Source organism: Clostridium bowmanii (assembly GCF_018861315.1).
In the GTDB taxonomy this organism is placed as follows: domain Bacteria; phylum Bacillota; class Clostridia; order Clostridiales; family Clostridiaceae; genus Clostridium_AD; species Clostridium_AD bowmanii.
Genome location: NZ_JAHLDL010000017.1, coordinates 1 through 57,671, shown reverse-complemented (window position 1 = coordinate 57,671; position 57,671 = coordinate 1). Strand labels below are relative to the sequence as shown.

At 30.0% G+C, this 57,671-nt stretch carries 58 protein-coding genes and 1 pseudogene (1 of these 59 running past the window's edge); 40 read left to right on the top strand and 19 right to left on the bottom strand.

What is annotated here, in order from left to right; translation table 11 throughout:
• From pulA (KPL51_RS12770) to KPL51_RS12755, 4 genes are all read left to right on the top strand, one after another.
• Nucleotides 1–2,697, top strand: partial view of a type I pullulanase gene (pulA, locus tag KPL51_RS12770; protein WP_216162032.1) — the 3' portion only. Its footprint begins 51 nt before the window's first position; the window shows 2,697 of its 2,748 coding nt (coding positions 52–2,748); the start codon falls outside the window, past its left edge; its stop codon occupies nucleotides 2,695–2,697.
• Nucleotides 2,698–2,787: 90 nt separating this feature from the next.
• A complete protein-coding gene (locus tag KPL51_RS12765; protein ID WP_216162030.1) occupies nucleotides 2,788–3,696 on the top strand; it encodes an alpha/beta hydrolase in 909 nt (302 codons plus the stop codon).
• Between the two features lie 143 nt (nucleotides 3,697–3,839).
• Entirely contained in the window at nucleotides 3,840–4,784 is a 945-nt protein-coding gene (locus tag KPL51_RS12760) for a TRM11 family SAM-dependent methyltransferase (protein ID WP_224854179.1), read from the top strand.
• A gap of 101 nt (nucleotides 4,785–4,885) precedes the next feature.
• Nucleotides 4,886–5,191, top strand: a complete 306-nt coding sequence (locus tag KPL51_RS12755) for a hypothetical protein (RefSeq protein WP_216162026.1) — start codon at nucleotides 4,886–4,888, stop codon at nucleotides 5,189–5,191.
• A 118-nt stretch (nucleotides 5,192–5,309) separates the two neighbouring features.
• Here KPL51_RS12755 and KPL51_RS12750 read toward each other — a convergent pair whose 3' ends face one another.
• Complete coding sequence (locus KPL51_RS12750; protein ID WP_216162023.1) at nucleotides 5,310–5,462, bottom strand: lmo0937 family membrane protein; 153 nt, start codon at nucleotides 5,460–5,462, stop codon at nucleotides 5,310–5,312.
• 234 nt (nucleotides 5,463–5,696) lie between these two features.
• Between KPL51_RS12750 and KPL51_RS12745 the strand changes: the two genes are divergently transcribed.
• The 3 genes from KPL51_RS12745 (at nucleotide 5,697) to KPL51_RS12735 (ending at nucleotide 7,472) form a co-directional block, all read left to right on the top strand.
• Nucleotides 5,697–6,020, top strand: coding sequence for a hypothetical protein (locus KPL51_RS12745; protein ID WP_216162020.1), 324 nt, complete (start codon nucleotides 5,697–5,699; stop codon nucleotides 6,018–6,020).
• A gap of 230 nt (nucleotides 6,021–6,250) precedes the next feature.
• The gene (locus KPL51_RS12740; RefSeq protein ID WP_216162017.1) at nucleotides 6,251–7,108 is read left to right on the top strand and encodes a DegV family protein; all 858 of its coding nucleotides are present in this window, start codon (nucleotides 6,251–6,253) and stop codon (nucleotides 7,106–7,108) included.
• Nucleotides 7,109–7,160: 52 nt separating this feature from the next.
• Complete coding sequence (locus KPL51_RS12735) at nucleotides 7,161–7,472, top strand: hypothetical protein (protein WP_224854176.1); 312 nt, start codon at nucleotides 7,161–7,163, stop codon at nucleotides 7,470–7,472.
• 72 nt (nucleotides 7,473–7,544) lie between these two features.
• Here the strand turns inward: KPL51_RS12735 and KPL51_RS12730 are convergent, their stop codons facing one another.
• On the bottom strand, nucleotides 7,545–8,783 hold the full coding sequence (locus KPL51_RS12730; RefSeq protein ID WP_312888623.1) for an MFS transporter: 1,239 nt from the start codon (nucleotides 8,781–8,783) through the stop codon (nucleotides 7,545–7,547).
• 97 nt (nucleotides 8,784–8,880) lie between these two features.
• Nucleotides 8,881–9,267, bottom strand: a complete 387-nt coding sequence (locus KPL51_RS12725; RefSeq protein ID WP_216162012.1) for a hypothetical protein — start codon at nucleotides 9,265–9,267, stop codon at nucleotides 8,881–8,883.
• Between the two features lie 303 nt (nucleotides 9,268–9,570).
• On the opposite strand from KPL51_RS12725, the gene KPL51_RS12720 reads away from it, so the two are divergent.
• A complete protein-coding gene (locus KPL51_RS12720; RefSeq protein WP_216162009.1) occupies nucleotides 9,571–11,580 on the top strand; it encodes a YgiQ family radical SAM protein in 2,010 nt (669 codons plus the stop codon).
• Between the two features lie 94 nt (nucleotides 11,581–11,674).
• Here KPL51_RS12720 and KPL51_RS12715 read toward each other — a convergent pair whose 3' ends face one another.
• Nucleotides 11,675–11,863, bottom strand: coding sequence for a hypothetical protein (locus tag KPL51_RS12715; RefSeq protein ID WP_216162006.1), 189 nt, complete (start codon nucleotides 11,861–11,863; stop codon nucleotides 11,675–11,677).
• Nucleotides 11,864–12,167: 304 nt separating this feature from the next.
• Here KPL51_RS12715 and KPL51_RS12710 point away from each other — a divergent pair, with 304 nt between their 5' ends.
• Nucleotides 12,168–12,647: a PIN domain-containing protein gene (locus tag KPL51_RS12710; RefSeq protein ID WP_216162003.1), complete on the top strand. Its 480-nt coding sequence runs from the start codon at nucleotides 12,168–12,170 to the stop codon at nucleotides 12,645–12,647.
• A 71-nt stretch (nucleotides 12,648–12,718) separates the two neighbouring features.
• On the opposite strand, the gene KPL51_RS12705 is transcribed toward KPL51_RS12710, so the two are convergent.
• The 4 genes from KPL51_RS12705 to pgmB all read right to left on the bottom strand — a co-directional run bounded on the left by KPL51_RS12705 (nucleotide 12,719) and on the right by pgmB (nucleotide 17,002).
• Nucleotides 12,719–13,255: a protein kinase gene (locus KPL51_RS12705; protein ID WP_224854173.1), complete on the bottom strand. Its 537-nt coding sequence runs from the start codon at nucleotides 13,253–13,255 to the stop codon at nucleotides 12,719–12,721.
• Between the two features lie 140 nt (nucleotides 13,256–13,395).
• Nucleotides 13,396–13,851 carry a hypothetical protein gene (locus KPL51_RS12700; RefSeq protein ID WP_216161998.1) on the bottom strand — a complete coding sequence of 152 codons (456 nt, stop codon included), beginning with the start codon at nucleotides 13,849–13,851 and terminating at the stop codon, nucleotides 13,396–13,398.
• A 152-nt stretch (nucleotides 13,852–14,003) separates the two neighbouring features.
• Nucleotides 14,004–16,310 (bottom strand): family 65 glycosyl hydrolase domain-containing protein, encoded by a 2,307-nt coding sequence (locus tag KPL51_RS12695; protein WP_216161995.1) that lies wholly within the window; start codon nucleotides 16,308–16,310, stop codon nucleotides 14,004–14,006.
• Between the two features lie 44 nt (nucleotides 16,311–16,354).
• Nucleotides 16,355–17,002 (bottom strand): beta-phosphoglucomutase, encoded by a 648-nt coding sequence (gene pgmB / locus KPL51_RS12690; RefSeq protein WP_216161992.1) that lies wholly within the window; start codon nucleotides 17,000–17,002, stop codon nucleotides 16,355–16,357.
• 567 nt (nucleotides 17,003–17,569) lie between these two features.
• On the opposite strand from pgmB, the gene KPL51_RS12685 reads away from it, so the two are divergent.
• The 3 genes from KPL51_RS12685 to KPL51_RS12675 all read left to right on the top strand — a co-directional run bounded on the left by KPL51_RS12685 (nucleotide 17,570) and on the right by KPL51_RS12675 (nucleotide 21,767).
• On the top strand, nucleotides 17,570–18,568 hold the full coding sequence (locus KPL51_RS12685; RefSeq protein WP_216161989.1) for a LacI family DNA-binding transcriptional regulator: 999 nt from the start codon (nucleotides 17,570–17,572) through the stop codon (nucleotides 18,566–18,568).
• Between the two features lie 97 nt (nucleotides 18,569–18,665).
• On the top strand, nucleotides 18,666–20,555 hold the full coding sequence (pulA, locus tag KPL51_RS12680; protein ID WP_216161985.1) for a type I pullulanase: 1,890 nt from the start codon (nucleotides 18,666–18,668) through the stop codon (nucleotides 20,553–20,555).
• 57 nt (nucleotides 20,556–20,612) lie between these two features.
• Complete coding sequence (locus KPL51_RS12675; protein ID WP_216161982.1) at nucleotides 20,613–21,767, top strand: metallophosphoesterase; 1,155 nt, start codon at nucleotides 20,613–20,615, stop codon at nucleotides 21,765–21,767.
• Between the two features lie 121 nt (nucleotides 21,768–21,888).
• On the opposite strand, the gene KPL51_RS12670 is transcribed toward KPL51_RS12675, so the two are convergent.
• Together KPL51_RS12670 and KPL51_RS12665 are read right to left on the bottom strand one after the other, a co-directional pair.
• Nucleotides 21,889–22,071, bottom strand: coding sequence for a hypothetical protein (locus KPL51_RS12670; RefSeq protein ID WP_216161980.1), 183 nt, complete (start codon nucleotides 22,069–22,071; stop codon nucleotides 21,889–21,891).
• 706 nt (nucleotides 22,072–22,777) lie between these two features.
• The gene (locus KPL51_RS12665) at nucleotides 22,778–22,993 is read right to left on the bottom strand and encodes a YwbE family protein (RefSeq protein WP_216161977.1); all 216 of its coding nucleotides are present in this window, start codon (nucleotides 22,991–22,993) and stop codon (nucleotides 22,778–22,780) included.
• A 268-nt stretch (nucleotides 22,994–23,261) separates the two neighbouring features.
• Here KPL51_RS12665 and KPL51_RS12660 point away from each other — a divergent pair, with 268 nt between their 5' ends.
• Both KPL51_RS12660 and KPL51_RS12655 read left to right on the top strand, forming a co-directional pair.
• On the top strand, nucleotides 23,262–23,891 hold the full coding sequence (locus KPL51_RS12660) for a hypothetical protein (RefSeq protein ID WP_216161973.1): 630 nt from the start codon (nucleotides 23,262–23,264) through the stop codon (nucleotides 23,889–23,891).
• 233 nt (nucleotides 23,892–24,124) lie between these two features.
• Nucleotides 24,125–24,283, top strand: a complete 159-nt coding sequence (locus KPL51_RS12655; RefSeq protein ID WP_216161971.1) for a hypothetical protein — start codon at nucleotides 24,125–24,127, stop codon at nucleotides 24,281–24,283.
• Nucleotides 24,284–24,447: 164 nt separating this feature from the next.
• Here the strand turns inward: KPL51_RS12655 and KPL51_RS12650 are convergent, their stop codons facing one another.
• Complete coding sequence (locus tag KPL51_RS12650; protein ID WP_376770087.1) at nucleotides 24,448–24,771, bottom strand: hypothetical protein; 324 nt, start codon at nucleotides 24,769–24,771, stop codon at nucleotides 24,448–24,450.
• A gap of 432 nt (nucleotides 24,772–25,203) precedes the next feature.
• Here KPL51_RS12650 and KPL51_RS12645 point away from each other — a divergent pair, with 432 nt between their 5' ends.
• From KPL51_RS12645 to KPL51_RS12620, 6 genes are all read left to right on the top strand, one after another.
• Entirely contained in the window at nucleotides 25,204–25,665 is a 462-nt protein-coding gene (locus KPL51_RS12645; RefSeq protein WP_216161966.1) for a hypothetical protein, read from the top strand.
• Nucleotides 25,666–25,740: 75 nt separating this feature from the next.
• Nucleotides 25,741–26,793: an FAD:protein FMN transferase gene (locus KPL51_RS12640; protein ID WP_216161963.1), complete on the top strand. Its 1,053-nt coding sequence runs from the start codon at nucleotides 25,741–25,743 to the stop codon at nucleotides 26,791–26,793.
• Between the two features lie 53 nt (nucleotides 26,794–26,846).
• On the top strand, nucleotides 26,847–27,719 hold the full coding sequence (locus tag KPL51_RS12635) for a tRNA 2-thiocytidine biosynthesis TtcA family protein (protein WP_216161960.1): 873 nt from the start codon (nucleotides 26,847–26,849) through the stop codon (nucleotides 27,717–27,719).
• A 262-nt stretch (nucleotides 27,720–27,981) separates the two neighbouring features.
• A complete protein-coding gene (locus KPL51_RS12630; RefSeq protein WP_216161957.1) occupies nucleotides 27,982–29,136 on the top strand; it encodes an efflux RND transporter periplasmic adaptor subunit in 1,155 nt (384 codons plus the stop codon).
• A gap of 49 nt (nucleotides 29,137–29,185) precedes the next feature.
• Nucleotides 29,186–29,878, top strand: a complete 693-nt coding sequence (locus KPL51_RS12625; RefSeq protein WP_216161955.1) for an ABC transporter ATP-binding protein — start codon at nucleotides 29,186–29,188, stop codon at nucleotides 29,876–29,878.
• Nucleotides 29,879–29,891: 13 nt separating this feature from the next.
• Nucleotides 29,892–31,103 (top strand): ABC transporter permease, encoded by a 1,212-nt coding sequence (locus KPL51_RS12620; protein ID WP_216161951.1) that lies wholly within the window; start codon nucleotides 29,892–29,894, stop codon nucleotides 31,101–31,103.
• A gap of 25 nt (nucleotides 31,104–31,128) precedes the next feature.
• Here KPL51_RS12620 and KPL51_RS12615 read toward each other — a convergent pair whose 3' ends face one another.
• Nucleotides 31,129–31,401 carry a hypothetical protein gene (locus tag KPL51_RS12615; RefSeq protein WP_216161948.1) on the bottom strand — a complete coding sequence of 91 codons (273 nt, stop codon included), beginning with the start codon at nucleotides 31,399–31,401 and terminating at the stop codon, nucleotides 31,129–31,131.
• A gap of 215 nt (nucleotides 31,402–31,616) precedes the next feature.
• On the opposite strand from KPL51_RS12615, the gene KPL51_RS12610 reads away from it, so the two are divergent.
• From KPL51_RS12610 to KPL51_RS12555, 12 genes are all read left to right on the top strand, one after another.
• Complete coding sequence (locus KPL51_RS12610; protein ID WP_216161945.1) at nucleotides 31,617–32,987, top strand: TRAP transporter large permease; 1,371 nt, start codon at nucleotides 31,617–31,619, stop codon at nucleotides 32,985–32,987.
• Nucleotides 32,988–33,137: 150 nt separating this feature from the next.
• Entirely contained in the window at nucleotides 33,138–33,476 is a 339-nt protein-coding gene (locus tag KPL51_RS12605; protein WP_216161942.1) for an arsenate reductase family protein, read from the top strand.
• Nucleotides 33,477–33,538: 62 nt separating this feature from the next.
• Entirely contained in the window at nucleotides 33,539–34,474 is a 936-nt protein-coding gene (gene menA / locus KPL51_RS12600; RefSeq protein ID WP_216161939.1) for a 1,4-dihydroxy-2-naphthoate polyprenyltransferase, read from the top strand.
• Nucleotides 34,475–34,532: 58 nt separating this feature from the next.
• Entirely contained in the window at nucleotides 34,533–35,213 is a 681-nt protein-coding gene (locus KPL51_RS12595) for an HD domain-containing protein (RefSeq protein ID WP_216161936.1), read from the top strand.
• A 198-nt stretch (nucleotides 35,214–35,411) separates the two neighbouring features.
• Nucleotides 35,412–36,341 (top strand): ribokinase, encoded by a 930-nt coding sequence (gene rbsK / locus KPL51_RS12590; RefSeq protein WP_216161933.1) that lies wholly within the window; start codon nucleotides 35,412–35,414, stop codon nucleotides 36,339–36,341.
• A gap of 47 nt (nucleotides 36,342–36,388) precedes the next feature.
• Nucleotides 36,389–36,784: a D-ribose pyranase gene (rbsD, locus tag KPL51_RS12585; protein WP_216161929.1), complete on the top strand. Its 396-nt coding sequence runs from the start codon at nucleotides 36,389–36,391 to the stop codon at nucleotides 36,782–36,784.
• A 39-nt stretch (nucleotides 36,785–36,823) separates the two neighbouring features.
• Nucleotides 36,824–38,329, top strand: a complete 1,506-nt coding sequence (locus KPL51_RS12580) for a sugar ABC transporter ATP-binding protein (protein ID WP_216161926.1) — start codon at nucleotides 36,824–36,826, stop codon at nucleotides 38,327–38,329.
• Between the two features lie 41 nt (nucleotides 38,330–38,370).
• The gene (locus KPL51_RS12575; protein WP_216161922.1) at nucleotides 38,371–39,300 is read left to right on the top strand and encodes an ABC transporter permease subunit; all 930 of its coding nucleotides are present in this window, start codon (nucleotides 38,371–38,373) and stop codon (nucleotides 39,298–39,300) included.
• Between the two features lie 20 nt (nucleotides 39,301–39,320).
• Complete coding sequence (rbsB, locus tag KPL51_RS12570) at nucleotides 39,321–40,229, top strand: ribose ABC transporter substrate-binding protein RbsB (RefSeq protein WP_216161918.1); 909 nt, start codon at nucleotides 39,321–39,323, stop codon at nucleotides 40,227–40,229.
• 97 nt (nucleotides 40,230–40,326) lie between these two features.
• Nucleotides 40,327–41,325 (top strand): LacI family DNA-binding transcriptional regulator, encoded by a 999-nt coding sequence (locus KPL51_RS12565; RefSeq protein WP_216161915.1) that lies wholly within the window; start codon nucleotides 40,327–40,329, stop codon nucleotides 41,323–41,325.
• A 559-nt stretch (nucleotides 41,326–41,884) separates the two neighbouring features.
• On the top strand, nucleotides 41,885–42,571 hold the full coding sequence (locus KPL51_RS12560) for a response regulator transcription factor (protein WP_216161912.1): 687 nt from the start codon (nucleotides 41,885–41,887) through the stop codon (nucleotides 42,569–42,571).
• On the top strand, nucleotides 42,561–44,048 hold the full coding sequence (locus KPL51_RS12555; RefSeq protein WP_216161909.1) for a sensor histidine kinase: 1,488 nt from the start codon (nucleotides 42,561–42,563) through the stop codon (nucleotides 44,046–44,048). The genes KPL51_RS12560 and KPL51_RS12555 overlap by 11 nt, the downstream gene beginning before the upstream one ends.
• Nucleotides 44,049–44,104: 56 nt before the next feature.
• Here the strand turns inward: KPL51_RS12555 and KPL51_RS12550 are convergent, their stop codons facing one another.
• The 5 genes from KPL51_RS12550 to KPL51_RS12530 form a co-directional block, all read right to left on the bottom strand.
• A complete protein-coding gene (locus KPL51_RS12550) occupies nucleotides 44,105–45,904 on the bottom strand; it encodes an ABC transporter ATP-binding protein (RefSeq protein ID WP_216161906.1) in 1,800 nt (599 codons plus the stop codon).
• Nucleotides 45,843–47,597 (bottom strand): ABC transporter ATP-binding protein, encoded by a 1,755-nt coding sequence (locus KPL51_RS12545; protein ID WP_216161903.1) that lies wholly within the window; start codon nucleotides 47,595–47,597, stop codon nucleotides 45,843–45,845. The genes KPL51_RS12550 and KPL51_RS12545 overlap by 62 nt, the downstream gene beginning before the upstream one ends.
• Before the next feature lie 25 nt (nucleotides 47,598–47,622).
• Nucleotides 47,623–48,627 carry a LacI family DNA-binding transcriptional regulator gene (locus KPL51_RS12540; protein WP_216161899.1) on the bottom strand — a complete coding sequence of 335 codons (1,005 nt, stop codon included), beginning with the start codon at nucleotides 48,625–48,627 and terminating at the stop codon, nucleotides 47,623–47,625.
• Nucleotides 48,628–48,745: 118 nt separating this feature from the next.
• Nucleotides 48,746–49,276 carry an amidase domain-containing protein gene (locus KPL51_RS12535; RefSeq protein ID WP_216161896.1) on the bottom strand — a complete coding sequence of 177 codons (531 nt, stop codon included), beginning with the start codon at nucleotides 49,274–49,276 and terminating at the stop codon, nucleotides 48,746–48,748.
• Nucleotides 49,277–49,349: 73 nt separating this feature from the next.
• A complete protein-coding gene (locus KPL51_RS12530; protein WP_216161893.1) occupies nucleotides 49,350–49,496 on the bottom strand; it encodes a hypothetical protein in 147 nt (48 codons plus the stop codon).
• Nucleotides 49,497–49,811: 315 nt separating this feature from the next.
• Here KPL51_RS12530 and KPL51_RS12525 point away from each other — a divergent pair, with 315 nt between their 5' ends.
• The 8 genes from KPL51_RS12525 to KPL51_RS12490 all read left to right on the top strand — a co-directional run bounded on the left by KPL51_RS12525 (nucleotide 49,812) and on the right by KPL51_RS12490 (nucleotide 56,282).
• Complete coding sequence (locus KPL51_RS12525) at nucleotides 49,812–51,194, top strand: radical SAM protein (protein ID WP_216161889.1); 1,383 nt, start codon at nucleotides 49,812–49,814, stop codon at nucleotides 51,192–51,194.
• Complete coding sequence (locus KPL51_RS12520; RefSeq protein WP_216161886.1) at nucleotides 51,194–51,802, top strand: methyltransferase family protein; 609 nt, start codon at nucleotides 51,194–51,196, stop codon at nucleotides 51,800–51,802. Before KPL51_RS12525 ends, KPL51_RS12520 begins: the two co-directional genes overlap by 1 nt.
• Nucleotides 51,803–51,853: 51 nt before the next feature.
• Nucleotides 51,854–52,321, top strand: coding sequence for a DUF4395 family protein (locus KPL51_RS12515; protein ID WP_216161882.1), 468 nt, complete (start codon nucleotides 51,854–51,856; stop codon nucleotides 52,319–52,321).
• Between the two features lie 16 nt (nucleotides 52,322–52,337).
• On the top strand, nucleotides 52,338–53,141 hold the full coding sequence (locus KPL51_RS12510; protein WP_216161878.1) for a prolipoprotein diacylglyceryl transferase: 804 nt from the start codon (nucleotides 52,338–52,340) through the stop codon (nucleotides 53,139–53,141).
• 4 nt (nucleotides 53,142–53,145) lie between these two features.
• Nucleotides 53,146–53,508 carry a hypothetical protein gene (locus KPL51_RS12505; RefSeq protein ID WP_216161875.1) on the top strand — a complete coding sequence of 121 codons (363 nt, stop codon included), beginning with the start codon at nucleotides 53,146–53,148 and terminating at the stop codon, nucleotides 53,506–53,508.
• Nucleotides 53,509–53,954: 446 nt separating this feature from the next.
• A complete protein-coding gene (locus tag KPL51_RS24305) occupies nucleotides 53,955–54,137 on the top strand; it encodes an RCC1-like domain-containing protein (protein ID WP_312888630.1) in 183 nt (60 codons plus the stop codon).
• Between the two features lie 569 nt (nucleotides 54,138–54,706).
• Entirely contained in the window at nucleotides 54,707–55,606 is a 900-nt protein-coding gene (locus KPL51_RS12495; RefSeq protein ID WP_216161872.1) for a hypothetical protein, read from the top strand.
• A gap of 148 nt (nucleotides 55,607–55,754) precedes the next feature.
• Nucleotides 55,755–56,282 carry a hypothetical protein gene (locus tag KPL51_RS12490; RefSeq protein WP_216161869.1) on the top strand — a complete coding sequence of 176 codons (528 nt, stop codon included), beginning with the start codon at nucleotides 55,755–55,757 and terminating at the stop codon, nucleotides 56,280–56,282.
• Between the two features lie 146 nt (nucleotides 56,283–56,428).
• On the opposite strand, the pseudogene KPL51_RS24510 reads toward KPL51_RS12490, so the two are convergent.
• Together KPL51_RS24510 and KPL51_RS12480 are read right to left on the bottom strand one after the other, a co-directional pair.
• Nucleotides 56,429–56,680, bottom strand: a pseudogene (locus KPL51_RS24510) (DUF3139 domain-containing protein); the annotation flags it as partial.
• Nucleotides 56,681–56,943: 263 nt separating this feature from the next.
• The gene (locus tag KPL51_RS12480) at nucleotides 56,944–57,459 is read right to left on the bottom strand and encodes a 2'-5' RNA ligase family protein (RefSeq protein ID WP_216161866.1); all 516 of its coding nucleotides are present in this window, start codon (nucleotides 57,457–57,459) and stop codon (nucleotides 56,944–56,946) included.
• Nucleotides 57,460–57,671: the final 212 nt, after the last annotated feature.

The following is a 57,671-nucleotide window of genomic DNA, read 5'->3' as shown; positions in this document are numbered from 1 at the left end:
GCCACAATTTTAGCTATGACAGAATTATTTTTATTCGCGCCAAACATGCAAACGTTTGCCCAAAGTGGAAAAACAAAGGTAATTATTCATTATGCTAAAAACCCAAGCGGTAATCTAAAATGGAACATGTGGCTATGGCCTGATAAAAAGGATGGAAGTAAGTTTGATTTTACTGGCAAGGATACATTTGGTCAAGTTTGTGAAGCTAATTTTGATGGAGACCTTAATAAAGTAGGATTTGTTGTGCGCACAGACGAATGGAAAAAAGACACTACGGATGATAGATTTATTGAAAAATTCAATAATGGTATTGGGGAAGTTTGGCTTAAAGGAGGCGACTCTAAAGTCTACTATTCTGCAGCTGAAGCAGCTGGTAAAAAGGATACACCGGTTTCTGGTGTTCCTGCAATTGTTTTAGGTAAAACAGCTAAATTTACAATTGCAAAATTAGATGAAATGGCTAGTATAAGCATAGAGACTAACTTAGTATTTCCATTTAGCACAAGCGGAGATGAAGGAATTACGGTTAAGGAAGATGGCAAGATATTATCTGTAAAAAAGGTTACAAGTGATGAAGTAAAAGATGGGACTACAACAATTGCCAAAATAGAGTTAAATGAAAATGTGACCCTAGGTCAAAAACTTACAGTATCTAAGTTAGGTTTTGCAGAAAAAGAAGTAGTGCTAGGGGATGTAATGAAAAGTGCTAGTTTCGATAAAATGTTTTATTATGAAGGAAATGATTTAGGTAATACTTATTCTAAAAGTAAAACGAGTTTTAGGGTATGGTCACCAACTGCAACAGAAGTAAAGCTTGTATCCTATAAAAAATGGAATGATAAGATTGGTATTGAGACAATTATGAAAAAAAGCGAAAAGGGAACATGGAATTTTGAATTAGATGGAGATCAAAAGAATTTGTTATATACATATAAAGTAAAGATTAACGGAGTATGGAATGAGGCGGTAGATCCTTATGCTCGTTCTGTAGCTGCAAATGGAGATAAGGGCGCTGTAATCGACTTAACAGAAACAGATCCCGAAGTATGGAAGCCAAGTGAAAAGCCTAATTTTACAAATTTAAATGATGCAATTATATACGAACTACATGTTAGAGACTTTTCTATAGACAAGAAAAGCGGTATGGTAAACAAAGGTAAATATTTAGCATTTACGGAAAAAGGAACAAAGGGAACCGATGGTAAGTCCACAGGTGTTGATTATATAAAGGATTTAGGTGTAACACACATAGAGCTTATGCCAATATTTGATTATGCTAGTGTGGACGAAACTTCAAGTAAGATACAATATAATTGGGGGTACGATCCTAAAAACTACAATTCACCGGAAGGAAGTTATTCAACTGATCCATACAACCCATATGCGAGAGTTAAAGAATTGAAACAAGCAATACAAGCTCTTCATGACAATGGCTTAAGGGTAAATATGGACATGGTTTATAATCATATGTACAGTAGTGTTAACTCTAATTTCAATAAATTAGTACCTGGGTATTTTTTTAGATACAATGAAGATGGTTCTAATTCAAATGAAAGTGGTTGTGGAAATACCATTGCTTCAGAAAATTCAATGGCAAGAAAATTTATTGTGGATTCAGTGACATATTGGGCAAAAGAATATAATTTAGATGGATTTAGATTCGATCTCATGGGTCTCCTTGATATAAAGACAATGAATGAAGTTAGAAAAAGTCTAAATAGTTTAAATCCATCCATTCTCATTATCGGAGAGGGGTGGGATATGGAAACTACTCTTCCAGAAGATACAAGTGCAACGCAGGTAAATGCCAGTAAAATGCCTCAAATATCACTTTTTAACGATACTATTAGAGATGGGATAAAAGGTAGTGTATTTGATGCAAAAGCTAAGGGGTTTGTTAATGGTAATGCTAATGAAGAGATAGATATTAAAAAAGGAATAGTGGGAGGAATAGATTACTCAAGTGATATAACCACTTGGGGGAAAATAGCTCCATTGCAATCTGTTACTTACGCGGAATCACACGATAATAACACATTGTGGGATAAACTCCGTTTAACTAATCCAAAAGACACTATTGCAACAAGATTAAAAATGCACAAAATGGCAGATTCAATTATCCTTACTTCACAAGGTATTCCATTTTTTCAAGCGGGACAGGAATTTTTAAGAACAAAAGGTGGAAATAACAACTCCTATAAGTCCAATGATACTGTAAATAAGCTTGATTGGGCATTAAAATCTAAAAATATCGAAAATGTTAATTATTTCAAAGGTTTAATAAAATTAAGAGAGGCACATCCTGCCTTCAGAATGACTACGGCGGATATGATTAAGCAAAACTTGAAATTTTTAATAGTTCCAGAAAACGTGGTGGCATATGAAATAGCTCATAATGCAAATATGGATACTTGGTCTGACATCGTAGTAGCCTTTAATGCAAATAAAAAAGATGTAGTGGTTAAATTATCTAAAAAAGCCACTTGGAATATAGTAGTAAATGGAGATGAAGCAGGTGTTAAAACTGTAAAACAATTTAAAGGTGATAAATTAGTAGTTCCTGCACTAAGTACCATAGTAATTTATGATGCACAAGAAAATATATTTATGACATTAAGTTTTTGGATTTATACTATATTAATTTTAGCTGGGATTGCAAGCATAATATGGTTTATCAAGAATAGAAAAAAAGCTTAAAATTATGGCATATAGTATGTTTCTACAAGGTCTTTATATTAAAATATAAGGACCTTGAAATATTTTATTCATTATTAAGGAGATGCTAAAATGTTATATGTTTTAATTTTTATACCAATTTTAATTATTATTGCTATTTTTATCATAGGTTGGCATTTTTCTAGTATTATAATACATCCTAAGGTTGCAAAGTATAATTATACCTATGATTATGAAGTAGAAAAAGGGAAACTCGAAGTAAAAACATTTAATAACTTGGAAAAACAAGAAGTATATCTAGATTCCCAGTATGGCTATAAAATTCATGGATATTTTTTTCCTAACAAGGATTCAAAAAAAATTATAATCTTGTGTCATGGAATAACTTGGAGTTTATATGGTTCAGTTAAATATATGAATATGTTTTTAAAAAGAGGTTTTGCTGTCTTTATTTATGATCACAGGAATCATGGTCTAAGTGGCGGAGGGGACACTTCTTTTGGGTATTACGAAAAGTTTGATCTGAAAAAATGTACAGATTGGCTATTTAATAAATTAGGCAACGATATAATAGTAGGTTTGCATGGAGAGTCTATGGGGGCTGGCACAGTTCTTCAAAATATTGTAATAGACCCGCGAATTAAGTTTTGTATAGATGACTGTGGATACTCTGATGCACAAGACCTATTTAAACATAGATTAGAAAAAGATTATAATATAAGAAAATTTCCTTTGGTGAAATTAGCAAGTAGAATCAGTAAAATGAGAGTTGGATGGGACTTCAAAGATGTATCGCCCATAACCACTTTACCTAAAATAGAAATTCCAATATTGTTTATTCATGGCCAAGATGATGATTATGTACCTACTTATATGTGTAAAGAAATGTACTCAGTAAAAAAAGGCTACAAAGAAATATATATTGTTCCTGGTGCAGGTCATGCAGAAGCATATTGGAAGAACAAAGATGAATATGAAAAAAAAGTTGATGGATTTTTAAAAGCTATAAACATAATCTGAAATGGAATAGTTAAGCAATTTCCACAAAAGTTTAAATAATTTCTTAGTAGTGTGATATACTGAAACTATAAGTAAAATTATAAATAACGTACCACCTTTTAATAAGGTGGTTTTTATATTGTAGAAAGGGAGGTTTTTGTTTAATGTTTCAGTTACCACAAAATGATAATAAGTATTTATACACAACCAATTATTCTAAAGATGAAGAAAGCCTATGCAAAATGGAAACAAAATGCCTCTTTAATAAGCCTCTTAATGGAAAACACATATTTTCTGATATTTATGTAGATTCCTCTAGAAGTCCTTATATTAAAAAGTGTATTTCCATAATGTATACTGGAGACACAATGAAGCAAATTGTTGATCAAATTGTTATGGACAAACTGACCAGTGCAGATTATAAGGTTGCTTATATAAATGCTGATGATGAAATCATGGGTTTTCATGAAGGACGTAGTATAGAGTTCGAAATAGGCTTTAATATACTTGGAGAAGCTGAAATGAAAAATCCTAAAATCACCTTTGGCATTACAAAAATAGATAACAAATGGGTATTTGGTGAAATTGAAAGTAATACTTCGGATTGGTTATTTCATAACAAAAAACCTTTTTCATATTCTAATGCTCTAAAGGTAAATGTTTGTAGAGCACTAGTTAACATAGCAGTAGGTAATAATCTAGGTTTAAGTGTTGTAGATCCTTGTTGTGGAATTGGAACAGTACTAATTGAAGCTATTTCAATGGGAATTAATATTAATGGTTATGAGATAAATCCCTTCATAGGTAAAAATGCTAAAACAAATCTTAGGTATTTTGGATATGAAGATATAATAACTATTGGTGACATGCATGATATTAAAAATAAGTATAATGTGGCTATAGTTGATCTTCCATATGGCATATTTACTCAAATTACCACAGATGAGCAGTTAGCTATTATGGATAGTGCTCGTAGAATAGCCGATAAAATGGTAATCATTACTTTTGATGACATGGAGCAGCAAATAACTTCCGTTGGGTTTAATATAGATGATAGGTGTACTGTTTCTAAAGGAACATTTATAAGGCATATATATATCTGTAGTTAAAAATTCCCTAATTTCAGTCCTTGGGTTTTTTACAATAAGTGTGAACTGAAGTCAAGCGAAAGAATTGATGTAATAGACAAAATTGTAGGGAGGGATTAATTATGGCAAAAAAAAATAGTACAAATAACGATCTTTTATATAATACCAAGGCAAGTGCTTCTCCGCAAATATATTCTCTATTCATAAAACTAGTTAATGAGGATAAAGAAAATTTAGCAAAACTAGTGATAAAAGTTGATTATTTGTTAGAATATGCAAGCTCCTGCATAAAACAAAAGGACTTTCATGGCGCAAAGGAAGGTCTAAAAATGGCTGAAACTAGAATGGATATTTTGAAGAGTGAAAAAGTAGATACGAAACATCTAGAATATTTATATGCTGGAATAGCAAAAAAGGCAAAAATATAATGGAGTAAGTATATTTGATTACAATCAAATATACTTACTCCATTTTTCTATTATAGTGTTAATATTATGTCTTTTAAATGTGAATTAAATTAAAAAATATTCCTAGCTTAATAGTTTTTTATCTGATTCTTTTCCCAGAAATTCTATCTACTATGAAAATTATTGCAGCTACTATAAGTAAAGTATTAATCATACCGCCACCAATTCTGAATATAAGCCCTAAAGCCCAAAAAAATACTACTATCCCGCCTAACCAACGTAAAAAACCCATATAATACACTACCTTTCGCATATAGTTATTTCTGAATCTCTTTAAATATTATAATGACCTAAATTTAGTTGAAATATACAAAGTGGTTTAAATGTTAAACAAATCGGAGTAAGCTGCAATTAATACGTAGAATACAAATAAATCATGTAATTATGCGTACTCAAAAAAAACTAATAAGTATCCTAGTTTAAATTTGTTGTATAATATAATTAATATATAGGATAGGGTGATGAAATGTTTTTTAATAGTAAAAAGCGGAAAGAAATAAAGGAAAATGAAGCAAGACTTATGAGAATCAATAATTTCGAGGTAAGGTATGTAACAACTAGAGACCCATATAAATATGGTGAATCTATAATAGGAAAGGGCTGCGTGATAAATATTAATAATGGTGATTTTATTATAACTAGTGGAAATAAAATTATTTTCACACATTCCATAAAAGGTTTACAATGCTCGGAATTGTTGAGCCAAGAAGGAGTAATACTGAGTTATGTTGAGGATAAAACAGGAGAAAATGTAGAGGTTATGGCTTATTATAAGTACCATAGAAAATAAGTAGGAAAAGTATAGCCAAAGCAATTGTTGCGTATGGAACGTATTATAACATTTATTCCAATCAATTTAAAAATCTGGAATGAATAAAATGTTTTAGTTATAGGCATAAAAGGGTATAATATTGTTAACTAGTAAATTATTGAAAGATAAGGGGAAACTGATCTAGTTTATTTAATAGTTTGTAGTTAATTAAAATAATAAAATTTTCATTGTAGAAAGGTGAAGTTAAAATGAATAAAATTGCACTTATTACGGACAGTACTTCCGATGTTGATAAAGAAATGATCCAAAGGTACGATCTAAAAGTACTTCCTCTAAGAATAATATATAAAGACAAAGAGTACATCGACAGAGTAACTATTACACCAAAAGAGGTATATGATAATTTTGTATATGAAGTTCCCTCAACTTCATTACCTTCAATGCAAGATATGGAAGAAATGTATCTAAAGCTTGAAGAGGAGGGCTATACTCATGCCATCGCAGTAATTATATCTTCAAATTTATCAGGCACATATAATACATTGAGATTGGTAAGTGAAAATCACCCATCTATAGAGACCTGTGTTTTTGATTCTAAATCTCTAACTATTGGTGAAGCTGCATTAGTTGAAGAATGTGGAGAAATGATAAAAGATGGAAAAAGTTTTGAGCAAATTGTAGAAGCTCTCCCTGAAATACAAAGCAGAGTTACTGTTTATTATGCAGTGGATACTCTTAAATATCTAATTAAAGGTGGGAGAATCGGAAAGGTGTCTGGCACTATAGGTGAAATATTAAATATAAAACCTATTATTTCCATTAATAACGATGGTGTATATTATACTTATGCAAAGGCAAAGGGAAAAAAGAAAGCCATAAGCAAGCTTGTAGATATTGCTAGAGAAGCACTAGAGCATACTCCTTGTAAAATTTGGGTTATGCATGGTGGAGCTTATGAAGAAGTAAAGGCTTTTTCTCAAACAATTGCATCTCTTCCCAATATTACGAGATTATCTTTTGGAGAAATAAGTCCAGTAGCTGGAGTTCATACGGGTCCTGGTTTACTTGGGATTATTGTAGTAAAAGAGCCCACTATAAAAAATTAAATAATATATACATCTAATGAAATATAAAAAGAAAATATTAAGGAGTGTCCTAATGAAAATTGAAGATATAATGTCAGGAGATTTTTCTGAATATCCTGAAGACACACAAATAGTTATGAAGGAATATACTGAAAATCTACGAGAAGCTATAAAACAAGAATTAATAAAGGATATATCATATAACATGCTTAAGGATATAGATAAAAGTAAGGATTATTTCATGAATGTTTTAACTGATATATTGGATAATGGGTATAAAGGTCTAAATAAAATGTCTACTCGATCACTTATTGATAAATATTTAGAAAAGAAAAATGAACAAGACTTTTTTGCACTATTAGAAAAAGTTAATGAAGAAGGCTAATAAATATAATTGTTTGATTATTTTCTATAAATAAAAAAACATTAAATCATAAGATTTAATGTTTTTTTGCATCTAATCTATTTTTATTTTTAGAGACAAAAACAAATTAATAGCAGCAATGAATGCAGCAACAATGAAAACATATTGATATCCCATAGTTGTCCATAATATACCACCTACAAAAGGTATTGACATTGCGATTACATGATCAAAACTCGTACCTGCAGATAGAGTAGGAATAACGTCTTCTGGGCATATAGCAATCTTTTTTATATAAGTAGATCTTGCCATTTCTACTACACTTAGTGAATTATCTATAACGTAACACGACGCGATAATTATCACAGCAATGCTGGGTGGAACTAAATCAGCCGCAAAGGAATAGCCCATGCAAATTACTATAAGAACTATTGCTTCAAATGAAAGCACATATCTTTCACCTTTTATATCTATAGCATTGCCAACAATGGTTCTTGTAAAGATGCTTAATACAGCAATTATTAATCCTAGTATAGCAAAAGTAGGAGGATCAACATTGAACTCTTTGATAAGCACCCAGGGAGCAAATGTCAAAAAAATCTGCTTTCTTGCACCATTAACTACACTAAGGCAATAATATAAAGTATATTTTTTCTTAAAAACAAGGGTTGCCTTTTTTCTCTTTGGTTTTTTAGATTTCATTAGACCAAGAAAAAAGGCTGCAAAAATATAAAAAACTGAGGCTATCACAAAGGCAATTTGATATGTAAGATTAAAGTACTTAAACCCAAACCATACAATGGAATAACCCACGATAGTAGCAATTAGGTTATATGCGCTATATCTTCCTAGCCTTGCACCATAATTTCCAGCCTCAGAAAGATTCATACCTATACCAGCAGATAGTGGCATAAAAATATGTATACCTAGGCTAAGTAACATCATCCATAAAAGCATAGATGCAAAAGAGGGAGAAAATAATCCAAGGCCTAGCATTCCAAGAGAGGCAAAGAACATGCCTACTATTGCTATTTTTATGTCACCAAGAAATGCGAGTATTCCGAGTACTATAACTATTAATACACCTGGCAACTCACGAGGAAATTCTACAATACCTCTAGCAGAAGCTGTTAATTTATATGTATCGCTTAGAAAGTTATTAAACACAGTTGAGTTAATACCACTGGCTATTCCAGTAAATAGTCCTACTATTAAAAACAACTTAAAATCTCTATCGTTATTGAATTTGCAACACAAGGTTGAAAATTTTTCTTTCAACCTTTGTTTTTTTACTAGCCCACTCTCATTAGTTTTTTTCTCACTATCAATCACCCTTATTCCCCCTCATTCTAACTAAATTAAGTATATTATAAAAAATAATAGAATTCAATAAAAAAGCATATCTAAATACCTTTTTAAATTCATCTATCTAGTAATTAATTAATATTTCTCCGCTTAGAATTGTATCTTTAGCATGAGTCCAAGTAGCTTCAATTAAAAGGTTCGTTTTTAAGCCTGTTTTATAATTAAACGAAATTTTTTTATCATGTATCATATGATGATTCTCGTAAATAACTGAATTTTTATTTGCTTTATCTCTAATAATAATTGTCCATATTCCATTTTGAGGTTGCTGAATCTTGGCTTTGATAGTTAATGTTGACCAGAAGGTGTTGCTAACTCCAGTAGCATAAGATCCTTTTCCATGGTAAATATTCATTTCAAAAGTTTGTTGAATACTGCCACTATTATTTGTTGCTGCCACTTCACTTGATTCTGAGCTTTCGCTTTTTACACCATTTATAAATTTTTTCATGGATACTCTCCTTATTTATCATTTTATGACAATTCAAAAAAAACTAGAGTAATAAGATTTTCAAAAAGATTTATTATAATTTTATTATATGTAAATATGGAAGAAATGTTATTTTTATTAAAATAATATTTCTATGAAACTACAGTTAACAATAACTTACAATATTAAGTAGAAATATATTTCATATAAAACAAGGTAAATATTAAAATTAATATTTAAAAGAAATAAATCGTAAAGAATGCTATAATTATATTTTGAATTAAATATTGAAATTTACGATTAAAGTAAAAGAAGGTGGAAATAATGACGGATAATAAATATTTACCTATTAGTATGAGTGATATTATAGATAGAGGTTGGACTGAATTAGATTTTATTATAGTTACTGGTGATGCATATGTAGATCATCATAGTTTTGGAACGGCAATCATTTCAAGGGTTCTAGAAAGTGAAGGCTATAAAGTAGGAATAATAGCTCAACCTAATTGGAAGGATACAGAAGACTTTAAGAAACTCGGCAAACCAAGGCTAGGATTCCTAGTTAATGCTGGTAATATGGATTCTATGGTTAATCATTATACCGTAAGCAAGAAAGTAAGAGAAAAAGATTTGTATTCTCCTGATGGAAAGATGGGCCTTAGGCCTGACAGAGCAACAATAGTATACTGTAATAAAATAAGAGAATCATATAAAGGTATTCCTCTTATTATTGGAGGGTTAGAAGCAAGTTTAAGGCGGTTTGCACACTATGATTATTGGAGTGACAAGGTAAGAAAGTCCATGCTAATAGATAGTGGTGCAGATCTACTAATATTTGGCATGGGTGAGAAACAAGTTGTTAACGTTGCAAATAAATTAAATGAAGGTATAGATATAAAAGATATTACACATGAACTTGGAACTTGTTATGTAACAGAGAATATAGAAAATATAGGTGAACATGTTGAAATAGCATCTTATAAGGAAGTCTGCAATGATAAGAAAAAATATGCAGAGGCTTTTAAAATACAGTATGATGAGCAAGACCCTATTAGGGGAGGTGTTATAGTCCAAAAGCATACTAATAAGTATCTTGTGCAAAATAAACCAGAAATGCCTCTTACTAGGGAAGAGTTAGATGTTGTTTATGGCTTGCCCTACCAAAGAAATTATCATCCTATGTATGAAAAATTTGGTGGAATACCAGCTATAGAGGAAGTTCAGTTCAGTTTAGTTAGTTCGAGAGGATGTTTTGGTAGCTGTGCTTTCTGCGCTATAACCTTTCATCAAGGTAGAATTGTTCAAAGCAGAAGTGAAAATTCATTAATAGAGGAAGCAGTAGAAATTACAAAATTAAAGGGCTTTAAAGGATATATCCATGATGTAGGAGGGCCTACCGCCAATTTTAGAAAGCCCGCATGTGATAAACAATTAAAAGTAGGTGCTTGCAAAGATAAGCAATGTTTACATCCTGCTCCATGCAAGAATTTAAATGTTGATCATATGGAGTATTTAAACGTACTCAGAAAGCTTAGAGAATTACCAAATGTTAAAAGAGTTTTTGTACGTTCAGGATTACGTTATGACTATATTATGGCAGACAAAAATGATACCTTCTTTAATGAGCTTATTGAGCACCATGTTAGTGGGCAGCTAAAAGTTGCACCAGAGCATGTATCTCACAAAGTTTTAAAATTCATGGGCAAACCAGCTGGGAAAACTTATGATAAATTCAGAGAGAAATTTTATAAGGCTACTGAAAAAATAGGAAAGAAACAATATCTTATTCCTTATTTAATGTCTAGCCACCCAGGATGCAACATAAGTTCATCTGTAGAACTAGCTGAATACCTTAGGGATACTAATTATCAACCTGAACAAGTTCAAGATTTTTATCCAACTCCAGGAACACCATCAACAACCATGTTTTATACAGGAATTGATCCTGAAACTATGCAAGAAGTCCATGTACCTAAAACCAAGCATGAAAAAGCTATGCAAAGGGCATTGCTTCAATATAGAGATCCTATGAAATATGATTTAGTATACTCAGCTTTAATAGAAGCAAATAGGGAAGATTTAATTGGTTACGGACCTAAGTGTTTAGTAAAACCAAGGGGTCAAAAAAATATGGAATATTTAAGTACCTCAAACGCAAAACCAAAGCAACAAAAGGATAGAGAAAAAGAAAGAAATATAAAAGGTACGACTAAAGATAATACTAAAGATAAAAACTATAAAAAGAAAAACAAACCTACAATAACTGGGAATAAGGTAAGCTTTGGAAGTAGACAAGAAAATAAAAACAAAGCTAAAAACAAAAAAAGAAAATAGTAAACTATAATAAATACCTACATCCATGTATTGGATGTAGGTATTTATTAATAAAGCGGTAAACCACTATCCCTTTAGGGTTGTTGTAAGATTACTATAACTCAACTTTAACTATTTTGTTGATACCTTCTTCTTCTACTAGTTCACTTTTACTGATGCCTTTTCTAAAATATCTAATTTGTTTATATTTAACTTTGTTCATTTCAAAATCCAATACATCAATTCTATCCCCTTTATAAATAACAGCTTCTTTACTACCTTTTAAAAATACATGTACTTCCATATTTTTATTTTTAGCTGCAAAGCAGCTACTCCTTTCATTATATAATGTTACAAAATCAAATACTACTATTTAAACTACAGTGCATCTAAATTATAGTGCCATTACTTATATTTATCAAGGTTAAATTTCTAAGAAATTTAATAATAGTTAACCATTTATTTATTAGCGAATATAATATTAATAAATAATAGTAGGTGATTAAAATGTACACTAATGGTATTTTAAAATTAATGGGAAGAATAAAAATAAAGATATCTTTTTATTGAAAATCTAATATAGATTTATTCTAGAAGGAGATAAAAAAATGATTTATAAAGAGTATTTATTGGATACTAATATTGTAATAAAAGTGTGGAATAAATATCCTACCTTACTGGATTCTATTGAGAATATAGAATTTATTGATTTTAAAATTTCCGAAGATATTGCTGGAGAATTATCTGTAAAAGAGTATATAAAATTCAAGGAAGACTTTATACTCTCTAATAAATTTTTGAAATTGTTAGGGCATATTGTTAACAATAACAGTCCTAACGACAATGAAGAGAGATTACGTGATGCTTTTATTAAGTATGAGAAGAACAAAAATATATATTTTATTAATGGAGAGAAAATCTCTATAAATGACTATAGTCTAATTGAGCTATGTGAAAATAATAAAGACTATACACTTGTTACGGAAGATAAAAAAATGCTCCGAAGTGCAAAAATCATATTAGATGCTTCTAGGGTCTTAAACTTTCAAGAATTCCTAGATGAATTGAAAGATTTAAATGTCTTATAATAATACAATAGGATAAGAGACTGAAATTTTATTGAGTTTCAGCCTCTTATGCTATTTTAGACCATTGTGACTTATTTAATAGTCGTTTCTAAATACTGCTTAAAATTAGAATCCCATAGCTTATAAAACTCAGGGTCGACCTCACTAACTACCGATAAAAATTCGTTTAATACACCTAAATTGTTTAATCCTTTCATTAGATGTCTGGGGTAATTCACTTTTTTTGAATAATTATTTTTAGGATCAATTACAGTAATTGAAAAACCTTCTTTTAAGTACAAGTCTTTACATCTAATATCTAGCCTTTTAAAATTAAGCCTCTTAAATTCCACAATAAGCTTCACAAGGTTATGTGAAATTTCTTTAGTGATACCATGCTTCTTGATATACTTATCTAGGCGCTGTCCATCTGCCAAATCTCGTACAATGTAGTAATCTCCATGTTCATAGACTTTAGGAAAGTATTTGCTTTTTCTAGTTTTCATAAAAATGTTATATTCCTTGTCACAAATTCTTTTATCTTTAAAAATTTTAATTACTCTTTGGTTAGGGAGTAAATATACTATTCCATTATGACCAGAACCTAAAAATTCTGAGGCTCTAATCATTTTTTCCACCCTACTATTTAACCTAATATAATAGCTGCCGTCTTCATTCATATTATCATCATCTTCTTTATAGTTATATTACTATATTATATGATGAAAATTTATAAGTATATCTTTTATCTAGAAAAAAAGTATTATAACTACTTTTTTTCTAGATAAGCTTTATTATCCAATGCCATTTTTATTGCATCCTTAATGTTACTTATAAATTTGTTCTTATAGGAAACAAAGCTTCTTCCATCTTGAATTATTTTACCCGTATTTTGGGGTGGTTCTTTAATCTTAAAAACCATGCTATTAAGATCTTCTAGTCTTTTAATCAATTCAGTATTACATTTTTGAAATTCATCTACTGAACTTCTAGTACACTCTTGTGCAATATTTAAATTAATTAAGGTTTCCGAATATTGAAGTCCTTTAAATATACCCTTATAATAGGATAGTTCAATAAACTCTTTGATTCTAGGAGACGTAGTTTGCTTCAGCAGTGATTCTATATAAAAATCCTCCATTTCATCCTTCTTAAAGCCACTTTTAACTGCTCTATTCATAATCCTATCGGCTATTGCTTTAATTTTTATATTAGTAAAAGTCATCATTACCCTCCATTGATTAATTCATCTTGTGTTTATTTAATTAATAATAATGTAAACCTCTCTAATTTTATCAAAATAAGTGTCATGAGTAAACAGTAAAAGCCTTAGCGATTAAAATAAATGCTAAGGCTTTTGGTACAATATAAGCTGTATTATATTTTGACCTCTAATAAATCATTTCCATTTAGCCTATAATCTTTTTTATACACTGATAAATCTACTGCTACGTCCTTTTCATTTTGTATTTGAAGAAAGTCTGCATTAAATTTAATGTTCAGAAGTGCACCTCTAAAAATTATTTTAAAGGAGCATGATTTCCAGTGATCTGGAATGATTGGATTTAAAACTAGTTTATTATCTATAACCCTAAGCCCTCCAAAACCATGAACTACCGCCATCCATGTTCCTGCCATACTTGTGGAGTGACAACCATCCTTTGTGTCATTGTTATAATTGTCAAGGTCAAGTCTAGAAGTCCTTAAATACATTTCATAAGCTTTATCATAATTACCTATTTTTGCAGCCAAAATAGTATGAATGCAAGGGGATAAGGAAGATTCATGAACTGTTCTTTGTTCGTAGAAATCAAAATTTCTTTTAATTGTATCAGTATTATAATCCTGTTCGAATAAGTAAATGCCTTGAAGTACATCTGCTTGTTTGATAAAGCAAGAGCGTAATATTCTATCCCATGACCATTTTTGATTTATTGGTAGATTTTTTTTATCTAGGTCCTTAACTAATATCTGTTCTTTGTCCATATATCCATCTTGTTGAAGGAAAATCCCAAGTTCTTCATTGCATGGATAGTACATATTTTCAATAATATTCTTCCAAGTAATAATTTCATCGTCCTTAAAATTAAGCTTTTTATTAAGTTCACTTAACCGTTCAGGCTCATTTTGATTTAGATAATTTATAACCTCTAGTGTATACGTTAAAGTCCAACAGGCAATTCTATTTGTATACCAGTTATTATTTACATTGTTTTCATATTCGTTAGGCCCAGTAACCCCTAGAATCACATATTTATTTCTACTTTTAGAGAAAGTTGCTCTTTGAGCCCAAAATCTTGATATTGCTGCAAGTACTTCAAAACTAAATTCACCAAGGCAAGACTTGTCTCCAGTATAGTTCACGTAATTGTATGTAGCATAAGCTATGGCTCCATTTCTGTGAATTTCCTCAAACGTTATTTCCCACTCATTATGGCATTCTTCACCATTCATTGTTACCATTGGATACAATGCTGCCCCATTTGTAAAGCCTAACTTTGTAGCATTCTCTATGGCTTTATCTAACTGCTTATATCTATATAATAATAGGTTTTTTGATACTTTTTCTTCAGAAGTACTTAGGTAGAAGGGGATGCAGTAAGCTTCAGTATCCCAATAAGTGCTTCCACCATATTTTTCACCAGTGAAACCTTTTGGTCCTATATTTAGCCTATGATCTTCTCCAGTATAGGTCTGATTTAATTGAAATATATTAAATCGAATCCCTTGTTGTGCAGAAATATCACCTTCTATAACTATATCGCTTTCCTTCCATTTTTCCTTCCAAGCATCAGCTTGCTCTTTTAATAACATTTCAAATCCATCTTTTTTCGCTTTGCTAGAAAGCTCTTTAGTTATTCGGACTAATTTGGATATATCATAATATCGTGATGAAGTATTAGCTACATATTTATAAATTATAACTTCGTCATTTTCATTACAATAAATTAAAGCGGTACTGGCAACATATTTTTCACTTTGATTTAATGCGATAACAGGTTTAATTATTTTATCATTAACAGTTATTTCATAGTTCATATATGTGCAGATATGAAAATCTAATTTTTTGGTTTTTAATAGCAAATATCCTGCGTAAGGGTTAACTTCTTTGGAAATCTCATCCCAGAACTTCTCATCATAATTGGAGTCAGAATTCATAACATCCCCATCAAGGTAAGGTGTTATTTCTAATTTACCACTAAAATTCAATGGTTTTATAGCATACTTTATTACTCCTATTTCCCCACGAATCATACTAATAAATCTTTTAGAAGTTACTTCAATCTCATTACCATTTGAAAGTGTAGCTTTAAAGCTTCTTTGTAAATAGCCCTTTTTCATATTCAAAACTCTTTCAAACTCTTTTACAGTACATTTAGCAAGATCTAAAGTAATGTCATTAATTTTAATATCTATACCAATCCAATTTGTTGAGTTTAAAACCTTAGCAAAATATTCTGGATATCCATTTTTCCACCAGCCTACCCTTGTTTTATCAGGATAATAAACCCCAGCTATATAATTTCCTTGTAAAGATGTACCACTATATTCTTCTTCAAAATTTGCTCTTTGTCCCATATATCCATTGCCTAAACTGAATATGCTTTCAGATATTTCATTTTTATCGGAATTAAATCCTTGTTCAATAATATTCCATTCATTTAATTTATAATAGTGTTCCATTAAAACCCTCCTGTTAAATTAACAATTATTAATTAATCTGATACTTATAGTTCTAATTTATCAAAAGTCATATTATAAAATCCTGAAAGGACTAAATGAGCTTTTTTCAATACATCTTTAGAACCTATTCCAATACAATACATTCCTGCATTAATGGCAGCTTCCACCCCAGCTTCTGCATCTTCAAAAACAATACATTGGTTAGGCAATAGATTAAGAGCCTCAGCACCTTTTAAGAAAACTTCAGGATTAGGTTTTGCTTTAGACACTTTTGTGCCATCAATTATGGCATCAAAGTAATTAGTTAAATTTAACTTGTCAAGAATAAGCATAGAATTCTTACTTGCAGAACCTAATGCAACTTTTATACCATTATCCCTCACACTTTCTAAGAAACCTATGACCCCAGGTAAAATATCCTCTGGAGTTAATTTAGAAATATACTCCACATACCAATTATTCTTTTTTTGTGCTAGTTCAATTTTTGTCGCATCATTCAATGTGATATTACCTATCTCTAATATGATTTCCAATGATTGCATTCTGCTTACACCTTTTAATCTTTCATTGTCTCGCAGTGAAAAATCAATATTAAGTTCTTCCGCTAATCGCCTCCATGCTAAATAATGATATTTTGCCGTATCAACTAATACCCCATCTAAATCAAATATAAATCCTTTAATGTTGTGCATAGCTTCCTCCTTTATGTTTATGTAAATTACTATAGTAATAAAGGTTCTTACTTAATGGTTTTAGATATAATGTTTTGAGCTTATAAGTAGAAGTTAAAAATTATGATTTCATCAAAATAACAATATTAACAAAATAAATTAACCTTACTTTAATATAATAATATAAAATTGATGATTTGTGAATGCGTTTGCACAAAATAATTTCTATTATTTTTTTATTAAAGAGAACCTTGTCTCTTGAAAAAAAAATTAGTATGCATTCAATGATTTCAATGGTGTAACAAAATAAGGGTAGCAAAAGTAGAAATAGTAATATAAGTAAAACAATATTGCTATTGACAGAATATAAAGCGAAACATTATAATCAAGTTAAATAATTTTGCAACCGATTGCACAATATAATATCAATGAGTTTAAATATAATTAGACATAACTCAAAACAAATTAATATACTACTTATTTATTCTGTATTATATCTAACCTTTATATAAGCTATCCTTGCACAAAATTACATTTAATAATATAATTAGTATATAATATTTTTAGAAAGTAGGAAGTGAAGTTTTCATGTCAGTAACTATAAGAGAAGTAGCAAAGATAGCAAATGTATCACCATCTACGGTTTCCAGAGTAATTGCGGATAATCCCAAAATTAGTGATGCAACAAAACAAAAGGTTTATAAAGCAATGAAGGAAATGAATTATCATCCTAATGCAATAGCTAGGAGCTTAGTTAGTAAAACAACAAAAACTATAGGACTTATTTTACCTAATACAGATGAAGATTTATTTGTTAATCCATTTTTTATTCAAATTATGAGGGGCATAAGTCATTATGCTCAAAAAAAAGGATATTATATTATGTATACCTACAGTAATAATGAAGATCAAGAAGTAGAGTACATAGCAAGTTTAATGAATAGCAGAAGAGTTGATGGGATTATTTTGCCTGTAGTAAGAAAGAATGACAAATGTATTGCATATTTAAAAGAGTCAGATTATCCTTTTGTAGTAATTGGTAAACCAGAAGATACCGAAGGATTATTATGGGTTGATAATGATAATTTTCATGCCATGTACAGTGTTGTAAATTATCTTATACAAAAGGGTGAGAGGAAAATCGCATTTATAGGTGGTTCACCTACACTTAATGTTACTATAAATAGATTAGAGGGTTATAAAAAAGCAATGGAGAATATTGGTGTAAAAATAGACGAAAATATGATTCAAGTAGCGGAGTTCACAGAAACTAGTGGTTATGAGGCTATGAAAAAAATTTTAGAAAACTCAAATCCTACAGCGGTTGTCACTACTGATGATTTGATTGCCTTTGGCGCATCAAAAGCTATTAGTGAAATGTCGCAAAATCATATCTCAATTGTTGGTTTTAATAATACCCCCTTAACTGCTTACAGAAATCCTTCACTATCCTCAGTGGATATTAATTCTGAAGAATTAGGTTATTTTGCAGTTAAACTATTAATTAATAAATTAGAAAATGAAAAGGAATATATAACTAATTATATTATTGATACAAAATTAGTTGAAAGAGAATCAACTAAATAACTCTAGGTTTCTAGAGTTATTTTTTAAGTGTACTTGCATAATATGAATAGAGCGTATCACTATAGTTTTTATTATTTTTAAGGAGAGAGATTAGATAATGAATGAAGTATTAGAAAGCAACAACTTCACTTATAATGGAAATGATTTAGGTGCAGTTTATACTACTCATGGCACTACTTTTAAAGTTTGGGCACCTAATGCGGAAGAGATTTCAGTAGTTGTGTATGAGACTTTCAATGCTGAGATAAAGAAAAAACATGTCATGAATAAAGGAGAAAAAGGGGTTTGGTTCCTTAGTCTCCATGGTGATTTTAAAAATAAATATTATAATTATTTAGTAACAAACTCTGGGATTGAAAAGGAAACACAAGATATATATACCAAAGGTGCAAATGCAAATGGTAAGAAGAGTATGATTGTTGATTTCAATTCTATAAATCCACATAATTGGGAAAATCATAAAAGACCTTTACCAATTAACAGAACTGAGTTAGTAATTTATGAACTTCATGTTAGAGATTTTTCAGTATCAGAAGACTCAGGAATTAAAAACAAAGGGAAATATTTAGCTTTTACAGAAAAAAACACTAAAACCTCTAAAGGTGTTGTTACAGGTCTGGACCACCTTAAAGATCTTGGAATAACTCATGTTCATCTATTACCTGTTTATGATTTTGCCACTGTGGATGAAACGGTAGGCGGATATAATTGGGGATATGATCCTTATTTATTTAATGTTCTCGAGGGTTCTTATGCTACGGACTCCCAAGATGGCACTGTAAGAATTAGAGAGTTTAAAACTATGATTCAAACACTACATGAAAATGGTATCTGCGTAATCATGGATGTTGTGTATAATCACACTTTTGATTTTGAAAATTCACCAATGGAAGTATTAGTGCCGGGATATTATTATAGAAAAGACTGGTACGGCAACTATACTAATGGTTCTGGTTGTGGTAATGAAACTGCGTCAGAGAAACCAATGATGAAAAAATTCATAGTAGATAGTATCGCATTTTGGGCAGAGGAATACAAAATCGATGGATTTAGGTTTGATTTAATGGCTCTTCATGATATTGATACAATGAAAGAGGTAATTAAGCAAGCAAAAATTATTAATCCAAATATCGTTATTTATGGTGAACCATGGACAGGTGGGCCATCATCATTACCTTCATCGTTGCAACTAATAAAAGGTAGTCAAAAGGGTATGCAGGTATCACTCTTTAATGATGCTATGAGAAATGCCGTAAAGGGAGACAATGATGGAGGCCAGGTGGGATTTGTAAATGGTGGAGTGGGCTTTGAACTCGAAGTGAAAAAAGGTATTGTTGGTGGTATCAAATACAATGACAAAATATGTGATTTCGCGAAAGAACCTGGAGAATCAATAAACTATGTAAGTGCGCATGATAATTTATGCTTATATGATAAATTTGAAAAAAGCAATCCTAATAATACTCCTTTAGAAAGAGAAAAAATGAATAGATTGTCTTTATCTATAATACTTACCTCCCAAGGAGTACCTTTTATTCAAGGTGGGTCGGAAATATTAAGGACTAAGCAAGGAAATCATAATAGCTATAATGCCGGTGACACTGTGAATGAAATATGTTGGAATAGGAAATCTGAGTTTGCAGAAACTTATGAATATATAAAGGGGTTAATTGCTTTAAGAAAAAGCCAAAAGGTTATGACATTAGACAATGCTTATGAGGTAAGAAAGTCTTTAGTATTCCTTGATACACCTTGTAATTGTATAGCTTATGAATTAACATCCACCTTTAAAAACGAGTACAATAAATTAATTATAATTCATAATTCTAACAAAACAGATATAAAAGTTCTTTTACCCGATTGTTATGAGTGGAGAGTTTTAGCCAATGAATATGAAGTAAATAAAGCAGGAGTACGTAAAGGACCTAAGACTTGTGTTAATGAGGTAAGTGTACCTTCTATATCCACCTATATCCTATGTAGATGATGTTAAAATACTAAAAGATAAACCGAAAATATTTAAGTTTGGAGGCAATAGGAACAAATGATTTATTTTCAAATATTTTTTTCTTTCTTAATCTTTATAGCTGCCAATATTTATGTTGGTAAAAAAGGGTGGTTACTTATAAACACAGTAATCCCCAAAATTAGTATATATTTATATTGGGCAATGTTTATTTTTATTGCTTTGTCTTTTATAACAGCAAGAATTAGTAAAGATAAAGTGCCGCATTTTTTTGAAAAGTTTCTTAATATATTAGGCGGTTACTGGCTTTCAGCATTTTTATATTTCATAATACTATTAGGAGTCATTGATATTGTAAAATTAATTTTAGGTATTAAAAGATTTTCATTCATAGGTGCCAAAGTTTTACAAAAAATATATTTGGTGTCTAATGTTGGGGCAATTATTATTGTAGCTGTCTTGTTAATATACGGAACTTACAATGCTACAAATATTAAAACGACTAAGTATGCATTGAAAATCAACAAGGATGCAGGCCAATTAAAGAAATTAAATATTGTTATGCTTTCGGATTTACACCTTGGCGACATAGTTGATAAACAGAGACTTTCAAAGATGGTAATCAAAATAAATGAATTAAACGCAGATATAGTAATACTAGCTGGTGATATTGTAGATGATTATATAGAGCCTTTTATTGATCAAGACATGGGCATAGAATTCCAAAAAATACATTCTAAATATGGAGTTTTTGCTGTTTTTGGTAATCATGAGTATTATGGAGGCTCCATAGATAAAATTGCTTATGAATATGAAAATTCCGCAGGTTTTAATCTATTAAGGGATAAAACGGTGAAAATCGAGGATAGTTTTTACATTGTGGGCAGAGAGGATTTATCCTATGAGAGATACTCTAAAACTAAACGAAAAAAGATGGATGAATTGCTTAAAGATACAGATAAACTTTTACCTATTATTGTAATCGATCATCAGCCAGTAAATTTTAGCGAAGGAGAAACAGCGGGGGTTGACCTTCAATTTTCAGGTCATACCCATAATGGGCAATTGTTACCAGCTAATATTGTCACTAAAAGATTATTTGAAAATGATTTTGGATTACTTACAAAGGGGAATTATAATGTTGTGGTTTCAAGCGGGGTTGGAACCTGGGGACCTCCTATAAGAATAGGAACATCCTCAGAAATTGTTCAAGTAGAACTAGAGTTTAAATAATAAAATTAGTTATATAGCTGACTTAAAGTAGAAAAAACTGCACCCATAAGAGATGCAGTTTTTTCTACTTTATTTTAATTAATATCAAGAATTATTCATTGATTTGATGAAATGATAAAACCTAAGGCTCTATCTCAATATAAGCTATCGCCTTTTTGTTAAACAAATATTTTTTACCCATTGTATTAACCTCATGGGGTCTGGAGTTTTCAAAATTGTAAAACCAACTTTTAAACAGATCAGATTCAGATTGTTTTAAATCTAGTAATTCTTTGTCACCACTAATAAAAGAAATCGTTAACATTTTATGCCCTCCCTTTCAAGTACAGAATATTCTGTACTGTTATATATTCTCTGCTTAAAAGAAATTTCCTCTATTTGTGGAACTATTTTTAAAAATATTTTTTAGTGGTCAATATTATTCAAAGTATATTGATAGTTAAAAATTTAACAATAACATCATAAAAAAAAAGAAATCTTCACTACAGCGGCAACAGTGATAGATTTGCTTTTTATTATTAGTCTAAACATTCTAAACATTCATTAATTACATCTTCTGTAATTTCAACTAATTCATCTTTTCTCATAAAAACACCTCCTTGTTTATAAATAAGATCAAAAACAATTATTAATTGTTAATGCCTTAAATTTAAGTTTAAATCAACTTATAACAAATTAATATATGCTATAAGTGTTATCAGTACGTTATTTAACAAAACTTTTAATAAGGATTCATTAAGAAATTTTAGAATGAAGAGGGTAAGAATTAAAGAATTGAAATTGTAAAATTCATGCTTCTCTTGTTATGTGATTAATGATCCGATTTTTCGCTACGTATTGGCAAGTAGTTTGTAATCTTAAAAATATGTTGTTTCTACTAAGTAACTCTTTCATTGTATAACATAATATTAAATAATGCAAGGAAAATTTATAATAAAATTAAAAAAATCAAGTTCCATTAAATATTAACAATGATGATAACTTGATTTTCAACTTAAAAATGTTCCTGTTTATTTGGATATAATAGCTTGGACTCTGCCTACCTGTCCATCTTCTAGCATAACTTTTATACCCCTATGGTGTACAGCTGAATTTGTTAACAACCTCTTTACTACACCTCTAGTTAGTGTAGTTGTTCTTTGGTCTTTTTTTAATACAACGTCAACTGTAATGCCTATAGATATATTACTTCTTATTTGTCCTCTATTATCATTTTGTGTAATCATGCGATTGTAGTCTCCTTCAATAAAATTACTCTAAAGCATATTTTCAATTTTTGATAAGAATCTGATTTATATTAGCTTTATATATAAAGAATACTCTAGTTATCATTGTCTTGTCAAAATTTAATGTATATTAATTGATTTTTATATGATATAAGCAAAAATTTAAAATATTACTAGTATGTCAAAATCATATAAAAGTAGTTGAATAGAAAAAGATCATAAGGAAATCATATTGTAGAAAATACTTTTTAACAAAGGAGATGTTGCCATGGTAGAGGTATTGGCATTAATACCTGATCATCTTATAAATCCACTTATATCATCTATTTCTATTATAACTGGAGCTATTTTAGGTGGCATTTTTAGTTACATCATAAATAAAAAATCTACTGGTAAAGCTATTGAAACGCAAAGTAAAATTGAAAAGGATAAAAGGGAGTATCAGGAAGCAAATAAAGCTATAAAACTCAGTGAGAATGCTACTATTATTAGATTAGATATATGCACAACTTTATTTCAAAGCTTAAGAATGTTAAAAGAATTTGATAGTGGGAATAAGATTACTATATATCCTGTACCTATGAACTTTAATTATGCTAAAGCAATTGCGGCTCTCGAAAAAAAATTAGATTTAAAAGAACTGAGCTATATTTATCAATTATATGTAATTATAGAAAAGTTGCATAATGATACTAAAGTATATTATTATGATGAAAAGCATTATACTTTAATTAAAGAAGATTATGAGATGTTTATTAAAAAGCTTTATGGAAGCAATTTCTCAAAAGCATTGTGCTTTGATATTGATAATGTAACTTATGAAAGTTTATATAATAATGAAATTATAAAACCAGGATATAAAAATGTGCTAATTAAGCTACACGAGATTACTTATTAATATTTTTTAGTAAGAAACTTAATGTATTTCAGAAATATAACATACATTTGCATAAAAACTCTTATGCATTTCAATATTATGTTGAAATTTTCGAAGAATTAAGATAAACTGATTAGTAGGGAAAACAACAAGTTAAGTTTGAGTATAAAATTAAAAATGTAGAAATTATAAATTAAAACATAAATTCTATAGTATTTAACATTCTTTGATTTGCTGCAAAAGGAGGAAAATATATGTCAACTAATAATATTGAAATGATGAAAAAAATTATTGAAGAAAAGAAGAAGACAAGTTCCGAGCAGGGTGGAGTTTCAAGACCAGATAAAATAATTGGTAAAAAAATGAAGGCAGCAAGGAGCACTAAGAAAACTGGCGGTCTATTTGATAGATAAATATATATCTACCATAAAATCATTATTAAATAATATATTTATAAAAGGATACTAAAATTAATTATAATAAAAAAATGAACCTCTTAATTTTGAGGTTCATTTTTTTTGATGTTTTAATTTCTGAAATAAGTAAGTGCTAGATTTTTCTGGCACTTGTTAGCACATTAATCTAATCCTTGAATAATGTAGTCTTTTTCTAAAACATCTCTATTTTCTAAATAATTGCATAATTTAATGAACTCTTCTATTTTGTCAATATTACATAAATTTCTAAGGGCAATAACAATCCCAGTACTTTTATGTTTAATAAATTCCATATTATATATTTCCGTTTCTATAAAGCCTCTTTGCCAATATAAATTTTCATTACAGGTAAGGCAATATTTATCGATTACTCTACTCTTTTCCTCCCCTAATTCTTCTTTTAAATATTTGTCTCTAATTTCTTGAGTGATCGTTTTTAGAACTTCGTAATCCAAATAAATCACTCCCTATATAACTCTATTAGTTATTAAATCGTTGCCTCCTATGCTACAATATTAATGATAACAAATATTGGATATACCTTGTTAAATAGTTAGTCCAATATTTATATATAATAGATATTGATACATCTATTATAATCATTCATGAACTAAATTAACAAAACGTAGTTTTAATGAACAAAATGTTTCTTTATTTGCACAGATTATATTATTATGATAAAGTTTTAACTAGTAAAGTTAATAATTTTACAGTTTAGACATTATAAACTATTTTTTTCAGTGAAGATAATCCTAATAAAAAATTTTCAAACTGAGGGGCATATAGTATGGGTGAAAACAAAAGAAAAGAATAGTTGAAATTGACTATTTTTAATAAAAATAGTATAATAAGTTAAATATATTTAGTGAAATCGATTTAAAATAGGGGGTATTTTAATGAAAAACATAAGAATTATGTCAATAATAGCTGCTGGTGTAATGACACTTTCCATATTGGGTGGTTGTGGTAAAAAGGCAGAAACTGTAGAAGCTACAGCACCTGCAAAAGTAGAAACTACAGAAGCTGCAACAGCAGAAGTTAAGGCACCAGAAGTATATAAAGCTTCAGCTAAAGATTTTGACGAACGTGGTTGGAAAGGTGAGGTAACAGTAACTTATACAGATGGAAAGATATCTAAAGTAGAATATATGGAACTTAATAAAGCTGGCGTTAAAAAGAGTGAAGATCCAGCATACGAAAAAATGAAAGCAACCGCAGGTGTTTCTCCAGCAGAAGCTTATACTAAATTAACTGAAGCTGCATTAAAAGATGATGAGGCAATAACAGTTAGTGGCGCAACTGGGATTTCAAAAACTTTTAAAATTTTATATGCAGAAGCTAAGGCTATGAGAAAATAAAATAACAATTTCAATAAGAAAGACTTTAGACTTAGGTCTAAAGTCTTTCTTATTGAGAAAAACAGGGGGACGATTATGATTTTTTCATGGAAAAAAAGAAAACTTAAGACTATTGCAATATTTGTAATGCTAGCTATAATCTTGTCTGCATGTTCTAAAAAAGTTGTAAAACCAGTAGAGCCAATTTCTAATACCGAGTTTTTAATGGGTACAGTGTGTACAATTAAAATTTATGATAAGTCATCTACTGAAGTATTAGACAAAGCTTTCAAAAGAATTAGCGAAATTGAAAATACAATGAGCATAAATAAAGAGACTAGTGAGGTTATAAATATAAATAATACAGCTGGAGAAATGCCGATTAAAATTTCTGATGGAACTATGGAAGTGCTTAAAGAAGGTTTGAAATTTGCAGGACTAACAGGTGGAAAAATGGATATAACCGTAGGACCTCTTGTGAAATTATGGGGAATAGGGACAGATTCTGCAAGATTACCTTCGAAAAAAGAAATTGATGAAAAAAAAGCTCTAATAAATTATAAAAATTTAATATTAGATGAAAAAAACAAAACAGCATTTCTTAAAAATAAGGGTATGATAATAGATTTAGGAGCTATAGCTAAGGGTTACACTGCAGATGCAGTATCAAAAGTTTTGAAAGAAAATGATGTAGAACATGCTATTATAAATCTTGGTGGTAACGTATTTGCTATGGGTAAAAATGTTACTAATACTCTTTGGAAAATAGGAATTCAAGATCCGTTTACTCAAAGAGGAGATATTATTGGAATGATTGAAGTGGAAAATAAATCTATAGTTACTTCTGGCATTTATGAAAGGTATTTTGAGAAAGATGGTGTGAAATATCATCATATTTTAAATACTAGCACAGGATACCCTTGTGATAATTCTATAGCAGGAGTGTCCATAATAAGTGAAAAATCAATTGATGGAGATGCTCTTTCTACTAGTGTATTTTCATTAGGACTAGAGGAGGGAATGAAGTTTATAAATACTATGCCAGGAGTAGAAGGTATTTTTATAACTAAAGACAAACAAGTATATATTACCACTGGGTTAAAAAATAATTTCAAAATTACAAATTCAGAATTCACATTGAAAAATTAGAAAACTCTTCTTTAGTATGTTATAATATTCTAATGTAAAAGAGGGGTGATTTTATGAGTAGTATTGCAGGAGAAGGTTGTGAAATAAGAGTTCCATTAAATGAAAGGAAGACACTAGCGGAAATAGAACGTAGTCTTATTACAACCTATAGAAGACATATTTGGGCAAAATTCACTAAAGCTATAGTAGATTATAAATTAGTTTCCCAAGGTGATAAAATTGCTGTTGCTATCTCTGGTGGTAAGGATAGTTTAATAATGGCTAAATTATTTCAAGAGTTACAACATTATGGTAGTGTTAAATTTGAATTAGAGTTTATCGCAATGGATCCTGGTTATCATAAGAATATAAAAGAACTATTAATTGATAACTGTAACTATTTAAATATCCCAGTGAATATATTTGATTCAAGTGTTTTTCATATAATTGATAACATAGCAAAGGATTATCCTTGTTACATGTGTGCTAAAATGCGTCGGGGGGCTTTATATGCGAAAGCAGAGGAGTTGGGTTGTAATAAACTTGCCCTTGGACACCATTTTAATGATGTAGTTGAAACTACTATGTTAAATATCCTATATTCAGGAAACTTTAAAACTATGCTTCCAAAATTAAAGTCACAAAATTTTGGAGATATGGAATTGATTCGTCCTCTTTATTATATTGAAGAACAATACATTGAAGATTTCATTCAAAATAGTGGTATTTGGCCACTTAATTGTGCTTGTATGGTTGCGGCTAAAAAGATAGGAAACAAGCGCCATGAAATTAAAGATTTAGTTAAAGAGTTAAAGAAAAATTTTAGTGATGTTGATAAATCTATTTTTAGAGCAGCACAAAATGTAAATATGAATTCTATTTTAGGTTGGCAAAAGAACGGAGAAAATTATTCTTATTTAGATTTTTATGATAAAAATATGGATTAATAAACAGCAGTGGGACATTTTTTAAGTTCTACTGCTATTTTTTATGGAATCTTTAAGGTATATATGAAATTTTTTAATACATTTTGGTTTGTGTGTATATTTTAGGGAAATTAAGAAATGCTTTAGAAAGGGTCTATAACAATAAAGTATAATATAAGTATTAAATTGTGTTTAGAATAAATCTTTTACCCATTAACAGACATATAGAGAACGAGTAAGATATCAAGAGTAAATTAAAGATCATAGAAGAAGGAGAATAATAATGAAAAAGAAAGCAGTAATTTATGGTTTAATTGTAATAGGCATTTTAATTGGTATTTTTTTAATATATGAAAAACAGAAGGCTAGTAAAATTACAAACATAAAAACTTCAATAGCTCAAGTTGGAGAACTTAAATCTTATATATCTACCACCGCAACGGTGAATTCAAAAAATAGTAAAGAATATTATGGTCTTCAATCTAAAATCAAAAAAGTTAAGGTAGCAGTAGGAGACAAGGTTAAAATAGGTGATATCCTAGTAACTTATGAAACTATAGATTTAGCTTCTACAGTTACTCAAGCTCAAATCCAATATGATAATGCAGTACTCCAGAAAGAAGATTTGTACAATCAAAATGATGATATTAAAAGTAAAATTTCAGATTTTAGTAATGAGATTATAACCTTGGAAAAAAGTTCAAATCCAACGGATAAAGCAAAATTAGAAAGCTTAAAACAACAAAAGAGCGCCTTAGCACCTTTATCCTCAGAGAAGTTAAAACAAACAGATAATTCTGTAAAGCTAGCGGAAATATCCTTAAATTCTGCTAAACAAAAACTATCAGAAAATAAAAGTTCAATTATATCTACGAGTGCAGGTGTTGTAACAACACTTAAGGCAATAGAAGGTGCAGTGGGCAATGGTATGGAGGCAGTGGTAATAGTTCAAGATATAGAAAATTTAAAAGTCGTAGCCTTCCTTGGAAAATATGATGCGAGTAAAATTAAGATTGGTCAAGAAGTAATACTTAAAAATGAAGATAAAACATACAAAGGGAGTGTTTCATTTATAGACCCCGCAGCAATTAAAACAGTGGGAGTAACAGGAAGTGAAACAACTTTAGCAGTGGAAATTTCTATTTTAGATAAAGCTCCAGATTTAAAGATAGATTTTGATGTGGACGTAGACATATTAGTAGGTAAAGTTGCAAGTGCTATTAAAATACCTTCAGAAGCATTAAAGGTAGAAAAAGGCGGTAAAAATTTAGTATACGTTGTTGAAGATAATGTAGTGCATGAAAGACAGGTAACTATTGGATCCCAATCAGATACTGAAGTTCAAATAACTAAAGGGATCAATAAAGGGGAAAAGGTTATCTTGAACCCCTCAACCTCAATTTTGGAAGGCACAAGCGTAAAAGAATTAACAAAATAAAATATAAGATAATTGTTTTGTACCAAAGGTAGTACAAGGAGGAATATAAATGTTAGAGGTAAAAAACCTTATAAAAATATATAAAACTGGAGATCTCAAATTTACAGCCCTTAAAAATATTAATCTCAAAATTGAAAAGGGAGAGTTTACAGCAATAATGGGAGCTTCTGGATCTGGAAAATCTACTTTGATGAATATACTTGGATGCCTTGATAAAATGAATAGTGGTAAGTATATTTTAAATGGGCGTGATATTTCACTTCTCAGCGGTGATGAACTTGCTCATATTAGAAATAAAGAAATAGGGTTTGTATTTCAATCATTTAACCTTATTCCAAGAATTACTTTACTTGATAATGTTCAACTTCCTATGATGTACGCAGGTATACCTACTAGGCAGCGAAAAGAAAAAGCTCTTTACGCACTTGAAAAAGTGGGGCTATCAGATAGAGTACACCATATGCCCAATGAAATATCAGGGGGACAAAAACAACGAGCTGCAATTGCAAGAGCAATAGTTAACTCGCCAGCGGTAATCATGGCAGATGAGCCTACAGGTAACCTTGATTCTAAATCCTCAGAAGATATAATGAAGATATTTGAGGATTTGAATAATGAAGGAGCTACAATTCTAATGGTAACGCATGAAACTGATATTGCAAATCATACAAATAGAATAGTAAGGTTTAGAGACGGTGAAATTGTATCAGATTCTATTGTTAAGCATAAAATCGTTATATAAAGGGAGTGAAAGTATGAATATATTTGAAAGTGTAAAAACAGCCTTAGAGAGTATAAAGGCAAATAAAATGCGTTCTTTCCTCACTATGCTTGGAATAATAATTGGTATAAGTTCAGTTATAACAATCGTGTCTCTTGGTCAAGGTGGTCAGAAGGCTATTACAGGTGAATTTGCAAAATTGGGAGCCTCTTCAGTTACAGTTAAAGTGAGTGGAGAAAATGCTCAATCAACAGATTATATAACCCTAGAGGATGTTAAACAAATAAAACAAAAAATTGAGAGTGTTAAATATGCAAGCTCTGCTTTTCAACTTCAAGGCACTGTTTTTTCTGATAAGAAGAGTAAAAATGCTTTTATGAGGGGAGGTTCTCCAGATCTCGCCTATATAAATAACACAGAAATTATTTTTGGAAGATATTTTAATGAAAAAGAATACGAGCAAGGTGAAGCAGTGGGCATAATTGACGAAACTGATGCCGTTACTTTATTTGGTTATTCGGATGTGGTAGGTCAGAGTATTAAAATAGGACAAAACACATTAATAAAAAAGATGACTATTGTAGGCGTTGAGAAAGGAATAACTTCTCCTTTTGGAAATGGTGGAAATTCCGGTAAACCAATTATAATAACAGCACCAGTAACATTTTTAAGTACACTACAGTCTAAGGAGTTTAAAATAAGTTCAATAACTGTAGTTGCAGATTCACAAGATAATAGTGAATCCGTAGGAAATGGGACAATAAAAATGTTAGAATCTAGGCATAATAACAGAGGCAAGGAAATATATTCAGCGGACAATGCATTAGCGGTGCTCGAACAAATTAATAGTGTTCTTGGAATATTCACAGCATTCATAAGTGCAGTTGCGGCTATATCACTACTGGTTGGTGGAATAGGTGTAATGAACATAATGCTTGTATCCGTAACAGAAAGAACAAGAGAGATAGGAATAAGAAAGGCAGTAGGCGCTACGACTAAAATAATACTAATGCAGTTTTTAATTGAGTCAGTTATTCTATCCTTAATAGGAGGGATAATTGGAATGATTTTGGGAATTGTCGGGGCAGAGATAATAGGATTCTTTGCAGGAATAACACCTGTGATATCTTTGGCAGCAATAGTTGGCTCTATTTTATTTTCTTCCGCAGTTGGTGTTTTCTTTGGTATATATCCAGCTAAGAAAGCAGCGGAGTTAGACCCAATTGATGCCCTTAGATATGAGTAAACATAAAATAGTGCCTGCGCAGGCACTATTTTTCATCTTCCTTTAATTCTTCTATCATAAATTTATCAAAGTGAATTTCCTCTATAAAATTGTTTTCATCAAAACTAGTTTTACGTCTTTTATTATATTCATTAACATTTGATTTTAGCCAGTAAGGAGTTGCTATGTCAAATTTATAACATAATTCTGTTAAGCATGCTTTTAAATTTTCTTGATAACTGTCGTCAATATCCGACACTGACACTTCGTCCTCAATAATTCTATTATCATAAATTATTTTTCCCCAAATTTTTAACATCTTTGCCTCCTTGTTTAAAAAATATCGTTGTTTTATGAAATATTTTTTGTTAGTCATAATTCTATCATAAATAATAGTTAAAGTCATGAAATATATTTGAATGTTTGCTTTGTTTATATATTAATATATGCTTTGTTATATATTGCATGTTTTAAATTCTTTTCGGAAATAATAAAAATTAATTGTTTTTAAATACGTAGGAGGAATATAAACACATGATAAATTTAAACACAATCCATTATGCGTATATAATCATCATTTTAATAATTATTGTGATAATTACACTAAAAAAGGATGTTATACTTCCGTGTATTTTAGGCATTGGTATAATAGGGTATATCTTTACAGGCGATGTTCTGAAAGCTATTCAGATTATATATAAGGCAGTAGTGATATCTGGTAAGGAATTTATTGAAGTAGTTGTCCTTATTGCATTCGTTAATGCAATGTCTAGCGCATTAACAGACATTGGTGCAGATGAGCTAATTATAAAACCTATGAAGAAATTAATGATAAACAAAACCATGTCTTTTTTTGTTCTAGGTATAACTATGACTTTGGTTTCATTGTTTATCTGGCCAACACCAGCAGTGGTTTTTGTTGGGGCTTTAATGGTGCCTGTTGCAGTAAAATCTGGATTATCTCCTGTATGGGCTGCAGTAGTTTTATGTATATTTGGCAATGGTGTAGCCTTATCTAGCGATTTTGTTCTTCAAGTGGCACCATCCATAACTGCTAAAACTGCGAATTTAGAGAGTCCCTTAGGGCTTATTAAGGGATGCCTTCCATTTTGGGGAGTAATGAGTATAGTTACTATAACCACAGCATTTATACTTATGAGGAAAGATAAATTTGCAGAAATTATTGTTAATGATAGGACAACTGAAACCATAGGATTAAAGCAAATGAAGTCTATGGGACCCAAATTCATAGCAGTAGCTACTCCCTTAGCATTTATAATAGATATAATATTAATAACAAGGTACGGATTAGTAGGCAAAGAATCTACAGCTTTGATAGGTGGAACTGCAGCAATAATAATGATAATTTCATCTATAGTTCATACTGATATTAAAACATCATTAGGCGAAGTCACTAAATATATTAAAAGTGGTTTTGCGTTTGGTATAAGTATATTCGCACCAATCATTATTATCGGTGCTTTCTTTTTTCTAGGAAGTGAAAACACAGCAAGTGCTATACTGGGTAATGGTGCTAGTGGTATTTTAAGTGATATAGGAATATATGCAGCTAGCAGGATACCTTTATCCAAATATTCTGTTATAGGTATACAAACAGCAGTAAGTACTCTTCTTGGCCTTAGTGGTTCAGGTTTTGCGGGCCTTCCCATAGTTGGCACTTTAGCACACACATTTTCAACAGCCATTGTTATAGACAAAGAAAAGGTGGCAGCTTTTGGTCAAATAATAACCATCTGGATAGGTGGCGGAACTATAATTCCTTGGAGTGTGGTCGCTGCAGCCGGAATATGTAAGGTTGAACCCTATGATGTAGCTAGAAAGAATTTTATACCTGTTACGTTGGGAATAGTTGCAACAGTGATAATGGCTATTATCATATTATAGTTTTAGCATATAAAAAATAGATTAGCATACTAACTAGTTATTTTTTATATGGATTAATTGAAGTCACGAGTATGCGTAGTTGAGTAATCAATGCTATAATTAGTGGGAGCATAAAACATATACTAATACATTTTAAGGAGACTAGGAGAAATGAACATTCAGTGTTTTGGAACCAAAAAGTGTTTTGATACACAAAAGACAGAGCGATATTTTAAGGAAAGAACAATAAAATATCAATTTATAGATTTAAAAATTAAAGGACTAAGTAAGGGTGAGTTACAAAGTGTTAAAAATTCTGTAGGTTTAAATAATTTAATTAACACAAAATCAAAGGATTATAAGAAATTAAATTTAGATAAAATAAGAGGAGAGGAGACTAAAGAAGAAATTTTATTAGAAAACCCACAACTTTTTAAGACTCCCATAGTTCGAAATGGAAAACAAGCCACCGTGGGTTACGTACCAGAGATATGGACAACCTGGGAATAGTAATAATATTAAATAGGTACATTATTTCAAAGTTAAGCAAATTATATTAGGGAGGCTTTAGATTGTCTTTAAATAGTTTCTTTCAGTTCATTGAGATTAAAACAAAATTGGCTAGTATGATACCATTTATAGTTGGAACACTGTATTCACAGTATCGATATAAAAGCTTTAATTTAAAGAATTTTATTATTATGAGTATATCACTATTGGCCTTCGATATGGCTACAACAGGCATTAACAATTATATCGACTACAAAAAAGCTTTGAGAAGTCATGAGAATAAAAATAATATTCATGGTGATATTAAAGAATCCACAGCCTTAGCTATAATTTTCATACTGCTTTCACTGGCAATTTCTTTCGGAATTTTATTAACTTTAAATACTAATGTAATGGTACTTTTAATTGGAATTGTTTCATTCTTAGCAGGCATACTTTATACCTATGGACCCATTCCAATTTCACGTACACCCTTAGGAGAAATCTTTTCAGGTATATTTATGGGATTTATAATTTTATTTTTATCAGTTTACATTCATATATTTGATGAAAATATAGTTTCTTTTATGTATGCTAATAATAGGTTAACCTTTAGCATAAACCTAATGGAAGTATTCTATATCTTTTTAATTTCCATACCTACAATGTGTGGAATAGCAAACATAATGCTTGCGAACAACATCTGTGATGTTGAAGAGGATATAGTAAATAATAGGTTCACATTACCACACTATTTAGGTGTGAAAAATGCATTAAAGCTATTTAAAGTATTATATTATATAGGATATTTAGATATTATAATTTTAGTCATATTGAAGATTTCACCAATTATATCACTGTTAGTGCTCTTAACTATAATACCATTGAACAAGAACATAAAATTATTCAACCAAAAGCATATTAAAAGTGAAACCTTTGTTTATTCCGTTAAAAATTTTGCAGTGATTAACATAACACATATCCTATCAGTTTCAGTAGCACTTATATTTAGTCTTTAGAAACAAAAACAAAGGTTGCGTAGTTGAATTTTCGATTTAGTATTTAGGAGGAGATTTTATGGATAAAAACCTAATTATAGATAAAACAAAAGAATATGTTGAATCAAAACTAGGTGGAGAAGGGACAGGGCATGACTATTGGCATGTGCTAAGAGTTTATAAAATGTCCATTTATATAGGAAAAAAAGAAAAGGCTGATCTATTTGTAGTGGGGATTACTGCACTACTACATGACATTGCAGATTGGAAGTTTAATGATGGCAATAGTGATATTGGACCTAAGCTATCTAAGGAGTGGTTAGATAGCTTAGAAGTGGATGATGACATTATTAATAAGGTCACTAAAATAATTAGAACCATGTCTTTTAAAGGCGGTACAACAAATGCGCTGCAAGAGTCAATAGAGGGAAAAGTTGTTCAGGATGCTGATAGATTAGATGCAATAGGTGCTATAGGAATTGCACGAACTTTTGCTTATGGTGGTTATAAAGAAAGAGAATTGTACAATCCTGATATAAGGCCACAAAAATATACTGATTTTGAACAATATAAGAAAAACATTGGGACAACGGTTAATCATTTTTATGAAAAACTTTTATTGCTGAAGGATTTAATGAATACTGAAACTGGTAAAGCTATAGCAGTACAAAGACATAAATTTATGGAAGAATATTTAGACCAATTCTATAGAGAATGGGATTGCACAGAGTTAGATTCAACATTTATTGAAATTGAATAGATAAGTAATGAGATTATCCCTCTTAAATAAAAAAGAAAAAAATATGTATTATTATTAATGCATTCACTTTGTATTATACGTAATATATATTTTTTTTGCGTATAAAAACATTTGTTTGTTGACAAAGATTATTTAAACGGTTACAATAAACTTAACCGGTTCAGTTAATCGGTTAAGTAAATGCGAGGTGATGTAGACATGAGTAAAATATGCATACTTGGAAGTTTAAATCTTGATATAGTATTAAAAGTAGAAAATATGCCCAAGGTCGGAGAAACCATTTTTGCAAAAAGTTTAACCACTATGCCTGGAGGAAAAGGAGCAAATCAAGCTGTTGCTTCTAAACGAATGGGATCAGAGGTCTACATGATAGGAAAGGTTGGATTAGATAGCAATGGTGATTATTTGGCAAGTAAGCTTGCACAGGACGGTATAAATACAGACTTTGTTTTTAAAGATAATAAAGAACCTACTGGAACTGCAATAATTAATGTTAATTCAAGAGGCAATAATTCAATAGTTGTGGTAGCTGGTGCTAATATGAATATTAATAAAGCTGAGATAGTTCAAAGCTATTCAATTATAGAGAAGTGTGATGTAATAGTGGCTCAATTTGAAACACCTAGTGAAATCACAATGGAGGCTTTCACTTATGCAAAATCTAAAGGAATTATAACAATACTAAATCCGGCTCCTGCAAAAGAGGTAAATAAAAATTTGTTGGAGTATACAGATATAATAATTCCTAATGAAACAGAAGCGTGTGAGCTTACAGGAATTTTAGTTGTAGATTTAGAAAGTGCTAAAAAGGCAGCTGAGGATTTCATAAAAGGTGGAGTAAATTATGTAATAATAACTCTAGGTTCAAAGGGTGCAGCATTAATAACTAAAGAAAAATCAGAATTGATTCCAGCATTTGTGGTTAATGCTATTGATACAACTGCTGCAGGAGATAGTTTTATTGGAGCATTAGCAAGTAAATTAGGGTTTGAAGAATTGAACTATGAAAATCTTAAAAAGGCTATAGTGTATGGTAATAAAGTTTCTTCAATAGTGGTTCAAAGACCGGGAGCACAACCATCAATACCAATGAAGCAAGAGGTAATAGCACTATACGGGGAAGATTAGAATTAGTAACAAATAATTACCATTGAAAAGCACAAGGAGGAATGGTCATGAGAAAAACAGCATTACTAAATTCACAAATATCTGAAGTGATATCCAAAATGGGACACACAGATACATTAGCCATAGGTGACTGTGGTTTACCTATACCAGATGAAATTAAAAGAATAGATATTGCCTTAATTAAAAATATACCTGGCTTTATTGAAACTTTAAAAGCGATATTAATAGAACTTCAAATACAGGAAGTAATAGTGGCTAAGGAAACTTTTGAAGTTAGTCCTATCTTATTTAACGAGATAAAAAAAGCAGTTGGAGATGTAAAAATCACTTTTATAACTCATGAGGAACTTAAGTCTGAGTTAAAAGGTTGCAAAGCAGTAGTAAGAACTGGTGAACAAACACCTTATGCAAATGTAATACTAAAATCAGGAGTCGTATTCTAAAGGTATTGTAAGGTAAATAAGTTTTGAGGAGGAGATCCAATGATTAATACAAAACCTCTACTTCAGATGAAAAATGTTACAAAATTCTTTCCAGGAGTAAAAGCTCTTGAAGATGTTAGTTTAGAAGCTTATAGTGGAGAAGTTTTAGCTCTACTTGGAGAGAATGGAGCAGGAAAATCTACTTTAATGAATATTTTAAGTGGAGTCTATTATAAAGATAGCGGAAGCATTATCATAGAGGGTTCTGAAGTAGATATAAGAGGGATAAAAGATGCAGAGAAACATGGAATAGCAATTATTCATCAAGAATTAAGTCTTCTTCCTAATTTAAGTATATGGAAAAATATATTCTTAGGTAATGAGGGATTTAATGGAATAACAAGAAGGATAAATAAAAAAGAATTAATAGAAAAATCAAAAAAATTGCTAGAAGATATTGGTTTCAATATTGATGTGGATACCTTAGTTAAAAATTTAAATATAGGAGAAAAACAGCTAATAGAGATTGCGAAAGCACTTTCTAAAAAATCTAAAATAATAATAATGGATGAGCCTACAACTGCATTAACAGATGTTGAAACAACTAATCTTTTCAAAGTAATTACCAAGCTAAAAAGCCAAAATATGAGCATCGTGTACATATCGCACAGAATGGATGAAATATTTCAAATATGTGACAGAATAACGGTTTTAAGAGATGGTAAATATATTGGTGAGGTTAAGACAAAAGATATTACTAAAGATGATTTAATATCAATGATGGTTGGTAGAAAACTAGAAGAACTTTATCCGTACAAGAAATCAGCTGAAGGACAAGCGATACTTAAAGTCGAAAACTTAAGCTTTAGTAAAAAGGTTAGCAATATTAGTTTTGAAGCAAAGAGCGGAGAAATCTTAGGGTTTTCGGGTCTCATGGGTTCAGGGCGAACAGAAATGGCTAAAACTATATTTGGAGAATATAAAAAATCTTCTGGTAAAATATTTGTTGATGGCTGCGAAGTTAATATTTGTTCACCTAAAGATTCTATTGAAAAAGGAATTTGCTACCTTTCCGAAGACAGAAAGAAAGAAGGTCTTATTTTAGGCATGTCAGTAGCTAACAATATGACCTTATCTAACCTTAAAAAATATGAAAATGGAGCTAAACGCATAAATAAAACAGAAGAAAGTAAAGCAGTAAATGAATATATAAAGAAACTTTCAATAAAGACGCCTAGTAGCGAGCAGTTAATCAAACATTTAAGTGGAGGAAATCAGCAAAAGGTTATTTTAGCTAAATGGATTATGCTTGCACCTAAAGTATTAATCATAGATGAACCAACTAGGGGAATAGACGTAGGCGCTAAGAAAGAAATCTATGAGGTTTTAAATGAATTAAAAGCTATGGGTAAAGCAATTATCATGATTTCATCTGATATGGCTGAAATACTTGGAATATGTGATAGAATTTTAGTTATGCACGAAGGAGAAATATCCGGTGAGCTGCATAGGGAAGAAGCTTCACAAGAATTAATAATGAAATATGCAGTAGGTATAAAGGATTAACAGTTTAAATGATATCCCTCACTCAGGAAGGAGCTTATATTATGAATGATAAATTGAAAAATTCACTTTTAAAGTATAAATCACTAATAGGTCTTTTGATATTATGTTTGGTAATATCAGTTATAACCCCTAGATTTTTAACCATACCAAATATTAAAAATGTATTTACACAAGTTTCAGTAAATGCAGTTATAGCTATAGGAATGTCTTTTGTAATTCTTACAGGAGGAATTGATTTATCAGTAGGGTCTATACTTGCAATCAGCGGTGCTGTAGCTGCAAGTATAATAAAGTCTACAGGCAACATTTATTTAGCAATAATAGTAGCTTTAGCCATTGGTTCTACAGTAGGTCTTATAAATGGTGTACTTATTTCAAAAGGTAAAATACAAGCATTTATAGTTACCTTAGCCACAATGACTATCTTTAGAGGCGTTACATATGTATATACAAATGGTACTCCTATTTCAGGGCTTGGAGAAAGCTTTTCTGTTATAGGTAATAAAACGGTTTTAGGACTACCAATTCCAGTTGTATTTACCATTATAGTATTTGGACTAGCATATTATATTTTAAGTCAAACTAGATATGGTAGATATCTTTATGCACTAGGTGGAAATGAAGATTCAGCAAGATTATCAGGTATTAATACAGATAAGATTAAAACACTTGTATACGTTATTTGTGGAGCAGCAGCGGCCTTAAGTGGAATAATTGTTACTAGTAGAATAGGCTCCGCTTCTCCAAATGCTGGAGTAGGCTTTGAATTAGATGCTATTTCAGCTGTTGTACTGGGTGGTACTAGTCTATCCGGGGGAGAAGGAAGTGTAGTAGGTACAATAATAGGTGCTTTAATAATAGGTGTACTTAATAACGGACTTAATCTTGTGAATGTATCACCTTTTTATCAAGCAATAATTAAAGGCTTAGTTATTTTACTAGCAGTAATTGTAGAAAAAAAGAACAAATAAAAATGTAGAGGATGGTTTAAATGAAAAAAGGAGCAAAATTAATATCACTAATACTATCAATTGCATTAATTATTGGAACTTTGGCTGCCTGTAGTTCACAAAAATCAGTAAAAGATGAAAAAAAAATTGGAATGGTGGTATCAACTCTTAATAACCCATTCTTTGTTTCACTAAAAGAAGGTGCCGAGAAGAGAGCAAAGGAACTAGGATATGAGGTTGTAGTCTTAGATTCCCAAAATGATGCCTCAAAGGAAAGGGCCAATGTAGAAGATTTAGTTCAATTGGGAATAACAACTTTAATTATCAATCCAACAGATAGCGACGCAGTTGTAAACTCAATAAAAGTTGCTAACGATAACAATGTAAAAGTTATTACAATAGATAGAAAATCCAATGGTGGAGAAGTTGTTTGTCATGTTGCCTCGGATAACATAAAAGGTGGAGAGCTGGCAGCAAAATTTATACTCCAAAAATTAAACGGTAAAAGAAACCTAGTGGAATTGCAGGGTATCCCAGGTTCTTCGGCTACGAGGGATAGAGGTGAAGGCTTCCACAATATAGTAGATAAAAAAGAAGGCGTTAAAGTTGTTGCTAGCCAAGCAGCAGATTTTGATAGACAGAAAGGATTAAATGTTACACAAAATGTTATTCAAGCCATACCTAAGTTCGATGCAGTATTTGCACATAATGATGAAATGGCATTAGGAGCTATAGAAGCAATTAAAGCAGAAAATAAAAATGTCATTATTGTAGGATTTGATGGTAATACGGATGCGATAACTGCAGTTCAACGTGGAGAAATGGCTGCTACTGTAGCACAAAAGCCTGATTTAATGGGATCAGTTGCAATAGACAATGCTATTAAAATCGGAAAAGGGGAAACAGTTCCAAAGGAGATTCCAGTAGGGCTTCAACTTTTTAAAAAGTAGTAATAAAAAGATTATTTCCCCAATGATAATAGAATAGAATACTAACATTAAATACTAGATTAAAAATCTAGTATTTAATAAAATTTGGAGGAGAATTATGGGTAATGTTACAATGAAAGATATAGCAGAAATGGCAGGAGTCTCAAAGGCCACAGTTTCCATGGTTATGAACAAAAAAGATGCTAGCATAAGTGAGAACACCAGGGAAAAGATTTTAAGAATTGCTAAAGAAATGAGTTATATTCCTAATTCCATAGCTCGAAGTCTTAGCACCAAGAAATCTGGTAGTATAGGAATTATACTTCCAGATATCACAAATCCGTTTTTTTCAGAAATGGCAAGAGCTATTGAGGATGAGGCAGAGAGATTAGAATATAATATAATAATATGTAATACAGACAATGATAAAGACAAAGAAGAAAAATATATTGAACTTCTTATAAGTAAGCTTATAGATGGTGTTATTTTTATGTCTGGAGGTAAAAGTAATGCTAGTATAACAATACTTAAAAATAACAATGTTCCTTTTGTATTGGTGGATAGATATATTGAAGGATATAAAGACGATTATGGTGTGTTTTGCTTAAACAAGCAAGGTGTAAAGAATGGCATTAAATACTTATATGAAAAGGGAAATCGTAAAATAGTTTTTGTAAAGGGACGAGAAAATTTAGAAATATCAAAACAAAGGGTAGAAGGCTATATTGAAGCAATGAAAGATTATGAAATATATGATGAAAAGTATATCTATGAAGGAGACTTTAATGTTGATGGTGGCATAATGGCTACTGAGAAAATAATACATTCTTTTAAGAATCTAGATGCTATTTTTTACAGTAATGATATGATGGCACTGGGGGGGATGAAAATTTTGTTAAGAAATGGCTATAAAATTCCAGAGGATATATCTGTTGTTGGATTTGATAATATTCATATATCTGAGGTTATTGAACCAGAGCTCACAACAATATCACAACCCATATATATAATGGGTAAAAAAGCATGTAGTATCTTAATAAACTTAATAAAAGGGGAGCTTCCCCCTGAAAAACAATTGTACTTTGAAACGAAACTTATAATTAGAGGAACTACATAAGTTTAATTTTTTATTAAGTATAATCTTAGATATTCGCGAAAATATTGTATATATTTCCTTGGAAATATAAGACAATATTTTCTTGATTTATTGCCCCACATAAACTTTTTAAAAAAAATATTAACCCATTAACATATTACTATTTTGTGATCTATAATTATTGAATTTATAGGAGTATTAAATTAATACTCACTTTTTTTAGGTGAAAGCAATTTAATAAAAAGTAAAAAATGTATCCATACGCATTGCAGCAAATAATGTACTTATCATTCATGAAATGTTAATATATCTGCCACTTAAATGCCATGGTATAACTTTATTATATATTTAAGGGATATATGCATTAAGATTCTAAAAAACATACAATTTTATTATGCTAATTTCTGCTTCCTCTGCGAACCTCCTTTTGCAGAGGAAGTTTTCATATTAATTTTATGTTTGGTAAAACATTTAAATTATGATTATTTGTAGTATTATATTATAATAGAAATTAGAAATTAATATTTTATTTAGAAATAAACTTGGTTTTTCACAAGCTTATAATAAAGGGGAAATTTATATGAATGAAACCATTTTAATAGTAGATGATGAAGAGAGAATTAGAAATCTTGTATCGATTTATTTAAGAAAAGAAAAGTACAATATTCTACAAGCAGAAAATGGAAGTGAAGCTGTAGATATATTTAATAAGAATAAAGTAGATTTGATTATCCTAGATGTAATGATGCCTATTATGGACGGGTGGGACGTATGCAAGGAAATAAGGAAAACCTCTAGTATACCCGTTATAATGCTCACGGCTAAATCTGAAGAAGATGACCAATTATTAGGATTTGAATTAGGCACAGACCATTATATTACAAAGCCTTTTGTTCCAAAACTATTAGTTGCCAAAGTAAAAGCCATTATACGAAGAACCTATGGCACTGAGGTATCTTCAAAGGTTGAAAATAGTTTTGATGGCTTAGTAGTTGATAATTTAAGCCATGAGGTTACCGTAGACAATATTGAAATTAATCTATCTCCGAAAGAATTTGAACTATTGAATTATTTTATAATTAATAAAAGAATAGTATTAAGTAGAGAAAAAATATTAGATGCATTATGGGGTATTGACTATTTTGGGGATTTAAGAACAGTGGATACTGTTATCAAAAGATTACGAGAAAAGTTAGGTGAAAAATCTTACCTTATAGCAACTATAAGGGGGGCGGGGTATAAATTTGAGGTGAAAAATGAAAAGTAAAAAGAGCATTATAACAAAACTTTTTGCTATAACCTCTATAGTTTTTGCAATTTTTATAACAACTAATTTAGTGGTTCAATCTGCATTTTTTGAACAGTTTTATATTAGATGGAAAAAGGACAATCTTCAAGATAACCTTGTAAAATTTAAAAACCAGTATGTTTTGCTTCAAAAGGAGGAAGATAAGTTTGGCTTAATTAGTTCCTTTGAAGAAGACAATACTTATAAAATAATTATTAGTGATAGTTTAGGAGCTTTAAAATATCTTACAAAAACAGCAGATGAAAAAAAAGACTCTAAGACAGTTATAATTATACACCAAATAATGTCTGATGAAATTGAAAATAATGGAGGTATTGATAAATTTAAAAAAGAAGGAAAACCAATGATTTTTATTACTAAAAAAAACCGTGATATGACAGTAAGTATAGCAGGCATATTGTATGATAAAAATACAGATGAAACTGTTTATGCTTTTTCTTCACTACAGCCAGTAAATGAAGCTGTTCAAGTTATAAAGGAATTTTACTTGTATTTTTATATAGGTGCCCTATTTACTATTCTACTTCTTTCTTTTATATACTCTAATATGATTGCAAAGCCCTTGATAAAAATAACTAAAACTGCATCCAAAATGGCAAAACTTGATTTCACAGAGAAATGTATAGTTAAAAGTGAAGATGAAATAGGTGCCTTGGCTACCTCACTTAACCTTCTGTCAGAAAATTTGAATGAATCATTAACCTCACTTAAAGATGCTAACTCACAACTAGAAAAGGATATTGAAAAAGAAAAAAAATTAACAGAAATGAGGAAAGATTTTGTAGCCGCAGTTTCTCATGAGCTTAAAACACCTATTACTCTTATAGAAGGGTATACACTAGCACTTAATGATGATGTTTTAGAAGGGGAAGAGAAACAATATTTCATTGATGTGATAATGGATGAATCTAGGAAAATGAACAGTTTAGTATCTGATATGTTGGATTTATCTCAACTAGAATCGGGAAATTTCAAATTGATTAAAGAAGATTTTCTTCTTCATGAACTAGTAAAATCAGTTACTAAGAAATTCACATCTCTACTTAACGAAAAGCATATTAAATTGGAATTGAATTTTGTGTGCGATATAAAGGTAAATGCAGATTGGAACAGAATAGAACAAGTAATAACAAATTATATGACTAATGCAATTAGGCATACTGCTGATGCTGGAACTATAATAGTAACTATGATAAATAGAGAAGATTCTATTTGTGTTGAAGTGGAGAATAGTGGAAATAAAATCGATATTTCTGAGACAAACAAGATATGGGATAATTTCTATAAAATAGATAAATCAAGGACTAGAAAGCTTGGAGGCACTGGTCTAGGCCTTTCAATAGTTAAAAATATAATGTTGCTTCATGATGGTAGCTGCGGAGTAGAAAACACAGAAAGGGGAGTTAAGTTCTATTTTATTTTGACAAAACAATAATAAAAAAATGGTATGTAAAATGATAAAATAAACACTTTACATATCATTTTTTTATGCTAATTTGCCACCTTTATTTCGCCTTGAATCATATCTTTATAGTATCCACCATTAACCATAAGTTCATCATGGTTGCCCACTTCCATAATTTCTCCATGTTTTAGCACAACTATTTTATCTGCATTCCTTATGGTTGATAATCTATGTGCAATAATAAGGGTAGTTCTATCCTGTGCCATTTCTTCAATTACCTTTTGTATTAACTTTTCAGTATGTGTATCTATATTTGCTGTAGCCTCATCTAATATAAATATAGATGGTGAATGAGCAAGAGCTCTAGAAAAGGATAAAAGCTGCTTTTGACCTGCAGAAAAGGTTGCTCCTCTTTCCATAACAGCAGAGTGAATTCCACCAGGTAGCTCATTTACAAAGTCTAAGGCACAAGTAGTTTTCAATGACTTAATTAGAATTTTTTCGCTTATATTATCATTTAATGTAACATTAGATTTTACATCTCCTGAAAATAAAAATACATCTTGGAGCACAACAGATATACGTTTTCTTAAGTCTCTCTTTTTTATACCATTAATATTAATTCCATCTATTAAAATCTCACCCTTTTGTATTTTATAAAATCCACTTATGAGGCTTATTATTGTGGTTTTTCCTGCTCCTGTTTCTCCTATAAAAGCAAATGTCTCTCCTTTTTTAACTTTAAAACAAACATTCTTTAATATCCAATTTGAACTATTATAGGAAAACCATACATTTTTAAATTCTATATCCCCCTGTAAATGTTCAATGCTCATACCCTCATCTAAATCTTCAAGTGAATCTTCTTCATCTAGGAGTTCAAATATTCGTTCAGCAGAAACCAATGCGGATTGAATAGTAGTATAGTTATCTGCAAGATCAGAAATTGGATTGAAAAATTGTTTTATATAAGTGGTAAAAGCGAAAAGTACGCCTATCTCTATTGTATGGTTTGCGATTTTGCTCATGGAGTACCATAATATAATTGCTACTGCAAGGCTTTGGAATATATCTGCTGCTGGTCTTAATATACTGTTCATTCTGACTTGAAATAATGTGCTTTTTAAATACTCTCCGTTTAATTTTAAAAATTCATCATTCTTTTCTTTTTCTCCTGCAAATATTTGTATGATTTTCATCCCTGAAATATTTTCAGCCATAAATCCATTAATTCTTCCTATTAGACTTTTCATTTTGGTGAAATTATTTCTGATCTTATTTTTTAATAAAAAAACAATTAAAAACATAATAGGAACAACAGAAAATGATATAAGAGCCAATTTTACATCGAGTGCAAGCATAGCATAAACAATACCTATAAGTAAGAAAACGTCTTTAAAAAGACTTATAATTACATCCGTATACATTTCGCTCATTGCTTCCACATCATTTGTTGCTCTTGTTATGAGTCTTCCAGAAGAAGTTTTATCAAGATAGGATAGTGGAAGAAATTGTATTGTTCTAAATACTCTGCTTCTTAAATTTCTCATAATTTCTTGACCGGATTTATTAATTAAATTCACTTGGGTAAAAGAAGATAAACCACCAATAGCAACAACAATAAAATATAGTATTCCCATAGATGTTATGGAGTATATACCATTTTGTGATACTTTCTTTATCAAAAAATCATCAATAACAAGCTTGAGTATATAAGGTTTTAAAAGTTCTGCAGCATTTACAATCGTCACACATAAGGCTGCTAAAATTATCTTATTAATATATGGTTTTGTTAAGGATAAAAGTCTTTTAAAACTATTGATTTTATGAAGCTTCCCATTGTGATTTTTTTTTCTGGTCTTCATATTGGGAGTTGTAGGTTTCATAGTATAGTCCTCCTTTCTTTATGAGTTCGTAATGAGTTCCACTTTCGCAGATCCTACCTTCATCCATGACTATAATAAAGTCAGCATGTTTTATTGTAGAAATTCTATGTGCAACAATTATTGTTGTTTTACCACTTCTCGATTTCTTTATATTTTTAAGCAATTTTGATTCAGTAATAGTATCAACTGCTGAAAGGGAGTCATCTAAAATCAGTATTGCTGGGTCGCGAATAATAGCCCTAGCTATAGAGATTCGTTGTTTTTCACCACCAGATAGATTAACACCACGTTCCTCAAGTACGGTGTCGAATCCCTTTGGAAAACCCATAATGCTTTCATATATTGAACTTATTTCTGCAGCTTTTTTAACGTTCTCATCTGTGTATATATCCTTAAAAAACTTTATATTTTCTTTAATTGACGCAGAAAACAAGAAGTTATCTTGTGGTACATAACCAATACTAGTTCTAAGTGTTTCTAGGGAATAGTCATTTATGTCTACTGAGTCAATAAATATTTCTTCTCCAGAAGAGATATAAAGCTTTAATAATAGGCTTATTAGGGTGGTTTTACCTGATCCTGTCTTTCCTGTGATACCAATGGTATACCCCTTTGGTATTTTAAGATTAATATTTTGAAGTGCTGTTTTATCAGACTCACTATAAGAAAAACTTAAATTCTTAAATTCTATTTCACCCTCAATTGCAGAGCTTATCATTTTAATTCCATCGAAAATTTTAGGGGTAACATTAAATACTTCTTCCAATCTCTTTATTGAGGCCATGCCCCTTTGAAGTATATTTATAACTCTTCCTATAGAAATTACAGGCCTCATGATCATAGTTAAATATCCATTAAAAGCTATAAAATCTCCGAGGGTTATACCTCCACTTAGCACCATGTTTCCGCCTATAATGAGATTTATAACAAAGCTTATACTGAATGAAATCTCAATTACGGGGGAAAGGGAAGATGATATCTTTACCATATTTATGTTGGAATTCATCATTGTATCATTTAATATTTCAAATTTCTCTGCCTCAGACTCCTCCTGAACATATGACTTTATTACTCGAATTCCATATATATTTTCTTGAACTCTACCAGATATAGAGGCGAAGTTTTCTTGAACCGTTCTAAATCTCTTTTGAACTAGTTTCCCAATTTTCAACATAAAAAATATGATAAAGGGAATTGGAATTAAAATCATCAAGGTGAATTTAAGACTTATAATCTTTGACATAGAATATATAGAAACACTAAAGATAGCAATACCATTTATTAGCATGGCTGTGGCTGGCCCCAAAGTCATTCTAACGGCAGAAATATCATTTATAGCATAAGCGATTAAATCTCCGGTTTTCCTTTTATTATAAAATTCTGAAGAAAGTTTTAGAAAGTGATTATATAATTTTTCACGAAGATGGCATTCAAGATTTCTAGCATTTACTATAATTTGATTTCGCCATACATAAGTGCTTATAAAAGTACCTAATGCAATTAAAAGTATATATACTATTTTAATTTTCACCTTATTAAAATCAAAATTATCGATTCTCAAAATATCAATGGTATTTCCTAAAACTCTAGGGAAAAACGATTGAATATAGGATGATAGTAGCATAAAGAGAATGCCAATAATATATGAAACCTTATGTTTTTTAATAAACTCTACTATTATGCTCTTTCCCATTTAATTCTCTCCTTTATAAATTTAATTAAAATAAGCACTTAACAGATTCTCTTATAATTAAATTACTGTTAATGGTTATACTTTCACAAGGTTTTTCAGGGTTATTAATCCTTTTTAAAAGTAGTTCAACTGCTATTTCACAGGAATATTCAATATTTAGATCCAAAGTTGTCAAGGTAGGTAGTGTTAGTGATGCCATTTCAGTATTTCCACTACTAATTATAGATATATCTTCTGGAACTTTAATTCCCTTTTTATAAAGGAGATTAATCAATTTCACAGCAATAAAGTCTCCTTGACATATTATTGCAGAAGGCCTATCTTTTGCAATAAGTAATTTCATTACTGATATTTCAAAATTCTCTTCGAAATCTTCCTCAATATATGTAAAAAATTCACTCCTAATAGGTATTTTATAGTCCTCAAGAGCAGAGGTTATTCCAAGTACCTTTTCTTTATTTCTAAATAAAATACTGCGCCTTCCTAAAAATCCAATATCCACATGACCTTTTTTAATTAAATACTCACATTGTTTATATCCTCCATTATTGAAATTAAACCAGACACTATCAACGTCACAGGAAGGAGAATATCCAGTATAAAAAATATGGTTTCTAATTTTTTGTTTTAAAAAACCAATATAATCGTCGTTAAATCTCCCAATAAAAATTATGCCATTAAAACTATTTTCTTTTAGTAATTTTAATGGAGGTTTCATTTCATCTTGGTTATTTTTATCAACGAATTCTGTGTGATATGATATATCCATATTTTGAAGAGCCCGCTGCATTCCCTGTATCATATAAGCAAAATTGCTATTGTCATGTGTAAGAGGCCTTTGATGAAGCACCAAAATTTTGTAAGAATTTTTCTTTATTGACTTTATATATCCCATTTCTTTTGCTTTAAGCATAATTTTTTCTCTTAATTCTTCCCCGACTCCAATTTTTCCCGATAGTGCCCTGCTTACAGATATAGCTGAGATATCTAAGGCAAAGGCTATATCTGATATTGTAATTTTATTACTCAAATAACTCGCCTCCAAATTTATGATCTAATACTATTATAAGTAAAATTGAGTTATAATACAACGTTTAAATAAAATAAAAACAACGTTACAAAATTTAATTTGTAACATTGTTTTTGTTTTATAAACTTATTTTCAAGTAATGCACATGCTCAGCTGACCAAGAATTTTTATAATATATATTCAAAGCCTCAAAAGAATGATGAGATACTAAAGGTTGTGAATCTCTAAACGAGGTAACAATAGTAGAGTGAAATATGTTCCCCTTATCATCTTCGAAAAATATCAAATCCCCTAATTCAAGAAGGCTAACATCATATATTTCAAGGCCTTTAATTCTACGAGATTTAGCTTGTTGATTAACTTTTAAAGTCCAATAAAGGGAATTCGCTACCGTCCAGGTAACAGACCAGGTATCATCCTTTGTGATGAAAGTATTAGCCTTATTGTACCACCATGGATGTGTACCATTAAATATCATAGGTGCTCCACCAGCTAGTAGACACTGAGATATAAAGTTTGCACAGTCCCCACTAGTCTCATTATTAATAAGAGGGAAGTATCTAAAGCTAGGATTGGGATGCAATGCAAAGGTCTTTGCATAATTAACAGCATTTATTCTTGAATATTGATTTGTTCTAAAAAGGTCCATGCTACTCTCCATAAAATTATTATTATTAAATTCTATGTTAAAACTATAGGTAATGTTCATAAAAAGCCAAAATTTATTCTATCCCAGCCACACTTACATTTAATAGTTTAATAATTTTAGGTCCTATAAAGTTATTATCCTTTTGAAGTTCTTTCGATAAATACATTTGTTTTTGCAGTTTTTTAATATTGCCTAAGGCTCTACATTTAAATAATGACAATGACGCAAATCGCCATGATACATGTTTAAAACACTATTATTAAATATCTTAACAGAATAAATAGGACATTACTACTACATGACTCGAATTGACATACAATAGCAATCATATACTAAATATGCAAACAAATCCATAAAATTGAAGTAGTGAATATTCATTGGAATGCAGCTTTATATCAAAGTATTAGCAAATTAGGGAATCAAATATTATGTTTATAATTTGATATATAAATTAATTTTGTGTATAATTTAAATATATTGAATATTGTAACAATTACAATATTCATTAATTATATAAATAGAGAGGGGTAATTTAATGAACAGAGACTATATTTTTTATGAATATACAAATAGTTTGTGTCCAGAATGCCTTCAAATAATCCCTGCAAAGGTTATTTTAAAGGAAAAAAGTGTCTACTTACTAAAATATTGTCCTACTCACGGAGAACAAATGGAGTTACTGGAGGAAGTAGCTGATTATCATTTAAAGAAAAAGCAATACGATAAACCAGGAACCCCAATGAAGGTTTATTCAAAAGTAGAAAAAGGATGCCCCTATGATTGCGGTACATCGGGAACATGCCCCCAACATGACCAACATGGGTGCATAGCATTAATAGAAATAACTACAAAGTGTAATCTTAGGTGTCCATTATGTTTTGCAAATGCAGGTGAAGGAGAGTTTTTTTCATTAGACCAAATAGAAAAAATGATGGACTTTTTTATAGATTCAGAATATGGTCAAGGTGAAATATTACAAATAAGTGGAGGAGAGCCAACTATTCATCCCAATATTATAGAAATTATAAGAATGGCTAAATCAAAGAACTTTAAATATGTAATGTTAAATACAAATGGAATAAGAATAGCTGAAGATGAAGAGTTCGCTAATCAGTTACAGCAGTTTGTAGGAGGTTTTGAAGTTTATCTTCAATTTGATGGCTTTAAGGAATCCACTTACAATACTTTAAGAGGTAAAAATCTTTTGCCTATTAAGAAAAAAGCTTTGGCAAATTTATTAAAATATAAAATTCCTACAACTTTGGTTTCTACAATTACTGCTGGAGTAAATGATGATGAAGTAGGTGAGATATTTACTTTTGGTATTAATACACCATATGTTCGTGGTATCAATTTTCAACCATCCGCTTTCTTTGGTAGAACTGACGGTATTGATAGGACTAATAGAATTACACTTTCAGGTATATTAAAGCGGATGGAGGCTCAATCTGCAGGAATGCTTAAAATGGATGACTTTATCCCACTTCCTTGCGACTCTGAAAGAGTAGCAATCACATATATGTACAAAACATCAAAGGGTGGATTTATACCAATAACAAGAAATGCAAAGATAAAGGATTATCTTCATCTTATTAATAATACTTTTGTATTTACTATTGAAGATGCGTTAAAAAATGCAGGTGGAAGCATTACTGATATAAAAACCACTTGTGAATGCTTCAAATTTCTAAAAGACTTTAGACAAATTGTCCCAATAAACTTTTTTATGAAATCAAAAGTAAAGAAGATGGAATATGTCGATGAAAACACATTTAGAGTAAGTGTAAGTTCGTTTGTAGATGCTTATAATTTTGATACAAGATCAATGCAAAAAGAATGTGTTCATGTGGTAACAAAAGATCTACGAAAGATACCATTTTCAGCTTATAACATTATTCATAGAAATGGGTGCATATAATGTTACAATTTAAAATCCCAGATGCATTCTCATTTATAATCCAGCTAATTATATGTATAAGTGTAGTAGGGCTATTTGTTTCAATTCTTATAGACTTTACATTATATACGAGAGATGATCATATTAAACGCGAAAAGAAGTCTATAGTAGAAACTGGTACAATGACATTATTTTTATTTGCTTTTTATTTGATTCTTATGACTAAAATAGGTATAGTTCCAATATATGACAATAACTTAAAACATATTGTTATTACCATAGGAACAATCGCAATTGTTTGTGGTTGTATTATGAATATAATTGGTAGATTTAATTTGGGTAGAAATTGGGCTAACCATATAAAAATATATGAAGAACATACCTTAGTTCAAAAGGGAATGTACAAAATAGTTAGGCATCCACTATACAGTTCCATTATGCTAATGTTCTATGGTGCAGTTTTAGTATATAGAAATATCTTATGTTTTCTGGCAGTTACATTTATATTTATACCTTTTATGTATTATAGGGCAAAGCAAGAAGAGACATTATTAATTCAGGCTTTTTCTGAATATAACGAATATAAAAAAAGAACAGGCATGTTTTTTCCTAAAATAATAAAAAAATAATGAGTAAGCTATCAGGATGATTTTAAATTATATGGAAGAAGGGATGATTATATGAAAGAGTGTAGACCTGTTGCGGTTTCTCATGCAGCATTCAATTTTTGTAAATATACAATGGCCTCAATATTTTGGCTAGCATTGATATTTCAAAATAAGTTATTAGTAGTATTAGGGTTTTCAATACTCATATTGTCAGCAATATTCAAAGTTAAGGATGCTCCTTTAGTCTTTCTTTATACTCATACAATTAATAGGATATATCCATCTAAGATTGAAATTTTAGATGAAAAAGCAGTTTGTTTTGCTCATATAGTAGGAGCAACAATGTCTGGAATAGCGCTCATGTTTCTATATTTTATCCATCCTTTAATAGGTTGGATATTAACCGGTGTATTGGCCATTTTAAAGACATCAGCATCTTTTGGATTTTGTGGTGCTATGAAACTTTATAGTTGTCTTAATAACCCCAAGGGACAATGCTGCAGAATTGGTAAAAAAGTAAAACAGTGTAAGATAAAATAGGATAGGGTGTGAAATGATGTTTAGTCAAAATGGTTTGTTTAAATCTCTACCTTTTCCAATAACACCTACTCCAAATGAAGCCTGGGGTATAAAGCCTGTGCTTTTTAAAATAGGTAACTTTCCCATTGAAGCCTACCCGGTAATGTTATTTTTAGCACTACTGGCAGGGATTTCAATATATATATGGCAGCTTAGAAAAGATGGTATTAAAAGTTCAAATGCTTTTTACATTGCCTTATTTGGTATAGTTGGTGGAACGATAGGTGCAAAATTACCACTTATATTTATGTACTGGGATAAAATTAACTCTAATGCTAACTCGCTTAATGCTGTGCTACAAGGGAGAACTATTGTTGGTGGATTAATTGGTGGAATGGTTAGCATATTAATAGCAAAGCGAATATTTAATATAAAGGAGAGAATGGGCAATCAATTAGCTATCCCAATTGCAGTAGCCATGGCAATCGGAAGAGTAGGGTGTGTACTCAGAGGTTGTTGTTATGGGAAGGAAACATATTTACCATGGGGCATTGATTTTGGTGATCATATATTAAGACATCCTACTCAAATATATGAAATAATATTTGATCTTGCTATGGCAATTTATTTATCTATTAGGAAAAGAAAAGGAGTAAGACCAGGACAACTTTACTCTATTTTTTTAAATGGTTATCTTAGTTTCAGATTCTTCTTAGAATTTATACGAGTTGAGAAAGTATCTTTTATTTTTCTAACAGACTTTCAGATACTTTGTATAGTAGGATTAATCTTTATTAACAGGAAGTATTTATTTTCTAGATTTATGAGAAGGGAAGTGTAGCAATATGAGTAATGAAAATCCTGAAAATCAAAAATCTAACAACAACTTAAATGTACAAGATTTTTTAAATTATAAAGAACCTAGTTTTAATACACTGCCTAAAAAAAGTCCTTGGGGGGATATCTTTTTAGGTTTAGGATTATCTGTTTTACTTATTATAACCATGGTGGCGACACTCTATATTGGAAAAGCAGGAATAGTTTCTATTATTTCGTTAATTTTAATATCTAGTTCAACATTTTTGTCAGTTAGGTTTATACGACGAACACACCCAATAGCGGGTAAAATACTTCTTGCAATAGTCATACCTATAACATTGATATTCTTACTTTTTGGTGCATGTTTTGTGTCTTTAAATGGATTATAAAATAGGTGCCACTAAATTATTATCACTGATACAATAATATTTAATAAGAAGTGAAAAATTAGCTATTAAAAATAAAACCAGCAGGAGATAACTCTGCTGGTTTTATTCATGTACCTTTAATCAGTCAAAAATACGTATCACCTTATTAGTGCATATAATCATTGGATTTAATACAAAATCGAAGTCTATTGACATGGATGCAATTATTCTTGAATCAGCTAAATTTAAAATAGTACCAAATGATTAATCTGCCTATCCCACCTTTTTAGTAGGAGTAGTTAAAAATACTTACTTGTAGTCTACCTCCGATATAAAATACACTAACTTACCTTTTCGGGTGGATAGGCAAAAATACCTATACTAAAAGTTATAAGGATAGTTCACAGTATAGTTCACAATTACCTAGAAATACAACAAAATTAACCAATATATAACCTAGCGATGCAATTAATGAATGCTTTGATATCAATAGGAAATGGCAAGAAAGAAAACCCAAAGATACCCTAACGGCGGGTCGTCGTCATGATCTCGGCCTTAAATCGGACGGCACGGTGGTTGCTGTGGGTGATAATGAATATGGTCAATGCGATGTAAGAGGTTGGGGTGGCATTCAACTGCCCGCAAATTAGTTTCAATATTAATAATACATATAATATTGAAAGACATGCGCCAATTTACCTCACATGGCTTATATTTTATGTCTCTACCTCTTTTTGAATATAAAATTATATATATTACTGAACATATTTTCAGTACTTAATAATTTATATTATATATTATTAACTGTTAATTTATAAAAATTATAATTATAACCACTAACAAAACCATTCAATATAATAAAAGTTATATTGAATGGTTTTGTTTTTACTTTAAATCCCGCTTTTTTACTAATTTTATATGTATTTTTTAAAAATATATGGTATACTTGTATTGTAAACATTAAGTATACAAATATAAACTTACTGTTTTCAATAGTATACATAAGTTTACAATATAATATCATCGTATTATTTTAAATAATTTTTAACAATTTATATAAAAAAAAGAATAAAACTAAATATACTAGCAAATATAGTCTTTTGAAATATTTTAAACAGGCAGAAGTTAATTTATAAGTTAAAATGCTATTTATTTATGATAGAAGTTGAATTTAGCCTATAATCTGCGCCAAATACTAGTATCAGAGAGGAAGTTAACAATGGATGCAATATTAAGTGTAAGAATAAGTGATGAATTAAAGCAAAAATTTAATGAACTCGCTCAGAGTGAAGGAATAAACAATAAGGAACTCATGGAACAAGTAGTTAAATACTACGAATTAAATAGAGCAAGAGAAGAAGACAGTAATATGTCCGAGGATATAAAAGAGTTACAGACAATAACCAGTAGAATTGCGGATATTTATATAAACATAGTGGAAAGAAATAATATTAAAGCCTTAGAGGTAAAAAACATTCATAGAAATGAGCTAATAGACAGTAATAAGGATACTGAAAAACTAAAAGAGGAAGTTACATTCATTAAAGAAGAAAATAAGAAAATAATAACACTGGAAAAAGAGCAATCAGATGCGAAAGGTATAATTAAAGAACTACAAGAAAATATTAAGAGCTTGAAGAGCCTTAATAATATGCAAGAAGAAAAAATAATAAAGCTAACAGATAACATTGAAAAGTACATTAAATATAAAGATGAGATTATAAAACTTAAAATAGACTTAGAAGGATCAATAAATGAAAATATGCAATTGAAAAATGAATTGTCAAGTAAAAATAGTGAATCAGCTAGATTGATTAACAATATAGAAGAGCTAGTGCAAATGAATAAAAATAAAATAGAGGATCTTCAAATTAAAACTAAGCAGGATATTGAAATGCAGAAGGAGCGAACAAGCTTCGAAAAGGACAAAGAACTTTTAAAATTAAAAGAGGAACAACAATTTAAGATACAAGAATTGCAAGAAAGATTTAATGAGAGAGTTGTTAATTTATTAAAAGAAAAAGAGGAAGCAGCGGAAAATTATAAAAATACTATTTTACAAATGGATAAAAAGGAAATAGAGCCAACTGTTATTGAAAAAAGCAAGAATCAGGTATAATATAATAATTATCACAATCTAGAGGTATTTATGGTATTGCAGCGATTTACATGTATTTAGCGTGTATCGGTATTACATAAAAGCATACATTAAATAAATAATGTATATATATAATGCAGGTAAGTAGATATGTGAAGGAGTTGTTTTTATGAGTTTATATATGTTTATTGCATCTGATTTTTCAATGCCATTTGTAGATAATATCAAAACAAAATATTTTAAATTTAAAGAAGGAGTTAAAATTGATGTTGATGACGAGGGAATAATTTATTATTATACAAATGATAGAGATAGAAATTCCCCTGATTTATTAATACCTTGTCATCCTGAGGAAGCAGATACCATTGTTGCTGATTCAGAAGAAAGCCTTCAGGAAATACAAATCTCTAAAGGTCTAAAATGTGATTATATTGAATGGTATACAAATAAAAGCAATATATATACATTGGATTGGAGATATACAGATAAAAGAGCAAATGACTTGATTAATTATTTTAAAGATAATATGAAGGTAGGATATGAAGTAGAATTGTGGTCCACTTGGATGGATGAATGTAAAAAACCAACTATATACTACTATGATATTGATAGTTTAAAAGTTGTAGATATAGAGAAAGTATTTAATAGTTTGGCGTTTGATGAACCCCGATGTATGGTTATATCAAAAACTGTTTAATTGTAATTGTTAAAAATGTTAAGTGGTGAATTTATGCGATCATAGAATGGGATTGTAACCCCATCTTTCTCAAATATCGTTACATATTAAATTAAACAATTATTATTTTTAGTGGAAATATTGAAATAATAAGATATACAAAGGAGCTAAAAATCTAGAGGTGGGTATTTAATCTTTTCGTGGTTTATTTCAACAGAAACATTTTGCTTATTATAAACAGCACATAATATATTGTATTTAAAAGAATCTGACGAGGGGCTATACCAGTAAGAATACATATAATTTGAATCATCTTTATATACTACGTCAATATTATAACCAGATTGTTTATAATCTTTAAATATTTTTTTAGATTGAATATTTTCCTTGTCAATTCCTTGAAGGATTAGATATTTTTCAAAGTTTTTTTTCTGCTAAATGTTTTTGAATTGGAAAAGAATATACTGTGTAACTTGTTAAAAGCATAAAAATAGCTATAATTAAACCTCTTTTGTACATTTTTAACAACCACCTTTTCCCTTTGTTATAACTATAGTATCATAAAAAATTAAAAACAAGTATGGTTCATGCCAACCTTTGATGTTCTCCACCCAAAAGCAAAATACCTCTTTCACCAACTTCTTTGGATTATGGACCGGATTTATTGCCATTATTTCTCTAATTATTTGAGTACCTTTGTAAAAACAACGGTATCTTTTATTGCTATCCCAGCATCATTAAGTTCAACTTCTATGAGGGCAATCTCACTTAATTTCCCAGAAGTTTTGTTTGAGTTATTGATATAATAACTAAATGCTTGTATCATATTATCATCACTTAATCTGCTTGCGATTGTGCAATGTGGACTCCACTTGCCAGGAAGATAAAATGATTCTTTATTTTCATTAAATTCTTTAAAATAGGTATGATGGTTACTATGGAAATCAAGTAATTCAGTTGATAAGGTCGGTGCAAGAAATAAAGTTCCAGTGTTAATAAAAGTACCTAATATATTTAGAGATATGTCTATTTTTGGCTTGTCCGCATAGAATTTATTAAGTAAGTCCACAAATATATCTTTCTCTAAATTATCATAATCAGCAATAGTAATATGTGGTCTATTGCCTTTTTTCTTTACACCATATTGTGTAATATTAGTTTCACTTAAATACTTCCATATTTTTTTGAATTCTGACAATTGCAATGGTGATGATTTTCACTATACCACTATTGAAGATTTCGCCACGCACTCTCGTGACTTCAGTCATGAGTTAGTGGCATTAAGTATTATTGTATAAAATATAAGTAAATTATACATACTAAGTGTTGATACCACTGCGTTTAAATGGTATAATTAACTTATAGAAAGAAGGTGAATTTATCTATGTTAAAAGGATTTAAATATAGAAT

Bases quoted from the DNA above. Each gene is read 5' to 3' on its own strand.
- KPL51_RS12765 (WP_216162030.1), top strand. From the start codon at position 2,788: ATGTTATATGTTTTAATTTTTATACCAATTTTAATTATTATTGCTATT.
- KPL51_RS12760 (WP_224854179.1), top strand. From the start codon at position 3,840: ATGTTTCAGTTACCACAAAATGATAATAAGTATTTATACACAACCAAT.
- KPL51_RS12755 (WP_216162026.1), top strand. From the start codon at position 4,886: ATGGCAAAAAAAAATAGTACAAATAACGATCTTTTATATAATACCAAG.
- KPL51_RS12750 (WP_216162023.1), bottom strand. From the start codon at position 5,462: ATGGGTTTTTTACGTTGGTTAGGCGGGATAGTAGTATTTTTTTGGGCT.
- KPL51_RS12745 (WP_216162020.1), top strand. From the start codon at position 5,697: ATGTTTTTTAATAGTAAAAAGCGGAAAGAAATAAAGGAAAATGAAGCA.
- KPL51_RS12740 (WP_216162017.1), top strand. From the start codon at position 6,251: ATGAATAAAATTGCACTTATTACGGACAGTACTTCCGATGTTGATAAA.
- KPL51_RS12735 (WP_224854176.1), top strand. From the start codon at position 7,161: ATGAAAATTGAAGATATAATGTCAGGAGATTTTTCTGAATATCCTGAA.
- KPL51_RS12725 (WP_216162012.1), bottom strand. From the start codon at position 9,267: ATGAAAAAATTTATAAATGGTGTAAAAAGCGAAAGCTCAGAATCAAGT.
- KPL51_RS12720 (WP_216162009.1), top strand. From the start codon at position 9,571: ATGACGGATAATAAATATTTACCTATTAGTATGAGTGATATTATAGAT.
- KPL51_RS12715 (WP_216162006.1), bottom strand. From the start codon at position 11,863: ATGGAAGTACATGTATTTTTAAAAGGTAGTAAAGAAGCTGTTATTTAT.
- KPL51_RS12710 (WP_216162003.1), top strand. From the start codon at position 12,168: ATGATTTATAAAGAGTATTTATTGGATACTAATATTGTAATAAAAGTG.
- KPL51_RS12705 (WP_224854173.1), bottom strand. From the start codon at position 13,255: ATGATTAGAGCCTCAGAATTTTTAGGTTCTGGTCATAATGGAATAGTA.
- KPL51_RS12700 (WP_216161998.1), bottom strand. From the start codon at position 13,851: ATGACTTTTACTAATATAAAAATTAAAGCAATAGCCGATAGGATTATG.
- KPL51_RS12695 (WP_216161995.1), bottom strand. From the start codon at position 16,310: ATGGAACACTATTATAAATTAAATGAATGGAATATTATTGAACAAGGA.
- pgmB (WP_216161992.1), bottom strand. From the start codon at position 17,002: ATGCACAACATTAAAGGATTTATATTTGATTTAGATGGGGTATTAGTT.
- KPL51_RS12685 (WP_216161989.1), top strand. From the start codon at position 17,570: ATGTCAGTAACTATAAGAGAAGTAGCAAAGATAGCAAATGTATCACCA.
- pulA (WP_216161985.1), top strand. From the start codon at position 18,666: ATGAATGAAGTATTAGAAAGCAACAACTTCACTTATAATGGAAATGAT.
- KPL51_RS12675 (WP_216161982.1), top strand. From the start codon at position 20,613: ATGATTTATTTTCAAATATTTTTTTCTTTCTTAATCTTTATAGCTGCC.
- KPL51_RS12670 (WP_216161980.1), bottom strand. From the start codon at position 22,071: ATGTTAACGATTTCTTTTATTAGTGGTGACAAAGAATTACTAGATTTA.
- KPL51_RS12665 (WP_216161977.1), bottom strand. From the start codon at position 22,993: ATGATTACACAAAATGATAATAGAGGACAAATAAGAAGTAATATATCT.
- KPL51_RS12660 (WP_216161973.1), top strand. From the start codon at position 23,262: ATGGTAGAGGTATTGGCATTAATACCTGATCATCTTATAAATCCACTT.
- KPL51_RS12655 (WP_216161971.1), top strand. From the start codon at position 24,125: ATGTCAACTAATAATATTGAAATGATGAAAAAAATTATTGAAGAAAAG.
- KPL51_RS12645 (WP_216161966.1), top strand. From the start codon at position 25,204: ATGAAAAACATAAGAATTATGTCAATAATAGCTGCTGGTGTAATGACA.
- KPL51_RS12640 (WP_216161963.1), top strand. From the start codon at position 25,741: ATGATTTTTTCATGGAAAAAAAGAAAACTTAAGACTATTGCAATATTT.
- KPL51_RS12635 (WP_216161960.1), top strand. From the start codon at position 26,847: ATGAGTAGTATTGCAGGAGAAGGTTGTGAAATAAGAGTTCCATTAAAT.
- KPL51_RS12630 (WP_216161957.1), top strand. From the start codon at position 27,982: ATGAAAAAGAAAGCAGTAATTTATGGTTTAATTGTAATAGGCATTTTA.
- KPL51_RS12625 (WP_216161955.1), top strand. From the start codon at position 29,186: ATGTTAGAGGTAAAAAACCTTATAAAAATATATAAAACTGGAGATCTC.
- KPL51_RS12620 (WP_216161951.1), top strand. From the start codon at position 29,892: ATGAATATATTTGAAAGTGTAAAAACAGCCTTAGAGAGTATAAAGGCA.
- KPL51_RS12615 (WP_216161948.1), bottom strand. From the start codon at position 31,401: ATGTTAAAAATTTGGGGAAAAATAATTTATGATAATAGAATTATTGAG.
- KPL51_RS12610 (WP_216161945.1), top strand. From the start codon at position 31,617: ATGATAAATTTAAACACAATCCATTATGCGTATATAATCATCATTTTA.
- KPL51_RS12605 (WP_216161942.1), top strand. From the start codon at position 33,138: ATGAACATTCAGTGTTTTGGAACCAAAAAGTGTTTTGATACACAAAAG.
- KPL51_RS12595 (WP_216161936.1), top strand. From the start codon at position 34,533: ATGGATAAAAACCTAATTATAGATAAAACAAAAGAATATGTTGAATCA.
- rbsK (WP_216161933.1), top strand. From the start codon at position 35,412: ATGAGTAAAATATGCATACTTGGAAGTTTAAATCTTGATATAGTATTA.
- rbsD (WP_216161929.1), top strand. From the start codon at position 36,389: ATGAGAAAAACAGCATTACTAAATTCACAAATATCTGAAGTGATATCC.
- KPL51_RS12580 (WP_216161926.1), top strand. From the start codon at position 36,824: ATGATTAATACAAAACCTCTACTTCAGATGAAAAATGTTACAAAATTC.
- KPL51_RS12575 (WP_216161922.1), top strand. From the start codon at position 38,371: ATGAATGATAAATTGAAAAATTCACTTTTAAAGTATAAATCACTAATA.
- rbsB (WP_216161918.1), top strand. From the start codon at position 39,321: ATGAAAAAAGGAGCAAAATTAATATCACTAATACTATCAATTGCATTA.
- KPL51_RS12565 (WP_216161915.1), top strand. From the start codon at position 40,327: ATGGGTAATGTTACAATGAAAGATATAGCAGAAATGGCAGGAGTCTCA.
- KPL51_RS12560 (WP_216161912.1), top strand. From the start codon at position 41,885: ATGAATGAAACCATTTTAATAGTAGATGATGAAGAGAGAATTAGAAAT.
- KPL51_RS12555 (WP_216161909.1), top strand. From the start codon at position 42,561: ATGAAAAGTAAAAAGAGCATTATAACAAAACTTTTTGCTATAACCTCT.
- KPL51_RS12550 (WP_216161906.1), bottom strand. From the start codon at position 45,904: ATGAAACCTACAACTCCCAATATGAAGACCAGAAAAAAAAATCACAAT.
- KPL51_RS12545 (WP_216161903.1), bottom strand. From the start codon at position 47,597: ATGGGAAAGAGCATAATAGTAGAGTTTATTAAAAAACATAAGGTTTCA.
- KPL51_RS12535 (WP_216161896.1), bottom strand. From the start codon at position 49,276: ATGGACCTTTTTAGAACAAATCAATATTCAAGAATAAATGCTGTTAAT.
- KPL51_RS12525 (WP_216161889.1), top strand. From the start codon at position 49,812: ATGAACAGAGACTATATTTTTTATGAATATACAAATAGTTTGTGTCCA.
- KPL51_RS12520 (WP_216161886.1), top strand. From the start codon at position 51,194: ATGTTACAATTTAAAATCCCAGATGCATTCTCATTTATAATCCAGCTA.
- KPL51_RS12515 (WP_216161882.1), top strand. From the start codon at position 51,854: ATGAAAGAGTGTAGACCTGTTGCGGTTTCTCATGCAGCATTCAATTTT.
- KPL51_RS12510 (WP_216161878.1), top strand. From the start codon at position 52,338: ATGTTTAGTCAAAATGGTTTGTTTAAATCTCTACCTTTTCCAATAACA.
- KPL51_RS12505 (WP_216161875.1), top strand. From the start codon at position 53,146: ATGAGTAATGAAAATCCTGAAAATCAAAAATCTAACAACAACTTAAAT.
- KPL51_RS12495 (WP_216161872.1), top strand. From the start codon at position 54,707: ATGGATGCAATATTAAGTGTAAGAATAAGTGATGAATTAAAGCAAAAA.
- KPL51_RS12490 (WP_216161869.1), top strand. From the start codon at position 55,755: ATGAGTTTATATATGTTTATTGCATCTGATTTTTCAATGCCATTTGTA.